Annotated in this window: 55 protein-coding genes, 2 pseudogenes and 1 CRISPR repeat array (1 of these 58 running past the window's edge); of the genes and pseudogenes, 19 read left to right on the forward strand and 38 right to left on the reverse strand. The window is 70.6% G+C overall.

Features of this window, described 5'->3' with window-relative positions; genetic code table 11:
• Positions 1-179 precede the first annotated feature (179 nt).
• The 5 genes from ACIA8R_RS23435 to ACIA8R_RS23455 form a co-directional block, all read right to left on the reverse strand.
• Positions 180-1034: a xanthine dehydrogenase family protein subunit M gene (locus ACIA8R_RS23435; RefSeq protein WP_357707808.1), complete on the reverse strand. Its 855-nt coding sequence runs from the start codon at positions 1032-1034 to the stop codon at positions 180-182.
• The gene (locus ACIA8R_RS23440; protein ID WP_357707807.1) at positions 1031-3400 is read right to left on the reverse strand and encodes a xanthine dehydrogenase family protein molybdopterin-binding subunit; all 2370 of its coding nucleotides are present in this window, start codon (positions 3398-3400) and stop codon (positions 1031-1033) included. Before ACIA8R_RS23440 ends, ACIA8R_RS23435 begins: the two co-directional genes overlap by 4 nt.
• Positions 3397-3879 (reverse strand): (2Fe-2S)-binding protein, encoded by a 483-nt coding sequence (locus tag ACIA8R_RS23445; RefSeq protein ID WP_357707806.1) that lies wholly within the window; start codon positions 3877-3879, stop codon positions 3397-3399. The genes ACIA8R_RS23440 and ACIA8R_RS23445 overlap by 4 nt, the downstream gene beginning before the upstream one ends.
• A 72-nt stretch (positions 3880-3951) precedes the next feature.
• Positions 3952-4155 carry a hypothetical protein gene (locus ACIA8R_RS23450; RefSeq protein ID WP_357707804.1) on the reverse strand — a complete coding sequence of 68 codons (204 nt, stop codon included), beginning with the start codon at positions 4153-4155 and terminating at the stop codon, positions 3952-3954.
• Complete coding sequence (locus tag ACIA8R_RS23455) at positions 4145-5920, reverse strand: PspC domain-containing protein (protein WP_397040324.1); 1776 nt, start codon at positions 5918-5920, stop codon at positions 4145-4147. Before ACIA8R_RS23455 ends, ACIA8R_RS23450 begins: the two co-directional genes overlap by 11 nt.
• Before the next feature lie 114 nt (positions 5921-6034).
• Here ACIA8R_RS23455 and ACIA8R_RS23460 point away from each other — a divergent pair, with 114 nt between their 5' ends.
• From ACIA8R_RS23460 to ACIA8R_RS23470, 3 genes are all read left to right on the forward strand, one after another.
• Positions 6035-7243: a PspC domain-containing protein gene (locus tag ACIA8R_RS23460; protein ID WP_357707801.1), complete on the forward strand. Its 1209-nt coding sequence runs from the start codon at positions 6035-6037 to the stop codon at positions 7241-7243.
• Complete coding sequence (locus ACIA8R_RS23465; RefSeq protein ID WP_352323887.1) at positions 7240-7872, forward strand: response regulator transcription factor; 633 nt, start codon at positions 7240-7242, stop codon at positions 7870-7872. The genes ACIA8R_RS23460 and ACIA8R_RS23465 overlap by 4 nt, the downstream gene beginning before the upstream one ends.
• A gap of 107 nt (positions 7873-7979) precedes the next feature.
• On the forward strand, positions 7980-8939 hold the full coding sequence (locus ACIA8R_RS23470; protein ID WP_397040326.1) for a L,D-transpeptidase: 960 nt from the start codon (positions 7980-7982) through the stop codon (positions 8937-8939).
• A 114-nt stretch (positions 8940-9053) separates the two neighbouring features.
• Here ACIA8R_RS23470 and pcrA read toward each other — a convergent pair whose 3' ends face one another.
• Positions 9054-11276 (reverse strand): DNA helicase PcrA, encoded by a 2223-nt coding sequence (gene pcrA, locus ACIA8R_RS23475; RefSeq protein ID WP_364086658.1) that lies wholly within the window; start codon positions 11274-11276, stop codon positions 9054-9056.
• Positions 11277-11401: 125 nt separating this feature from the next.
• Between pcrA and ACIA8R_RS23480 the strand changes: the two genes are divergently transcribed.
• Complete coding sequence (locus tag ACIA8R_RS23480; protein WP_397040328.1) at positions 11402-12121, forward strand: PIG-L deacetylase family protein; 720 nt, start codon at positions 11402-11404, stop codon at positions 12119-12121.
• A 21-nt stretch (positions 12122-12142) separates the two neighbouring features.
• On the opposite strand, the gene ACIA8R_RS23485 is transcribed toward ACIA8R_RS23480, so the two are convergent.
• The 6 genes from ACIA8R_RS23485 to ACIA8R_RS23510 form a co-directional block, all read right to left on the reverse strand.
• On the reverse strand, positions 12143-12571 hold the full coding sequence (locus ACIA8R_RS23485; RefSeq protein ID WP_397040330.1) for a PIN domain nuclease: 429 nt from the start codon (positions 12569-12571) through the stop codon (positions 12143-12145).
• Complete coding sequence (locus ACIA8R_RS23490; protein WP_357707796.1) at positions 12568-12768, reverse strand: type II toxin-antitoxin system VapB family antitoxin; 201 nt, start codon at positions 12766-12768, stop codon at positions 12568-12570. Before ACIA8R_RS23490 ends, ACIA8R_RS23485 begins: the two co-directional genes overlap by 4 nt.
• A gap of 226 nt (positions 12769-12994) precedes the next feature.
• Complete coding sequence (locus tag ACIA8R_RS23495; protein WP_357707794.1) at positions 12995-13675, reverse strand: CPBP family intramembrane glutamic endopeptidase; 681 nt, start codon at positions 13673-13675, stop codon at positions 12995-12997.
• Between the two features lie 133 nt (positions 13676-13808).
• Positions 13809-14066: a WhiB family transcriptional regulator gene (locus ACIA8R_RS23500; RefSeq protein ID WP_357707793.1), complete on the reverse strand. Its 258-nt coding sequence runs from the start codon at positions 14064-14066 to the stop codon at positions 13809-13811.
• Positions 14067-14155: 89 nt separating this feature from the next.
• Complete coding sequence (locus ACIA8R_RS23505) at positions 14156-14803, reverse strand: neutral zinc metallopeptidase (protein ID WP_357707792.1); 648 nt, start codon at positions 14801-14803, stop codon at positions 14156-14158.
• A complete protein-coding gene (locus tag ACIA8R_RS23510) occupies positions 14800-16200 on the reverse strand; it encodes a glutamate--cysteine ligase (RefSeq protein WP_364086013.1) in 1401 nt (466 codons plus the stop codon). Before ACIA8R_RS23510 ends, ACIA8R_RS23505 begins: the two co-directional genes overlap by 4 nt.
• Before the next feature lie 192 nt (positions 16201-16392).
• On the opposite strand from ACIA8R_RS23510, the gene galE reads away from it, so the two are divergent.
• A complete protein-coding gene (gene galE / locus ACIA8R_RS23515) occupies positions 16393-17370 on the forward strand; it encodes a UDP-glucose 4-epimerase GalE (RefSeq protein WP_397040333.1) in 978 nt (325 codons plus the stop codon).
• An 80-nt stretch (positions 17371-17450) separates the two neighbouring features.
• Here galE and ACIA8R_RS23520 read toward each other — a convergent pair whose 3' ends face one another.
• The 3 genes from ACIA8R_RS23520 to ACIA8R_RS23530 are packed head-to-tail and all read right to left on the reverse strand — an operon-like array spanning position 17451 to position 20020.
• Positions 17451-18335, reverse strand: a complete 885-nt coding sequence (locus tag ACIA8R_RS23520; RefSeq protein ID WP_397040335.1) for a hypothetical protein — start codon at positions 18333-18335, stop codon at positions 17451-17453.
• A 46-nt stretch (positions 18336-18381) separates the two neighbouring features.
• Entirely contained in the window at positions 18382-19173 is a 792-nt protein-coding gene (locus ACIA8R_RS23525; RefSeq protein ID WP_397040337.1) for a hypothetical protein, read from the reverse strand.
• A 31-nt stretch (positions 19174-19204) separates the two neighbouring features.
• On the reverse strand, positions 19205-20020 hold the full coding sequence (locus tag ACIA8R_RS23530; RefSeq protein ID WP_397040339.1) for a hypothetical protein: 816 nt from the start codon (positions 20018-20020) through the stop codon (positions 19205-19207).
• A 353-nt stretch (positions 20021-20373) separates the two neighbouring features.
• Between ACIA8R_RS23530 and sucC the strand changes: the two genes are divergently transcribed.
• From sucC to ACIA8R_RS23545, 3 genes are all read left to right on the forward strand, one after another.
• A complete protein-coding gene (gene sucC / locus ACIA8R_RS23535) occupies positions 20374-21555 on the forward strand; it encodes an ADP-forming succinate--CoA ligase subunit beta (protein WP_364086025.1) in 1182 nt (393 codons plus the stop codon).
• A gap of 3 nt (positions 21556-21558) precedes the next feature.
• On the forward strand, positions 21559-22434 hold the full coding sequence (gene sucD / locus ACIA8R_RS23540) for a succinate--CoA ligase subunit alpha (protein ID WP_125644468.1): 876 nt from the start codon (positions 21559-21561) through the stop codon (positions 22432-22434).
• 190 nt (positions 22435-22624) lie between these two features.
• Entirely contained in the window at positions 22625-24274 is a 1650-nt protein-coding gene (locus ACIA8R_RS23545; RefSeq protein WP_357707785.1) for a DUF6350 family protein, read from the forward strand.
• Here the strand turns inward: ACIA8R_RS23545 and ACIA8R_RS23550 are convergent.
• A complete protein-coding gene (locus ACIA8R_RS23550; protein ID WP_357707783.1) occupies positions 24271-24690 on the reverse strand; it encodes a hypothetical protein in 420 nt (139 codons plus the stop codon). The genes ACIA8R_RS23545 and ACIA8R_RS23550 overlap by 4 nt on opposite strands.
• Before the next feature lie 76 nt (positions 24691-24766).
• On the opposite strand from ACIA8R_RS23550, the gene purN reads away from it, so the two are divergent.
• From purN to ACIA8R_RS23565, 3 genes are all read left to right on the forward strand, one after another.
• Positions 24767-25396 (forward strand): phosphoribosylglycinamide formyltransferase, encoded by a 630-nt coding sequence (gene purN, locus ACIA8R_RS23555; protein ID WP_364086033.1) that lies wholly within the window; start codon positions 24767-24769, stop codon positions 25394-25396.
• Positions 25393-26934 carry a bifunctional phosphoribosylaminoimidazolecarboxamide formyltransferase/IMP cyclohydrolase gene (gene purH, locus ACIA8R_RS23560; RefSeq protein WP_364086036.1) on the forward strand — a complete coding sequence of 514 codons (1542 nt, stop codon included), beginning with the start codon at positions 25393-25395 and terminating at the stop codon, positions 26932-26934. The genes purN and purH overlap by 4 nt, the downstream gene beginning before the upstream one ends.
• 139 nt (positions 26935-27073) lie before the next feature.
• Positions 27074-27250: a hypothetical protein gene (locus ACIA8R_RS23565; RefSeq protein WP_357707777.1), complete on the forward strand. Its 177-nt coding sequence runs from the start codon at positions 27074-27076 to the stop codon at positions 27248-27250.
• A gap of 30 nt (positions 27251-27280) precedes the next feature.
• Here the strand turns inward: ACIA8R_RS23565 and ACIA8R_RS23570 are convergent, their stop codons facing one another.
• Positions 27281-28180: an ROK family protein gene (locus ACIA8R_RS23570; protein WP_357707775.1), complete on the reverse strand. Its 900-nt coding sequence runs from the start codon at positions 28178-28180 to the stop codon at positions 27281-27283.
• 243 nt (positions 28181-28423) lie between these two features.
• Between ACIA8R_RS23570 and ACIA8R_RS23575 the strand changes: the two genes are divergently transcribed.
• Together ACIA8R_RS23575 and ACIA8R_RS23580 are read left to right on the forward strand one after the other, a co-directional pair.
• Positions 28424-29269 (forward strand): bifunctional methylenetetrahydrofolate dehydrogenase/methenyltetrahydrofolate cyclohydrolase, encoded by an 846-nt coding sequence (locus ACIA8R_RS23575; RefSeq protein ID WP_357707774.1) that lies wholly within the window; start codon positions 28424-28426, stop codon positions 29267-29269.
• Between the two features lie 73 nt (positions 29270-29342).
• Positions 29343-30494: a C45 family peptidase gene (locus ACIA8R_RS23580; protein ID WP_357707773.1), complete on the forward strand. Its 1152-nt coding sequence runs from the start codon at positions 29343-29345 to the stop codon at positions 30492-30494.
• 6 nt (positions 30495-30500) lie between these two features.
• Here the strand turns inward: ACIA8R_RS23580 and ACIA8R_RS23585 are convergent, their stop codons facing one another.
• The 5 genes and pseudogenes from ACIA8R_RS23585 to ACIA8R_RS23605 form a co-directional block, all read right to left on the reverse strand.
• Positions 30501-32069 carry a thiamine pyrophosphate-dependent enzyme gene (locus tag ACIA8R_RS23585; protein ID WP_397040343.1) on the reverse strand — a complete coding sequence of 523 codons (1569 nt, stop codon included), beginning with the start codon at positions 32067-32069 and terminating at the stop codon, positions 30501-30503.
• Between the two features lie 5 nt (positions 32070-32074).
• A pseudogene (locus tag ACIA8R_RS23590) lies at positions 32075-32515 on the reverse strand (ATP-binding cassette domain-containing protein); the annotation flags it as partial.
• 53 nt (positions 32516-32568) lie between these two features.
• The gene (locus tag ACIA8R_RS23595; RefSeq protein WP_397040345.1) at positions 32569-33162 is read right to left on the reverse strand and encodes an ABC transporter permease; all 594 of its coding nucleotides are present in this window, start codon (positions 33160-33162) and stop codon (positions 32569-32571) included.
• 226 nt (positions 33163-33388) lie between these two features.
• Positions 33389-33592 (reverse strand): annotated as a pseudogene (locus tag ACIA8R_RS23600) (ABC transporter substrate-binding protein); the annotation flags it as partial.
• Positions 33547-33984: an ABC transporter substrate-binding protein gene (locus ACIA8R_RS23605; RefSeq protein ID WP_397040347.1), complete on the reverse strand. Its 438-nt coding sequence runs from the start codon at positions 33982-33984 to the stop codon at positions 33547-33549. The pseudogene ACIA8R_RS23600 and the gene ACIA8R_RS23605, both read right to left, overlap by 46 nt.
• 100 nt (positions 33985-34084) lie before the next feature.
• On the opposite strand from ACIA8R_RS23605, the gene ACIA8R_RS23610 reads away from it, so the two are divergent.
• Positions 34085-34855 carry an IclR family transcriptional regulator C-terminal domain-containing protein gene (locus ACIA8R_RS23610; RefSeq protein WP_397040349.1) on the forward strand — a complete coding sequence of 257 codons (771 nt, stop codon included), beginning with the start codon at positions 34085-34087 and terminating at the stop codon, positions 34853-34855.
• Positions 34856-34869: 14 nt separating this feature from the next.
• On the opposite strand, the gene ACIA8R_RS23615 is transcribed toward ACIA8R_RS23610, so the two are convergent.
• Positions 34870-35742: a MurR/RpiR family transcriptional regulator gene (locus ACIA8R_RS23615; protein WP_357707767.1), complete on the reverse strand. Its 873-nt coding sequence runs from the start codon at positions 35740-35742 to the stop codon at positions 34870-34872.
• Complete coding sequence (locus tag ACIA8R_RS23620; RefSeq protein ID WP_364086057.1) at positions 35727-37157, reverse strand: glycoside hydrolase family 3 N-terminal domain-containing protein; 1431 nt, start codon at positions 37155-37157, stop codon at positions 35727-35729. Before ACIA8R_RS23620 ends, ACIA8R_RS23615 begins: the two co-directional genes overlap by 16 nt.
• A gap of 88 nt (positions 37158-37245) precedes the next feature.
• On the opposite strand from ACIA8R_RS23620, the gene ACIA8R_RS23625 reads away from it, so the two are divergent.
• Entirely contained in the window at positions 37246-38775 is a 1530-nt protein-coding gene (locus tag ACIA8R_RS23625) for a glycoside hydrolase family 10 protein (RefSeq protein ID WP_397040351.1), read from the forward strand.
• A gap of 237 nt (positions 38776-39012) precedes the next feature.
• Here ACIA8R_RS23625 and ACIA8R_RS23630 read toward each other — a convergent pair whose 3' ends face one another.
• Complete coding sequence (locus tag ACIA8R_RS23630; protein WP_125644444.1) at positions 39013-39660, reverse strand: FHA domain-containing protein; 648 nt, start codon at positions 39658-39660, stop codon at positions 39013-39015.
• A 181-nt stretch (positions 39661-39841) separates the two neighbouring features.
• Here ACIA8R_RS23630 and ACIA8R_RS23635 point away from each other — a divergent pair, with 181 nt between their 5' ends.
• From ACIA8R_RS23635 to ACIA8R_RS23645, 3 genes are read left to right on the forward strand one after another with little or no spacing between them, the layout of a single operon-like run.
• A complete protein-coding gene (locus ACIA8R_RS23635; RefSeq protein ID WP_357707762.1) occupies positions 39842-40963 on the forward strand; it encodes a citrate/2-methylcitrate synthase in 1122 nt (373 codons plus the stop codon).
• Positions 40960-41259 carry a DUF3017 domain-containing protein gene (locus tag ACIA8R_RS23640; RefSeq protein ID WP_397040353.1) on the forward strand — a complete coding sequence of 100 codons (300 nt, stop codon included), beginning with the start codon at positions 40960-40962 and terminating at the stop codon, positions 41257-41259. The genes ACIA8R_RS23635 and ACIA8R_RS23640 overlap by 4 nt, the downstream gene beginning before the upstream one ends.
• Before the next feature lie 53 nt (positions 41260-41312).
• On the forward strand, positions 41313-42530 hold the full coding sequence (locus ACIA8R_RS23645; RefSeq protein ID WP_397040354.1) for an NADP-dependent isocitrate dehydrogenase: 1218 nt from the start codon (positions 41313-41315) through the stop codon (positions 42528-42530).
• Between the two features lie 74 nt (positions 42531-42604).
• Here the strand turns inward: ACIA8R_RS23645 and ACIA8R_RS23650 are convergent, their stop codons facing one another.
• The 13 genes from ACIA8R_RS23650 to ACIA8R_RS23710 form a co-directional block, all read right to left on the reverse strand.
• On the reverse strand, positions 42605-42895 hold the full coding sequence (locus ACIA8R_RS23650; RefSeq protein WP_397040356.1) for a hypothetical protein: 291 nt from the start codon (positions 42893-42895) through the stop codon (positions 42605-42607).
• A gap of 495 nt (positions 42896-43390) precedes the next feature.
• Positions 43391-44880: a CRISPR direct-repeat array (repeat unit 29 nt; unit sequence CCGATCCCCACACCTGTGGGGGTGACCCG).
• A gap of 244 nt (positions 44881-45124) precedes the next feature.
• On the reverse strand, positions 45125-46324 hold the full coding sequence (locus ACIA8R_RS23655) for a tyrosine-type recombinase/integrase (protein ID WP_397040358.1): 1200 nt from the start codon (positions 46322-46324) through the stop codon (positions 45125-45127).
• Between the two features lie 37 nt (positions 46325-46361).
• On the reverse strand, positions 46362-46589 hold the full coding sequence (locus tag ACIA8R_RS23660; protein WP_397040360.1) for a helix-turn-helix domain-containing protein: 228 nt from the start codon (positions 46587-46589) through the stop codon (positions 46362-46364).
• Positions 46589-48178 (reverse strand): YfjI family protein, encoded by a 1590-nt coding sequence (locus ACIA8R_RS23665; RefSeq protein WP_397040361.1) that lies wholly within the window; start codon positions 48176-48178, stop codon positions 46589-46591. Before ACIA8R_RS23665 ends, ACIA8R_RS23660 begins: the two co-directional genes overlap by 1 nt.
• Complete coding sequence (locus tag ACIA8R_RS23670) at positions 48175-49071, reverse strand: bifunctional DNA primase/polymerase (protein ID WP_397040363.1); 897 nt, start codon at positions 49069-49071, stop codon at positions 48175-48177. Before ACIA8R_RS23670 ends, ACIA8R_RS23665 begins: the two co-directional genes overlap by 4 nt.
• A 23-nt stretch (positions 49072-49094) precedes the next feature.
• Positions 49095-49313, reverse strand: a complete 219-nt coding sequence (locus ACIA8R_RS23675; RefSeq protein WP_397040365.1) for a hypothetical protein — start codon at positions 49311-49313, stop codon at positions 49095-49097.
• A 140-nt stretch (positions 49314-49453) separates the two neighbouring features.
• Positions 49454-51709 (reverse strand): cell division protein FtsK, encoded by a 2256-nt coding sequence (locus ACIA8R_RS23680; protein WP_397040367.1) that lies wholly within the window; start codon positions 51707-51709, stop codon positions 49454-49456.
• Positions 51706-52071 carry a hypothetical protein gene (locus tag ACIA8R_RS23685; RefSeq protein ID WP_397040369.1) on the reverse strand — a complete coding sequence of 122 codons (366 nt, stop codon included), beginning with the start codon at positions 52069-52071 and terminating at the stop codon, positions 51706-51708. The genes ACIA8R_RS23680 and ACIA8R_RS23685 overlap by 4 nt, the downstream gene beginning before the upstream one ends.
• Entirely contained in the window at positions 52071-53051 is a 981-nt protein-coding gene (locus ACIA8R_RS23690) for a DUF2637 domain-containing protein (protein ID WP_397040370.1), read from the reverse strand. Before ACIA8R_RS23690 ends, ACIA8R_RS23685 begins: the two co-directional genes overlap by 1 nt.
• Positions 53048-53242 carry a hypothetical protein gene (locus ACIA8R_RS23695; protein WP_397040372.1) on the reverse strand — a complete coding sequence of 65 codons (195 nt, stop codon included), beginning with the start codon at positions 53240-53242 and terminating at the stop codon, positions 53048-53050. The genes ACIA8R_RS23690 and ACIA8R_RS23695 overlap by 4 nt, the downstream gene beginning before the upstream one ends.
• Positions 53239-53613: an RRQRL motif-containing zinc-binding protein gene (locus tag ACIA8R_RS23700; protein WP_397040374.1), complete on the reverse strand. Its 375-nt coding sequence runs from the start codon at positions 53611-53613 to the stop codon at positions 53239-53241. Before ACIA8R_RS23700 ends, ACIA8R_RS23695 begins: the two co-directional genes overlap by 4 nt.
• The gene (locus ACIA8R_RS23705; RefSeq protein WP_397040376.1) at positions 53614-53943 is read right to left on the reverse strand and encodes a WhiB family transcriptional regulator; all 330 of its coding nucleotides are present in this window, start codon (positions 53941-53943) and stop codon (positions 53614-53616) included. It abuts the gene before it with no gap.
• Positions 53944-53960: 17 nt separating this feature from the next.
• A complete protein-coding gene (locus ACIA8R_RS23710; RefSeq protein ID WP_357966596.1) occupies positions 53961-54128 on the reverse strand; it encodes a hypothetical protein in 168 nt (55 codons plus the stop codon).
• A 450-nt stretch (positions 54129-54578) separates the two neighbouring features.
• Here ACIA8R_RS23710 and ACIA8R_RS23715 point away from each other — a divergent pair, with 450 nt between their 5' ends.
• Positions 54579-55169 carry the 5' portion of a hypothetical protein gene (locus ACIA8R_RS23715; protein ID WP_397040378.1) on the forward strand. The gene runs 657 nt beyond the window's last position, so only the first 591 of its 1248 coding nucleotides appear in the window; its start codon is at positions 54579-54581; its stop codon lies beyond the right edge, outside the window.

The raw sequence follows: 55169 nt of genomic DNA on the forward strand, positions 1-55169 counted from the left end.
CGGCGTTCTGGGCGGTGGCCCTGATCTCGCTGCCGGCCGTCCTCGCCGTCGTGCGGTCGGGGGGGGGGGGGGGGGCGGCGGCGGGCCCCCCCCCCCCCCCCCCCCCCGCCGGCGGGGGGGGGGGGGCCCCGCCGGGGGGGGGGGGGGGGCCCCCCCCCCCCCCCCCCCCCCCCCCTCACTCAGGGGGACCCGGCGGCCGTGCGCACCGCCCGGTGGGTCAGGACGCGGGCCAGGTGGCGGCGGTAGTCGGGCTGGGCGTGCAGGTCGGCGGGCGGGGAGGTGCCGTCCGCGGCCTGCTCGCACGCCTGCCGCACCTGGTCGCCGAGCTCGACGCCCGGCAACGCGGCCTCCGTCGCGCGGGCGCGCACCGGCGTCGGGCCCATGTTCGTCAGCGCGACCCTGGCCTCGGCGATCGCGCCGTCGGAACGCCGGACCGCGGCCGCCACGCCGACGATCGCCCACGACTGCGCGGTCCGGTGGAACTTCTCGTAGTGGAAGCCCCAGCCCGCGCCCAGCTTCGGCAGCTTCACCCCGACCAGGATCTCCCCGGCCCGCAGCGACGTCTCCAGGTAGTCGACGAAGAACTCGGCGGCCGGGATCTCCCGCTCGCCCTCCGCCGACCCGGCCACGATCACGCCGTCCAGCGCCAGCACCACGGCGGGCAGGTCACCCGCCGGATCGGCGTGGGCCAGCGAGCCGCCGAACGTCCCCCGGTGCCTGATCGCCGGGTCGGCCACCCTGGCCGTGGCCAGCGCCACCAGCGGGACGCCGTCGTTCACCACTGGGGAGCGCATCACCTCGTCGTGCGTGGCCAGCGCGCCGATGAAGACGTGGTCGCCCCGGTCGTGCACGCCGTTCAGGCCGGGCAGGCGGCCGATGTCCACCAGCTTGGACGGGTAGGCCAGCCGCAGCCGCAGCAGCGGGAGCAACGACTGCCCGCCGGCCAGGACCTTGGCGTCCTCGTCGGAGGCGAGCTCCGCGCAGGCCGCCGCCAGCGAGTCGGGACGCACGTAGTCGAACGGTGCGGGGATCATCGCCGCGCTCCTTCCAGCGCTCGCCAGACACGCTCGGGCGTGCACGGCATCCGGACGTCGTCGATGCCGTACGGCCGCAGCGCGTCCACGATCGCGTTCACCACCGCCGGGGTCGAGGCGATCGTGCCGGCCTCGCCGACGCCCTTGACGCCCAGCGGGTTGCCGGTCGCCGGGGTCTCGGTCCGGTCCGTCGTGAACGAGGGCAGGTCCGCCGCCGACGGCAGCAGGTAGTCGGCCATGGTCGTGGTCAGCAGGTTGCCGTCGGGGTCGTAGACGGCCTCCTCGTACAGCGCCTGCGCCACGCCCTGCGCGATGCCGCCGTGCACCTGGCCCTCGACGATCAGCGGGTTGACCACCTTGCCGACGTCGTCCACGGCCACGTACGAGCGGATGCGGCTCATGCCCGTCTCGGTGTCCACCTCCATCGCGCACAGGTGCGTGCCGTGCGGGAAGGAGTAGTTGTCCGGGTCGAACGTGGCGTCGGAGTCGAGCCGCGCCTCCACGCCGTCGGGCAGGTCGTGCGCCTGGAAGGCGGCGTAGGCCAGCTCCTGGATCGTCCTGCTCGACCCGGTGCCGCGCACCTTGAACGCGCCGCCGCCGAACTCCAGGTCGTCCGGCGAGCATTCGAGCATGTGGGCGGCCAGCTTCCTGGCCTTCTCCCTGACCTTCTCGCACGCCTGCAGCACGGCGATGCCGCCCACGACCAGCGAGCGCGAGCCGTAGGTGTCCATGCCCTTGTGCGCGACGGCCGTGTCGCCGTGCAGCACGCGCACGTCCTCGAACGGCACGCCCAGCGCGTCGGCCACGATCTGGCTCCACGCCGTCACGTGCCCCTGGCCGTGCGGGGACGTGCCGGTGATGACCTCGACCTTGCCGGTCGGCAGCATGCGCACCGAGCCGTGCTCCCAGCCGCCCGCCCCGAACCTCGCCGCCCCGAGCAGCCTCGACGGCGCCAGCCCGCACATCTCCGTGTACGTGCTGACCCCGATCCCGAGCTGCACCGGATCGCCCCGGTCCCGCCGGTCGGCCTGTTCGGCCCGCAGCTTGTCGTAGCCGAACAGCGACAGCGCCTTCTCCGTGGCCGCCTCGTAGTTGCCCGAGTCGTAGGTCAGCCCCGAGATCGTCGTGTACGGGAACTCCTCGTGCCTGATCCAGTTGCGCCTGCGCACCTCCAGCGGGTCCAGGCCCAGCTCGGCGGCGAGCTCGTCCATCGTCCGCTCGATGCCGAACGTGGCCTCCGGGCGGCCCGCGCCCCGGTAGGCGTCCGTGGGCATCTTGGTGGTGAACACGCCCCGGCAACCGAACTCGTACGCGTCCATCTTGTAGATCGCGTTGAACATGGATGCCCCGAGCAGCGGCACCCCCGGCGTCACCAGCATCAGGTACGCGCCCATGTCCGCCAGCAGCTCCACCCGGAGCCCCCGGATGCGCCCGTCGGCGTCGGCGGCGAGCCGGATGCGCTGGAGCTGGTCGCGGCCGTGGTGCACGGTCAGGTTGCCCTCGGAGCGGGACTCGGTCCACTTGACCGGCCTGCCCAGCCTGCGCGCCATCAGCAGGCAGAGCACCTCCTCCGCGGTGACCTGCAACTTCGAGCCGAACCCGCCACCCACGTCGGGCGCGACCACCCGCAGGTCGTGCTCGGGGATGCCGGTCACGACGGCCAGCATCACCCGCAGGATGTGCGGGATCTGGGTGGAGGTCCACATCGTGAACGAGTCGCCGTCGGTGTCCACGAGCACCGCGCGCGGTTCCATCGCCGTCGGGATGAGCCGCTGCTGCACGTACGTCCGGTCGACGACGACCGCGGCGCCGTCGAACGCCGCCTCGACGTCACCCGAGGTGATCTTCATGGAGAACGCCTGGTTGCCCGCCTCGTGCACCTTCGGGCTGTCCGGCGACAGCGCCTCGGTCATGTCGAGCACCGCGGGCAGCGGCTCGTAGTCGACCTCGATGGCCTCCAGCGCGTCGGCCGCCCGGTACCGGTCGGTCGCGACCACGCAGGCCACGGCCTCGCCGACGTACCGGACCTCGGAGGTCGCCATCGGCGGATGGTCGGGGATGACGACGTCGTCGGTCACCGGCCACGCGCACGGCAGGCTGCCCTGCTCGCCGGCGAAGTCCTGGCCGCTGAACGCGGCCACCACGCCGGGCAGACCGCGGGCCGCCGACACGTCCACCCGGGTGATCCGGGCGTGGGCCATCGGGCTGCGCAGGAACATCACGTGCAGCGTGCCGGGCCGGGACAGGTTGTCCGTCCAGCGCGTGCGCCCCGTCAGCAGCCTGGCGTCCTCCTTCCGCCTGCGCGGCCGGCCCACCTCGTGGACGGCGTCCTGCCCGGTGACGGCCTCGGGGCTCGGCTCGCTCACTGCGTCCTCACCGCCTGCCCCATCTCCTGCGCGCCGCGCTTCACCGCGCGCACGATGTTGCAGTAGCCCGTGCAGCGGCACAGGTTGCCCTCCAGCCCGTGCCTGATCGACTCCTCCGACGGCTCCGGGTCCTCCCGTACCAGGTCGATCGCGGCCATGACCATGCCGGGGGTGCAGTAGCCGCACTGCAGCGCGTGCTCTTCGTGGAAGGCCCGCTGCATCGGGTGCATCGACCCGTTCGCGCCCAGGCCCTCGATGGTGACGACGTCGCCGCCGTCGGCCTGGACGGCGAGCACCGAGCAGCTCTTGACGCTCTTGCCGTCGAGCAGGACCGTGCACGCGCCGCAGTTGCTGGTGTCGCAGCCGACCGGGGTGCCGGTCCTGCCGAGCCGCTCACGTAGTAGATGGACGAGGAGGAGCCGCGGCTCGACGTCCTCCTCGTACTTGATCCCGTCGACGGTGACGGTGATTCGGGGCATACGTCCTCCCTCAGGAGCAGGGGGAAAGGCGGACACACCCGAAACTACGCCGGTGTTTTTCCCGGTCAAGGGTTACTTGCCGCGGACCACCCGCGCGATGATCGCCACCACCCCCGCGAAGGCCAGCCCCACGACGGTCACCCCGACCAGGATCAGCGCGTCCCTGAGCTCGCGGGTCACGACGAGAATGCCCAGCACCACGAACAACGTGCCGCTCAGCAGGGCCATCCAGTCGGTCCGGTGCAGCCGCCGGACGCGCTCGACGTCACGCGCCACGCCGCACCTCCATGTCGCCGAGGCCGCCACGCAGGTTCAGCACGATCGTGAACTCCTCGTCCGCGGACCTGATCTCGGGCTCCAGCACCTTGTCGAACTTGATGTCGACGCCGCCCCTGATCGACTGGTCGACCTTGATGTCGCCGACCTTGTTCGACGCGTGCACCTCGACCCTGGCCGTCGGCGGCACGATCACCGTCAGCTCGCCCACGGAGACCCTGGCGTCGAACGTCAGGCTCGTGCCCGGCAGCGCCTTCAGCTCCGTCAGGTCCAGCCGTCCCTCGCCGACGCCGACGTCGTAGACCCTGCCCGCTTCCGAGGGCTTGGTCAGGTACCAGGTGGAGTCGCCGACGTTGCGCGGCAGACCGCCCAGCATCAGGCCCACGCCGATCAGCAGCGCGACCGTGGTGCCCGCCGCGACGAGACCGGCTCCGCGGCCCCACCAGGCGGCGATGAGCAGCCCGGCGCCGATGGTGATGAGCACGGCGCCGCCGACGATGGTCGGGCTCACACCCGCGGCAGACCTGGCCTGGACCGCCACGACGATCCCTCCCACTATGATCGCGAGCAAGATGGTGATGACCCCGATGAACGACTTGGGGCGTCGTTGCCGTGGCGCCGGGCTGTGCGCCTGGCCGGGGGCCGGGCGGCCGTACAGGGCGGGGTCGTAGGGCGAGTAGCCGGCCTGCCGCCTGGCCGGGTCGAGCGGGCGGTAGGGGCCCTTCGGGGCGAAGGGCTCGCCGTAGCCGCTGTAGTCGATCGCGGTTCTGGGCTGGGGGCGGTAGCCGGGCGGCTCCTGCCGCGACGCCGCCTGCGGCCGCGGGGACTCGACCCGGGTCTTCGGGGACTCCGCTCGGGGGGCGTCCGTTCGGGGGGCATCTGTTTCGGGGGCCTCAGCCTGGCGGGTGGCGTCCGCTCGGGGGGCGTCCGTCTTGGGGGTTTCCGCCTGGCGGGTGGCGTCCTGCGGGAGCTCGTGCTCCGCCGTCACGGCCCCGGCGGCCTCCATCGCCTGCGCGGCCTCGATCTTCGACATCTCGGCCCGCTCTTCCTCAGCGGAGGGCGTCTCGGGCTTGTCCGTACGGGGAGCCTCGGGCTGCCGTCCGGCCGACATCGCCCGCAGTCGCGCGGCCACGGCCTCGGCGTGGGCGGCGGCCGTCGTCCTGGGGGCTGCCGTCCTGGGGGCGGGCGCGGGGGACTCGGGGTGGGCCGTCGCGGTGTCGCCCAGGCCGGACCAGCCGGGTTCGGCGGGACGCACCGGCGGGGTCGCGGGCGGCGCGTAGGGCGGCGCGGGCGACTCCGCGTCGGGGGAGCGCCGGCGACCGAGCCGCTCGGGCATCGAGCGGGCCAGCGCCAGCAGGTCGACGCCGCTGGAGTGGGCCGCGAGCAGCGAGACGGCCAGCAGCACGCCGACCACCAGCGTGCCGGTGTCGAGCCACACGGTCGCGAGGTTGAGCGCGAGACCGAACCCGAGCACCGCCGTCAGCAGCGCCATCACGGTCTCGGCGTCGAAGTCGCGACGGGTCCACTGCTCGATGATCCCCGGCCCGCCGTTGGGCTCCTTCATCAGCAGGAACGCCGCGATGTACAGGAAGATCCCGATGCCCGAGCCGAGCAGGAGCACGGCGAACGCCACGCGGAACACCACGGGGTCGATGCCGGTGTGCCGCCCGAGACCGGCGCAGACGCCCATGAGGAAGCGCCCTTCGCTGCTGCGTCGCAGCTCCCGGGGCGGGGCGGCGGGTTGCCTGGGCGGAGCTTCTGTCATGGAACCATCGTGGACCGTCGGGCGGGGTGACCGCATCCGGGAGACCCCTGACTCGACCCTGGGGGTTGTTCCCTGATGCCCGAAGTGCCCGCGACATGTGACGATGGCGATGTTATGGCAGACCAGAAGACACTTGCCGAGCCCACCGGCGATCGACCCTATCGCCGGATGCTCCGCCCCATGGAGGGCCGCCTGCTCGGCGGCGTGGCCCAGGGGCTGGCGGCGCAGCTCTCCCTCGATCCCGTCGTGATCAGGCTGATGTTCGTGCTGCTCAGCGTCGTGGACGGGGTCGGCATGGTGGCCTACGCCGTGCTGTGGATGATCACTCCGCGTGAGCCGTACGAGGGGCAGCCGCCGCAGCGCGACTGGAGCCAGCTCGCCGCCTTCAGCGCGATCGGCGTGGCGCTGGCCGCGTTCGGCTGGCTGACCGGGGCCTCGAAGGGCGGGATCGGCATGTTGCCGTTCGCCGTCGGCGGCATCGGCGCGCTCATCCTCTGGCAGCAGGCCGACCCCGAACGCCGCAAGAACTGGGTCAGCGGCGCGACCAAGAGCATCCGTACCAACCGCGTGCGCACGCTGCTCGGCGTGACGCTGGTCGTCATCGGCGCGGCCGGCTTCCTGTACGCCCAGGGCGAACTGGCCAAGGCCAGGCCCGGCCTGATGTTCACGGTCGTCGTGGTCGGCGGCATCGCGGTCATCGCGACGCCCTGGCTGGCCGGCCTGTGGAAGGAGCTCCAGCTCGAACGCCGCGAGCGCATCCGTCAGGAGGAACGCGCCGAGGTGGCCGCCATGGTGCACGACTCGGTGCTGCACACGCTCACCCTCATCCAGCGCGTCTCGAACGACCCCCGCGAGGTCACCAGGCTGGCCCGCTCACAGGAACGCGAGCTGCGCAACTGGCTCTACCAGCCCGCCCAGGACGCCGACGCCACCGTGGCCGCCGCCGTACGCAGGATCGCGGCCGAGGAGGAGGACTCGCACGGCGTGCCCATCGAGGTCGTCTGCGTCGGCGACCTCGACCTCGACCCGCAGGGCAAGCTGGCGGCGATGCTCAAGGCGTCCAGGCAGGCGATGGTCAACGCGGCCAAATATTCTGAGAGCCCGGCCATCTCCGTCTACGCGGAGGTGGAGGGCTTGGAGGTGACCATCTTCGTGAAGGACCGCGGAAAGGGCTTCGACCTTGAGGCGGTACCCCTCGACAGAATGGGCATCAGGGAGTCCATCATCGGGAGAATGGAACGTCACGGCGGCACGGCCAGGGTCCGCACCGAGCCCGGCGAGGGCACGGAAGTGATGCTGACGATGAAGGTGGACAAGCAATGACACGCGTGTTGATCGTCGACGACCACCGGCTGTTCAGATCCGGCGTACGCGCGGAGCTGGGCGACTCGATCGAGGTCGTGGGCGAGGCGGAGGACGTCGAGACGGCGGTCAAGGCCATCGCCGAGCACCAGCCCGACGTGGTCCTGCTCGACGTGCACATGCCCGGCGGCGGCGGCCAGGAGGTGCTGCGCCGCGTCCTCAGCACCGGCTCGCAGGTCCGCTTCCTCGCGCTGTCGGTCTCCGACGCCGCCGAGGACGTCATCGGCGTCATCAGGGGCGGCGCCCGCGGCTACGTGACCAAGAACATCAGTGGCAAGGAGCTCACCGACGCCATCCGCCGGGTGGCCGACGGCGACGCGGTCTTCTCGCCGCGGCTGGCCGGGTTCGTCCTCGACGCCTTCGCCTCGTCCGAGGCGCCGTCGATCGATCCCGAGCTCGACTCGCTCACCCAGCGCGAACGCGAGGTGCTGCGGCTGATCGCCCGCGGTTACGCGTACAAGGAGATCGCCAAGGAGCTGTTCATCTCGGTCAAGACGGTGGAGACCCACGTCTCGTCCGTGCTGCGCAAGCTCCAGCTCTCCAACCGGCACGAGCTGTCCCGCTGGGCCACCGCGCGCCGCCTGGTCTGACCCTGCTTTCTGGACCGTTACAAGGTCGTTACGGCCATTCGTAGACGAATCGCCCGTCTCAGTAGTCACACATGGAAGGAGAAGCACATAATCCAGGAGTAATCCCCTTGAATCGCGTCCCCCGGTTGCTTGCCATGGTCGCACTGCTGTCGGCTGCGGCCTGTTCAGCAGAAGGCGTACCAGCCCCGCAGGTCCCGCAGGCCCGGACGACCGCCTCCGTGGGCGCCGCCGCGGCTGCTCACGTCGCGGCTCCGGCCAAGAAGGTCAAGCTCGACATCGCCGACATCACTCCCATGGGGGAGACGTCGGAGAAGGTCGGCGTCGGTTTTCCGATCATCGTCACGTTCGACCGGGACGTGAAGGACAAGGCCGCCGTCGAGGCGCTGCTGGAGGTCCAAGCCGACAAACCGGTCGACGGCGCCTGGCGCTGGGTGTCGGCCCGCAAGGTCATCTACCGGACGAAGACGTACTGGAAGCCGCACCAGAAGGTGCTGTTCACCGCGCGCCTCAGCCAGCTCCCCGGCAACAAGGCCGAGGACGTCACCCGCCGCTTCGCCGTCGGCAACGCGAACATCTCGGTCGTGGACACCCGCAAGCACCAGATGAAGGTCTACCGGGACGGCAAGATCGCCAAGAAGATCGCGATCAGCGCCGGCCGCGGCGGCCTGCTGCGCAACGGCGTGGACGTCTACCTCACCACCAGCGGCGTGCACCTCACGATGGGCAAGAAGTCCGTCGAGACGATGACGTCGTCCTGGATGGGGGTGACCGACCCCAAGGACCCGCGCTACTACAAGGAGGAGATCCCCTGGGCGGTGCGCATCTCCGACAGCGGCGAGTACGTCCACCAGAGCGCCGGCTACTACCAGTACCTCGGCCGCTCCAACCAGAGCCACGGCTGCGTGCGCGCCACCCCCGAGGGCGCCAAGTGGTTCTACGGCATCGCCCAGCGCGGTGACGTCGTCAAGATCACCGGAACCAAGCGCAAGCTCGACTGGCGCAACGGCTGGAGCTACTGGCAGCTCAACTGGACCCAGTGGAAGCAGGGCAGCGCCCTCAAGCCCTGACCGTGACCCTGTCGGCAGGGCTCCCACCCAGGAGCCCTGCCACCCTGCGACCCCGGGCCGGGGCATGTCGTCAGGAGCCCGGCCGTCGAAGGCCGGGCGCCCGCTGACCAGGGGTCAGAGCTTCTCCAGGGGCGCGTACGCCAGCAGCAGCGTCTTCTCCCCGTCGCCACCGAAGTCGATCTTGACCTTGGTCTTCTCCGCCACCCCGTCCACGGCCACCACCGTGCCGAGCCCCCACTTGTCGTGCGTCACCCGATCGCCCACCGCCAGCGACGGGACCTGACGCGACCCGCCGCCCTTGGGCGCCGGCCGCGGGGTCGGCTCCCGCCGCGTCGCCGCGCTCCAGGCCGACTTCTCCGGGTCGGTACGCCAGTCGATGAGCTGCCCCGGCACCTCGTTCACGAACCGCGAGGCCGGGTTGAACGACGGCGACCCCCACGAGCTGCGCACCGCCGCCCGCGTGAGGTAGAGCCGCTTCTGCGCCCGGGTGATGCCGACGTAGGCCAGCCGCCGCTCCTCCTCCAGCTCCTTCGGCTCGCCCAGCGACCGGACGTGCGGGAACACGCCGTCCTCCATCGCCGTCAGGAAGACGACCGGGAACTCCAGCCCCTTGGCCGTGTGCAGGGTCATCAGCGTGACGACCCCCTGCCCGCCCTCGGCGTCGGGGATCTGGTCGGCGTCGGCCACCAGCGACACCTGCTCCAGGAACTCCACCAGCGTGCCCTCGGGATTGGCCTCCTCGAACTCCGAGGCCACCGAGACGAGCTCGTTGAGGTTCTCCAGGCGGGACTCGTCCTGAGGGTCTTCGGACGCCTCCAGCTCGGCGCGGTAGCCGGTGGCCACGAGGATCTCCTCGGCCAGCGTGGACGGCGGCACGCCCTCGGCCTTGGCGATCAGCTCCTCCAGCATCGCCACGAACTCGCGCACCGCGTTGAGCGAGCGCGTCGCCATGCCGTACGCCTCGTCGGCCCGGCGCAGCGCGTCCCAGAACGAGATGCGCTCGCGCGAGGACAGCGCCTCGATCATCGCCTCGGCCCGCTCGCCGATGCCGCGCTTGGGCACGTTGAGGATGCGCCGCATCGACACCACGTCGGCCGGGTTGGCCAGCACCCGCAGGTAGGCCAGCAGGTCCTTGACCTCCTTGCGCTCGTAGAAGCGCACGCCCCCGACCACCTTGTACGGCAGCCCGGTGCGGATGAAGATCTCCTCGAACACGCGGGAGGCGGCGTTGGTCCGGTAGAACACCGCGACCTCGCTGGGCTTGACGCCCTCCTCGTCGCTGAGCCGGTCGACCTCCTGGGCCACGAACATGGCCTCGTCGTGCTCGTTGTCGGCGACGTAGCCCACGATCTTGGGACCGTCGCCCTGGTCGGACCAGAGGTTCTTCGGCTTGCGCCCCTCGTTGCGCGCGATCACCGCGTTGGCCGCGGCCAGGATGTTCTGGGTGGAGCGGTAGTTCTGCTCCAGCAGGATCGTGCGGGCGTCGGGGTAGTCGCGCTCGAACTCCAGGATGTTGCGGATCGTCGCGCCGCGGAAGGCGTAGATCGACTGGTCGGCGTCGCCCACCACGCACAGCTCGGACATGTCGCCGCCCGAGCGCACCACGTCGCCGTCGGCGGTGCGCAGCTCGGGATGGCCCACCAGCTCGCGGATCAGGATGTACTGGGCGTGGTTGGTGTCCTGGTACTCGTCGACCAGCACGTGCCTGAACCGCATCCGGTAGTGCTCGGCCACCTCGGGGAAGAGCTGGAACAACGTCACCGTGTTCATGATGATGTCGTCGAAGTCCATCGCGCCGGCCTCGGTCAGCTTGAGCTGATAGGCCTTGTACGCCTGCGCGAGCGTCTTCTCCAGGTGCGAGCCCGCCCTGTCCAGCGCGGTCTCGTAGTCGACCAGCTCGTTCTTGAAGTTGCTGACCTGCGCCGAGAACGAACGCGGCGGGTAGCGCTTCGGGTCGAGCTCCATCTCCCTGCAGACCATCGCCATCAGCCGCTGCGAGTCGGCCTGGTCGTAGATCGAGAAACTCGACGGGAAGCCCAGCCGCTTGGCCTCGCGCCGCAGGATGCGCATGCAGGCGCTGTGGAACGTCATCACCCACATCGCCTTGGAGCGCGGGCCGACGAGCTTGTCGATGCGCTCCTTCATCTCGCGGGCGGCCTTGTTGGTGAAGGTGATGGCCAGGATCTCGCCCGGATGCGCGTTGCGCTCGGCCAGCAGGTAGGCGATGCGGTGGGTGAGCACCCGCGTCTTCCCCGACCCCGCCCCCGCCACGATGAGCAGCGGGCTGCCATGATGGATCACGGCCTCGCGCTGCTGGGGGTTGAGGCCGTCGAGCAAGGGGTGGTCAACAGAGACTTGGGTCGGCACCCACCTAGGTTAAGACGAGCCACCGACAAACGGCGCCCGGAATGCCTCCGACGGGGTGCCGGTTGTCCTCCGTACAGGGTCCAGGAAGGGGAGCCATGCTGCCGGAATCCGAGATCAACCGGGTACTTGTCGTCACCGCCCATCCCGACGACGTCGACTTCGGATCGGCGGGGAGCGTGGCGCAGTTCGTGGATCGGGGCGTGGAGGTCACGTACCTGCTGGTCACCGACGGTGACGCCGGCGGCAACGAGCGCACCCTGGACAACTCGGGAATGGCCGAGCTCCGCAGGACCGAGCAGCTCGCCGCCGCCAAGGCGGTCGGCGTGACGGACGTACGCTTCCTCGGCTACTCCGACGGCCGGGTCGTGCCCTCGCTCGACCTCCGGCGCGACATCGCCAGGGTGATCCGCCAGGTACGTCCGGACCTGGTCATCACCCACCACCCCGACCGCAACTACCAGTTCGTCGCCCCCAGCCACCCTGACCACCGGGCCGTGGGCGGCGCGGCCCTCGACGCGGTCTACCCCGACGCCCGCAACCCCTATGCCTTCCCCGAGCTGCTGCGCGACGAGGGCCTGGAGGCATGGACGGTCAGGGAGGTCTGGCTGAACGGCGGCCAGACCCCCAACCACTGGGTCGACGTCACCGAGGTCATGGACCGCAAGCTCGCGGCCTTGCAGTCGCACGTCAGCCAGGTCGCCCACGTCGAGGGCTTCGCCGATTTCGTCCGCGGCCGCTTCGCCGCCTGGGCCGAGCAGGCCGGCTTCGGCGAGGGCCACTACGCGGAGGGTTTCCAGGTCGTGCCCACGGCCTGACCTGGACGTTCCTCCCTCGGCTCAGGGGATGGAGCCCGGCGGCGCCACCCAGAGCGCGGGCTGCCCGGTGACCTCGGAGATGATGTCGAAGTCCCGGTCGTAGTGCAGGATCGTCGCCTGGTGCGCCTCGGCACAGGCGGCGATCAGCAGATCATTCAGCCCGACCGCCTGGTGGTGCGACCTGCCGGCGAGCATCGCCTGCACCTCCAGGGCCCTGCCGCCGACCTTTCTGTGCGTGATGGACAGGAGGCGGAAGCCCTCCCGCAGGTGGCGGGCGTCCCTCTCGTAGCCCTTGGGGTCACGGGCGCTGTGGAGCACCTCCAGTTGCGTGACCTCGCAGACGGCGAGCGTCCTGTCGAGCATGAGCGCTTCGAGGGCCTGATGGACCGCCGGATGCGGCATGCGGGCCAGGGCGCTCTTGTCGATGAGGTAGACCACTCCGGTGGTCACCACGCATGCTTCAGGAGCTCCGGGTCCAGGAGATCCGTATTGTCCCGTGTGCGCCAGTATTCGAAGGCCTCGCGTCGCTTGGCCCTCTGGGCGACCTCCTCCAGGGCGGCGTTCACCGTCTCCTTCATGGTCGATGTCCCCAGTTCGTGCTGGGCCAGCTCCAGAAGCCTCTTGTCGATGTCGATCACAGTACGCATACACCACCACCTCCGTACCTCCACCGGACGAATCTCTGATCCTGATGTGCGGCGTCCAGGGAGCCCGTCGGAGCTCCCGCGATGCGCGTCTCGGGTGAAGGTAGAGCCATCGGGGCGAGTCAAGTGGACCGTTCCAAAGGAAGTGGAAGGATCCTCAGCTTCGGAGGTGGAATCCTCATCCCGGCCTGGCACAAGTCTCTACCCGGCCGGAACCGATCATCCGGTTTCAGTGCTTTGCTGAGATCCTCGCGAAGAGGTAGCCGAGGGAGTTGGTCGCCAGATGCAGCATCGACGGCGCGAGCAGTCCGCCGCGGCGCCGGAGCTCGCAGAAGAGCACCCCCGCCGCCGCCGTGGACAGCACGCTGCCCGCCACCACCCGCGCGACGTCGAGGTGGGCGGGCGACTCGCCCGCGGTCAGCGCCCCGAGCGCCGGGTTCGCGCGGGCCATGTCGATCGCCGGGAGGATGTGCCAGAGGCCGAACAGGGCCGAGGAGACCGCCGTGGCGGCGACCGCGCCGTGCCGCCTGGCCAGCATGGCGTGCAGCGCGCCGCGGAACCCGACCTCCTCCAGCAGGACCGTGCCCAGAGGGACCTGGACCAGGGCCTCCTCCAGGGCGCGGGCGCGCGAGAGCGACAGGGCGCGCTCGTCGCGGAAGAGCGGCCGGGTGCGGGGTACGGCGATACCCACGGTGTAGACGGCGGCCACGGCCGTCGCCAGCGCGCCGCCGACGGCCGCGCCCCTGGGGGCCTGCTCGAATCCGAGCTCCCGCCAGGAGGCGCCGCTCCGGCGTGCCATGGCCACGAGCGCGGCGGTGGCGGCGACGGACGTCAGCGGGGCGAGCCTGGGGGCGATCTTGTTGTTGAGGACGTTGGCGGCGGTGAGGACGGCGATCGAGCGCAACAGCACCCTTGCAGGCTACGTCGCGCCACAGGACCCCGGCGTCGCACCGTCCGGCGGGGAAGCGCCGGGGGATGGCGGGGCGGGCTGTCCGGCGGGAACCCGTCCGGCGACGGGGGTGCGTCGGTCGGTGGGGGAGGTGTCAGGAGGCGGCGGAGTTGCGCCAGCCTGCGGGGAAGCGGGTGCGGCGGCGTTCCTGCGGGGTGAGGCCGCCCCAGATGCCTTCCGTCTCGCCCTCGCGTAAGGCGTAGGCGCGGCACTCGTTCACGACCGGGCAGCGGGCGCAGACCGCCTTCGCCCGGGCCTCCTGCAGCGGCGAGGGGGCGAGGGGGAAGAAGAGGTCAGGGTCGCTGGACCTGCACGCGCCTTTACGCAGCCAGCCGATCTCCTCCAGTGGCATGACTCCACCGTAGAGCCAGGTCATGATCAGACGCATCATCCTCTGGGCTGACCCACGGGTACATCCTCAGGAGACGTCCCGGCCCGTCCTCAGCAGCCGCCGACGCCGCCTTCGTAGCCGTCGGCGAAGGCGGACTGGCGTTGCTCGGCGGTGCCGTGGGCGGCGGGGTTCAGCCAGTCGTCCGTGGGGTCGCCGGCGGCCTCCAGGCTGGTCAGGAGCTCGTCCTCGTCACCGGGCTGGGCCTGCAGAGAGCCCGAGCGGACCAGGGCCGACAGCGTCCCGCCGGCATAGCAGTCGGCCTGCAGCTCGGCCTGGACGTTCAGCTCGAAACCGGTCCTGAGCTGGGCCTGGACGGCGTGCCCGAACTCGTGGGGAATGATCACGTACACCGAGCCGTCGCCCATGTCGTTCCACAGGGACTCCATCCACGACCGGTCGAAGGCGATGTAGTGGCCCTCGGGGCAGTAGAAGGCGTTGTTCGGCACGGACGGCTCGCCCCCGCACGAAGGACCGGAACTCCCGGAGTAAGGGATGAAGGCGGCGATGGGCCGATAAGTCATCCCCTGCTGGTCGAAGAACTCCGCCCAGAACGACTCGGTGAGCGTACGCGCGGTCCGCAGGTCGTCCTCGAAGGTGTCGGCCCCCTGGACGTCCCGGGACACGGGCCGGGTGTCGCCGCAGGCGGCGAGCAGCAGGACGAGGGCCAGGACGAGGACACGGGCGCGCACGAGGTTCACACGTCCCAAGTGTGCACCGGATCGTTGGCGTGCATGCGGTTGATGTAGTCCAACGTCATCGCGCGTAGCGCCTCGTGCCGGTCGCCGCCCTGCGCGCGCACCCGTTCGACCTGCCAGGTCGCGCCCGTACGGCCGGTCAGGCAGCGTCCCTCGATGATGCCGAGCAGCCGGTCGGCCACCGGCGTGTGCACGCCCCACTCGGCCAGGCCCGCGCGCGCCATGGGCAGCAGCCGGCGCAGGATCAGCTCGGCCGCCGGCACCTCGCCCAGCCCCGGCCAGTAGAGCCGGGCGTCCAGGCCGTGCCGGGCCGCGGCGGCGAGGTTGTCCTCGGCGGTGCGGAAGGACATCTGGCTCCAGATCGGGCGCTCGGCCGACGGGAGCACGCGCATCAGCCCGTAGTAGAACGCGGCGTTCGCGGCGATGTCGGCCACCGTGGGGCCGGCGGGCAGGACGCGGTTCTCCACGCGCAGGTGCGGCACGCCGTCCACGACCGCGTAGACGGGCCGGTTCCAGCGGTAGATGGTGCCGTTGTGCAGGGTCAGCTCGTGCAGGTGGGGGATGCGTCCCTGCGCCAGTTCGGCGCGCGGGTCCTCCTCCTCGCACAGGGGGAGCAGCGCCGGGTAGTAGCTGACGTTCTCCTCGAACAGGTCGAAGACGCTGGTGATCCAGCGCTCCCCGAACCACACCCGCGGTCGCACACCCTGCGTCTTCAGCTCGGCCGGACGGGTGTCGGTGGCCTGCTCGAACAGCGCGATCCTGGTCTCACGGTGCAGCTCCTTGCCGAACAGGTAGGGGGAGTTGGCCGCGACCGCGACCTGGGGGCCCGCGATGACCTGGGCGGCGTTCCAGTGCGGCGCGAACGCCTCCGGACTGACCTGGAGGTGGAGCTGCACGCTCGTGCACGCGGCCTCGGGCGCGACGCTGTCGGCGTGGGTGTCGAGGCGTTCCACGCCTTCGATGCACAGGTGCAGGTCCTCGCCGCGGGCGGCGAAGATCTGCTCGTTGAGCAGGCGGTAGCGGGGGTTGGCCGACAGGGTGCCCTCGCTGATGTCCTGCTCGCGCAGCGTGGGCAGGATGCCGACCAGCATCAGGTGCCCGTCCTGGGAGCGGGCGCGCTCCTCGGCGTGGTTGAGCCGCCTCCGTACGTCCTCCTCCAGGTGCAGCGGGCCGTCGCCGGTCAGCTCCCGAGGCTCGACGTTGATCTCGATGTTGAACTGGCCCAGCTCGGTGGCCCAGTCCGGCTGCTCGATCGCGGCCAGCACCTGGGCGTTGCGCATGGCGGCCTCGCCCTGGGCGTCCACGATGTTGAGCTCGATCTCCAGGCCCGCGCGGGGGCGTTCGAACTCGAAGCGGGACTCGCGCAACATCTGGGCGAAGACGTCGAGACATCGACGCACCTTTTCCCGATATTTCCGGCGATCGTCCCGGCTGAACACGACGACTGGTACGTCCCTGCCCATACCAGGAAATGTCGCACGGCTAGGCCGACATGACCAGCGGGAGACCGGCCCGGCCTCCCCGCAGGCCGGGCGTCATGAAGATCATCGTCAGGGCGCGCGGCCCTCGCGGGGGGCCCGTAGGGTGCGGGGATGCGCGTATTGATTACCGGTGGGGCGGGCTACATCGGCAGCACGATCGGGTCGGCGTGCCTCGACGCCGGCATCGAGCCCGTGATCCTCGACAGCCTCGTGACGGGCCGCAGGGAGTTCGCCGACGGACGCATCTTCTACGAGGGCGACGTCGGCGACGGCGCCCTCGTCGACAAGATCTTCGCCGAGCACCCCGACATCGAGGCCGTCGTCCACTGCGCCGCCCTGATCGTCGTGCCCGACTCCGTCGCCGACCCGGTCGGCTACTACCGCGCGAACGTCGCCAAGAGCCTGGAGTTCACCGACCACCTGCTGCGCAACGGCTGCGAGCGGATGGTCTTCAGCTCGTCCGCGTCGATCTACCGCACCGGCGAGGACCACACCGTCGACGAGGACTCGCCGCTCGCCCCGCAGAGCCCGTACGCGCGGACCAAGGCGGTCTGCGAGGGCATGTTCGCCGACATCGCCGCCACCCGCCCGATCCGCATCCTGTCCCTGCGCTACTTCAACCCGATCGGCGCCGACCCGGCCATGCGCACGGGCCTGCAACTGCGCCGTCCCAGCCACGCCCTGGGCAAGATGATTGAGGCGTACGAGGAGGGCGTGCCGTTCCGGATCACCGGCACCGGCTACCCGACGAGCGACGGCACGGGCATCCGCGACTACGTCCACGTCTGGGACCTGGCCGCCGCGCACGTGGAGGCGCTGCGCCGGTTCGACTCCCTGGACGCCGACGTGATCAATCTCGGCACCGGCGTCGGCACGACGGTCCGGGAGCTGGCCGAGGCGTTCAACCGGGTGGTCGACCGGCCGATCGACGTGGTCGAGGCGCCCGCCCGGCCCGGTGACGTGGCGGGGGCGTACACGCGCAGCGACCGGGCCCGCCGGCTGCTCGGCTGGGAGGCCCGGTTCACGGTCGAGGAGGGCATCAGGCACTCGCTGGAGTGGGCGTCCCTGCGCGACTCCCGCCTGACCTGACCTGCCCGCCGGTCGTCCCGGAAGGGCCGGCTCCGCGCCTCTCCCGCCAAGCGGCGACGGGAGAGGCGCGGAGCGCGGTACTACTTGGCGACGCTGACGCCGAACGGCAGGTCGAGGGAGGAGATGTCGTCCTTGCCGTTGTCGAACTCGCTGGAGACGTCCTCAGCCGTCGGAGCCTTGATCGACACGGCGCCGCCCCAGCCGGTGAAGCGGGTGTCGACCCGCACGCCGTCCTTCGCCGAGCCCGAGCCCGTGATCGCGGCCTGCGGGAACGTGGACACCAGGCGGACCGGCAGGCCGGCCGCGTTCAGGGTGAGCTTCCAGGTGATGACGCTCTTCAGCGCCTTGGCCGTGGGCTTCGGGTCGAGCGCGCTCGCCCGGTACCAGGGCGAGACCTTCCGCAGGTCGCGGACGGTGATCGTGCCCGCGTAGCCGCCGCTCACCGGCTTGGCGGTCTTGAGCAGGGTCTTGAGCGTGGCCTGCTCGGCGACGTTCACCGGCTGGCCGAAGGTGCCGGTGAGGCCGCCCGTCGGGCCGTTCGGGGCCTTGAACCAGGTCTCGCCCTCCGGCAGGACCGTGCTCCACAGGCCGCCGGACAGGTACGACGTGGTGCCGATCCGGATCGTGCGCTCGGGCCTGGCCAGGGCCTTGAGCTCCTCCGGAGCCTCGTCGCCCAGGTCGGACACGGAGATGTTCAGCTTGCCCGTGATGTCCGAGGCGGCGATGCCGGACTTGCTGAACTGGAAGGTTCCCGTGCGGCGGACGAAGACCTCGCTGCGCGCACCGTCGGTGACGGTGACGCGCTCGCTGAACTTCATCCCCTTGCCGGGCACGAGCTGCTTCTTGACGGCGGCCACGGGGTTCTTGGGCGCCGCCGCCTGGGCGGGGGTGGCCAGCAGCGCGGGGGTCGCGGCCACCAGGGCGGCGGCCGTCGCCAGCGCGACGCCGGTGAGGGTTCGCTTCATGTGCGGTTGTCGTCCTTGGATTGAGGGGGGATGAAAGCTCGACGGTCTACTTGCTCAGACCGAGCGAGCTGGTGGAACCTTCGGGGATGTCCTCGAAGGCGGTGAGGAGCTCCGCCATCGTGGCCTCGTCGGCTTCTTTGGAGGAGATCACGTCGTCCTCCGAGGGCGCCTTGATCGTGATCTTCGCGCCCCAGCCGGTGAACCGGGTCTCGACGGCGGTTCGCGTCCAGTCCTTGCCACGGCCGGCTCCGGTATCGGTGTCGAGCCGGGTCGGCAGGCCCGCGGAGTCGAGGCCGAGCAGGTAGGAGAACGGCCCGCTGCCTCCGGAGCCGAGCGCCCCGGCCTCCTTGGCCGTGAGCGAGCCGCGGTGCAGCCCGCCCGTGACGCTCTTGGCATGGGCCACCAGCGATCGCAGCACCCTGGGCTTGAAGACGTCGACGCCCGCCAACGAGACGAGGGGCTCGCCCTCGAACGCCATGAGCACCCACGTCTTGCCCATGGGCAGCCGGTCGAGCATCAGCGGCGACTGGAAGTAGAAGCGTCCGCCGACGCTGACGACGCGCATCCAGTCGGTGGAGGCGGCATCCTTGCCCATGCTCCTGACCATGAGGTCGGAGGCGACAACGCCCGACTTGCCGAACTCCACGGACCCGGTGATCCGCGTGGTCTCCCGAAGGCTGGGTCTGTCCGACGTCGTGCGCATCGTCTCGGAGATCGTCACGCCGTGGCCGGGGACGAACTGCCGCTTCAGTGCCGTGCCCGGGTCCGCGGCCGCCTGTGCGGGGACGGCCGGGAGGAGAGCCGCGGCCGTCACCGCGGCCGCGAGCATTCGTTTCATGAACTTCCTCGGAAAAAGGGACCCTGCGGGGCTACCTGACGTTGCCCAGCGAGTTGAGCGAGCCGTCCGGGATGTCCTGCGGGACCGTGCTGTCGTCGCCGAGCTCGGAGACGTCGGCGACCTCGTCGGCCGGCGGGGCCTTGACCTTGACCTTGGCGCCCCAGCCGGTGAAGCGGGTCTCGGTCGTGCTGTGGCTGGCGCCGAGGATGCCGTAGTCGAGGGTCCAGTCGCTGACGACCCTGGTGACCAGGCCCTGGGAGTTCAGGGCGAGCAGGTAGGAGACCTCGACCTTGGCGACCTTCTTGTCGACGGGCTGGCCGTAGATCTTGCCGAGCTCCTTGACCGTGAGCGAGCCGCGGTAGATGCCGCCCTTGGTGCTCTTGGCGTGGGAGACGAGGGCCTTCAGCACCTTGGGCTCGAAGACGTCGAGCATCTGGTTGGAGTTGCTGATCCTGATGCCGGTGTCGGGGTAGCGGACCCACTTCTTGCCCTCGGGCAGGCCCTCGCTGTAAAGACCGCCCTGCGCGTATACGTGCTTGCCCACAGTGATCATCCGGGACGGCATCAGCGACGCGAACACGTCGGAGTTCTTGCCGGCGCTGTGATTCCTCACGTCCGAGGCGACGATTCCGCCCTTGCCGAACTCGAAAACGCCGGTCGTCTTCGTGGCGCCGGTGCTCTTGCCGTCCAGCGAGGAGCGGGACGTCTCGGTGAACCGCACGCCGTGCCCGGCGACGTACTGCTTCTTCAGCGCCTTCGCCGGGTCCACGGGCCCGGCCTGGGCCGGGGTCGCGGTGACCAGCGCCGCCGCGGAGGCCAGGGCCAGGCCCGCGATAATTCGCTTCATCCGATTCCTTCAGATCAAGAATGAGGGGAGCAGGAATCCTGCCAATTGAAGATCACGACCATATATCGAGAGACACCGCATAAGGCAGCGAATTGGTGCACTTTCGGTGCAGAGTGGGACATGGTGAAGTGAGATCACCGTCACATAGCGGAAGAACCGTGCCCCGATGACCTGTGCAGGTCAAGCTTGGGGCTAGGCTTCACTGGCGGAAACGCCCGGCACGCACCCCTGAGCGTAGGAGCTCGCCGTGAGAGAGCAAGGCACGAAGCCGACACGAGCGGCGAGCGGACGCGACCGTCAGCGCAGTTGCCCGGGCCGTCGAACATCAGTCGGATAAGCAAGGACGGACCCTCGTGGACCTGTTCGAACATCAGGCGAAGGAGCTCTTCGCTGACTACGGCATCCCGGTGCCACGCGGCATCGTCGCCAACACCGTGGAGGAGGTGCGGGCGGCGGCTGAGGAGCTGACCGGCCGCGTTGTCGTCAAGGCCCAGGTCAAGACCGGCGGTCGCGGCAAGGCCGGCGGCGTGAAGGTGGCCGACGACGCCGCCGACGCCGTCGAGAAGGCCACCGCCATCCTCGGCATGGACATCAAGGGCCACACGGTCCACAAGGTGCTCGTGGAGGAGGCCAGCGCGATCGCGGAGGAGTACTACTTCTCCTTCCTGCTCGACCGCGCCAACCGGACCTTCCTCGCGATCTGCTCCGCCGCCGGCGGCATGGACATCGAAGAGGTCGCCCACAGCACGCCCGAGAAGGTCGCCAAGGTGCCGGTCTCGGCCCTCGACGGCATCGACCGCGCCAAGGCCCGTGAGATCGCGGTGGCCGGCGGCCTGCCCGAGAAGTCGCTCGACGGCGCCGCCGAGCTCATCGAGAAGCTGTGGCACTGCTTCGTCGACGAGGACGCCACGCTGGTCGAGGTCAACCCGATGATCCTGTCGGCCGACGGCCAGGTGAAGGCCCTCGACGGCAAGGTCACCCTCGACGAGAACGCCGGCTTCCGCCAGGCCGACCACGAGGCGCTGGCCGACAAGGCCGCCGAGGACCCTCTGGAGGCCAAGGCCAAGGAGAAGGACCTCAACTACGTCAAGCTCGACGGCAACGTCGGCATCATCGGCAACGGCGCGGGTCTGGTCATGTCCACCCTCGACGTGGTCGCCTACGCCGGTGAGGCGTACCCCGGCAAGCCGTCCCCGGCGAACTTCCTCGACATCGGCGGCGGCGCCTCGGCCGAGGTCATGGCCGCGGGCCTGGAGATCATCCTCTCCGACCCGAGCGTCAAGTCGATCTTCGTGAACGTCTTCGGCGGCATCACCGCCTGCGACGCCGTCGCCAACGGCATCGTCTCGGCGTTCAAGCTGCTGGAGAGCCGCGGCGAGGCCGTGACCCACCCGCTGGTGGTCCGCCTCGACGGCAACAACGCCCTGCTCGGGCGGCAGATCCTGGCCGACGCCGCGCTCCCGCGGGTCGAGCTGGTTGACACGATGGACGACGCGGCCAAGCGGGCCGCCGAGCTCGCTGCGGTAGGTGCGTGAGTCATGGCTATCTGGCTGACCGAGAACAGCAAGATCATTGTTCAGGGCATGACCGGCGGTGAGGGCACCAAGCACACCCGCCGCATGCTCGCCTCCGGCGCGAAGGTCGTCGGCGGCGTCAACGCCCGCAAGGCGGGCATCACGCACGAGGGCCTGCCCGTGTTCGGCACGGTGAAGGAGGCCATGGAGCAGACCGGCGCCGACGTGTCGGTCGTCTTCGTGCCGCCGGCCCACACCAAGGCCGCCGTCAAGGAGGCCGTCGACGCGGAGATCCCGCTCTGCGTCGTGATCACCGAGGGCATCCCGGTCCACGACTCGACCGAGTTCTGGGCGTACGCGGTGGCCAAGGGCAACAAGACCCGCATCATCGGTCCCAACTGCCCCGGCATCGCCTCGCCCGGCGCGTCCAACGCCGGCATCATCCCCGCCGACATCACCACCGCCGGCCGCATCGGCCTGGTCTCGAAGTCCGGCACGCTGACCTACCAGCTCATGTACGAGCTGCGCGACTTCGGTTTCTCGACCGCGGTCGGCATCGGCGGCGACCCGGTCATCGGCACCACGCACATCGACGCGCTCCAGGCGTTCCAGGACGACCCGGACACCGACGCGATCGTGATGATCGGTGAGATCGGCGGCGACGCCGAGGAGCGTGCCGCGGCCTACATCGAGCAGCACGTCACCAAGCCGGTCGTGGCCTACGTCGCGGGCTTCACCGCCCCCGAGGGCAAGACGATGGGCCACGCCGGCGCCATCGTCTCCGGCTCGGCCGGCACCGCCCAGGCCAAGAAGGAGGCCCTGGAGAAGGTCGGCGTCCGCGTCGGCAAGACCCCCTCCGAGACGGCCCGCCTGATGCGCGAGATCATGCAGTCCCGCTAGTCACGCGTGGAAAAGCCCCGCCTGGCCGCCGCCATGCGGGGCTTTTCCATGTCCGGGGGCCGTCGGGGCGGCGCGTAAAGGGCTGGGCAAGGGGGTGGGACGCGTTCGCGGGGGTGTCTCGGTGACAAAGTGGACCCGCTGCGGCGCGTCAACCAAGCGATGGTTGGGAAAGATTGAGAAAATCACATCTGTGACGGCCATTCTCGACCAGTTGCGTACCGCCCCCAAGTCGGTGCTCGGCAAGCTCCCCGGGGTCTCGACCGACGACGACGAGACGAGGCGGCCGCTACCCGTGTCAGGGATGCTCGCCGCCGCCTGCACGCTGGGCGTCGGCCTGGCCGTGCTCACCACGCTCACCCTCGTCGGCTGGATCGCCGCGCCGCGCGGCACGCTCGGCGCGGGCCTGCCGGGGGTGTTCCGCGCCGCGGCGCAGCTCTGGCTGGCCGCGCACCACGCGGGGTTCGCGATGCCCGGCGGCCGGGTCGGGCTGCTGCCTCTCGGGCTGATGGTGCTGCCCGCGTTCCTGCTCTACCGCGCCGGCCGGTGGATGGCCCGCGACGCCGACCTGCGGCTGCGCCTGCCCGCCCGGCTGCCCAAGAACAGCCCGCGCGAGCAGGCCAACGCCCGCCGCCGCGCGCAGCTCGTGCTGGTCGGCCAGGCCGGCGTCTCGCTGGCGGCCCCCTACGCGTTGCTGGCCGGGCTGATCGCGCTGGTGGCGAGCAACGAGATCACCCAGCCGTTCATCGGCGAGGCGCTGCTCAGCCACTTCGTGCTGGCCTTCCTGGCGGGCTCGCTGGCCACCGCGCGCATGATCGGCCCGTGGCGGATCATGCTCAAGCTGCTGCCCGAGCGGCTGCGGGCCGTCACGGTCGGCACGGCGGTCGCCACCACGGCGCTGCTGGCGTCCGGGCTGGGGCTGGTGCTGGTCGCGGTCGTGCTGAACTTCGGGCAGGTCAGGGAGTTGTCGGACGTGCTCGCGCCGGGGTTCGTCGGCGGCGTGCTGCTGTTGCTGCTCCAGCTCCTCTACCTGCTCAACGCCGTGATCTGGGCCTCCTCGTACATCGCCGGCCCGGGCTTCGCCATCGGCGCGGACACGCTGGTCGCCCCGACCGGCGTCCAGCTCGGCACGGTGCCCAGCCTGCCGATGCTGGGCGCGCTGCCCGAGAGCGGGCCCGTGCCCGCGTGGATGATGGCGGTGATCGCGCTGCCGTTCGCGGCGGGCGCGGTGGCGGGCGTGTTCGTGGCCCGCATCTCGCCCTCGCACTCGTACGAGGCCGCCCCCCTGTGGGGCTTCCTGACCGGCGTCTCCACCGGCCTGGTCGCCGGCCTGCTGGCCGCGCTGTCCGGCGGGCCCATCGGCGGCGGCCGGCTGTCGGCGATCGGCCCGTCCCCGTGGGAGGTGGCGTTGTCGGTGGCCCTGGAGGTCGGCGTGGCCGCCGGCATCTCGGCGGGCGTGGCCAACCTGCTGCTGCTCAACAAGAAGGCCCGCGCGCCGCTCGACAAGGCCGCCGCGCCGGTCCGCAAGGCGGGCGCGGCCATCGCCAAGGCGGCCAGCAAGGTGGGCCTGGCCGAGTCCGACCCGCGCCCGCTGCCCGGCCACTGGATGGACGCCACCGAGGCCGACACCCAGGAGATCCCGGTCATCAGGGACGACTGGCAGGACGAGCACGCCTCCGCGGAGGCCGAGACCCTGGCCCAGGCCCGCCCGCGCCCGGCCGGGACCACGCCCGGCGGCCCCGGCGACCCGGCCCGCCCGCCGCGCAAGGACATCGTGGACGAGTCCGACGACCGCGGCGGTCACGTCATCTACGTCGACCCCTACGCCTGGGACCGTGACTAGGGCTGCATCGCCCCGAGCAGCTGGAGGACGTCGGGCGGCAGCTTGCGCTGCGCCGCGTCACGGAACTGGGTGAAGCACTCGCCCTGGGCCGAGACCGTGCCCGCGCCCTTCATGCACTCCTGGTAGGCGGAGTACTCGTCCATCAGGTAGAGCTGCATCCCCGTGGCCATCGCCGACAGGGCCAGCGCGATGGAGGAGATGGTGATGCCGCCGACGGCCGTGCCCGTGGGCTTGTGGGCGCCCCTCAGCCGAGGCAGCGCGCGGACCCCGGACATGAGCGCGAACAGGGCCATGACCAGGCCGGCGAGCGGCAGCATGAACGTCATGGCCAGCGCCGCGATGGACAACCAGATCGCACGGCGACCCGCTGAATCGGCGGGCTGCTGGCCCGCCGGTGCCTGCACCGGTGTCGACACCTGACCTCCTCTGCGTCGCCGGGCGAGGAACAGATACCCTGTCAGCCCCACCCTGTTTCCATTCTTTGGAGTGTGCGTGTCAAAGGCTGGGCGGCTCGTCGTCCTCGTCTCCGGCTCTGGAACCAACCTACAGGCCCTGCTGGACGCTTCCGCCGACCCGGCGTACGGTGCGCGGGTGGTGGCTGTGGGCGCGGATCGGGACGGCATAGAAGGCCTGGCCAGGGCCACCAAGGCAAATGTCCCGACATTTGTTGAAAAACTGAGCGATCATGCGACCCGGGCGGACTGGGATGCCGCCCTCGCCGCCGAGATCGCATCGTACGAGCCCGACCTGGTGGTGTCGGCGGGCTTCATGAAAATTTTGGGTGCGCCCACGCTCGACGCGTTCCCCGTGCTCAACACCCATCCGGCGCTGCTGCCGTCCTTCCCGGGCGCCCACGGCGTGCGCGACGCGCTGGCCCACGGGGTGAAGGTGACCGGCTGCACGGTGATGCTGGCCGACGCGGGGATCGACACCGGGCCGATCGTCGCCCAGGAGGCGGTGCCCGTGCTGCCGGATGACGACGAGCCGGTCCTGCACGAGCGCATCAAGACCGTCGAGCGCCGCCTGCTCGTCGACATCGTCGGCCGGATGGCCCGTGAGGGCTGGACGGTCAGCGGACGAACCGTCCGCATCGGCAACCAATCAGGAGGGGAAAGCACGTGACTCGCATCGCCATCCGGCGCGCGCTGATCGCTGTCTACGACAAGTCCGGGCTCGAAGAGCTGGCCAGGGCACTCGACGGCGCCGGCGTGGAGATCGTGTCGACCGGCGGCACGGCCGCCGCGATCGCGTCCCACGGGATCCCGGTGACCAAGGTGGAGCAGCTCACCGGGTTCCCCGAGTGCCTCGACGGCCGGGTCAAGACGCTGCACCCGCGCGTGCACGCCGGCCTGCTGGCCGACCTCACCAAGCCGCACCACGTGGCCCAGCTCGACGAGCTGGAGATCGACCCGTTCCAGCTCGTGGTGGTCAACCTCTACCCGTTCCAGCAGACGGTGGCCTCCGGGGCCTCCGACGAGGAGTGCGTCGAGCAGATCGACATCGGCGGGCCCGCGATGATCAGGGGCGCCGCCAAGAACCACGCCACCTGCGCGGTCGTGGTCGACCCCGCCGCCTACGGCGACGTGCTCACCGCGCTGGACGAGGGCGGGTTCACGCTGCACGAGCGCCGCCACCTGGCCGGTGTCGCCTACGCCCACACCGCCGCCTACGACGTGGCCGTGGCCAACTGGTTCGCCGGGCCGTACGCGGGCGGGGAGGAGTTCCCCGAGTTCACCGGCACCGCGTACGAGCGCAAGGCGACCCTGCGCTACGGCGAGAACCCCCATCAGCGCGCCGCCCTCTACACCTCCGGCTCGGGCGGCCTGGCCAACGCCGAGCAGCTCCACGGCAAGGAGATGTCCTACAACAACTACCTCGACTCCGACGCGGCCTGGCGGGCGGCCTGGGACTTCGCGGAGCCGTGCGTGGCGATCATCAAGCACCAGAACCCGTGCGGCATCGCCGTCGGCGCCGACGTGGCCGAGGCCCACCGCAAGGCCCACGCCTGCGACCCCGTCTCGGCCTACGGCGGCGTGATCGCGGTCAACCGCGAGGTCACCGTCGAGCTGGCCCGGCAGATCGCCGACGTGTTCACCGAGGTCGTCGTGGCCCCCGGCTTCAGCGCGGAGGCGCTGGAGGTGCTGCGGGCCAAGAAGAGCCTGCGTCTGCTGCGCTGCCCGGAGGGGCCGTCCCAGCCGCTGGAGTTCCGCCGCATCGACGGCGGCCTGCTGCTGCAGGCGGTCGACAGGATCGACGCCGGCGGCGACGACCCGTCGGCGTGGGAGCTCAAGACCGGCGCGGCGGCCTCGCCGGAGCTGCTGGCCGACCTGGCCTTCGCCTGGCGCGCCTCGCGCTCGGTGAAGTCGAACGCCATCCTGCTGGCCGCCGACGGCGCCACGGTGGGCGTGGGCATGGGCCAGGTCAACCGGGTCGACTCCTGCCGCCTCGCGGTCAGCCGGGCGGGGGAGCGGGCCGCGGGCTCGGTCGCCGCCTCCGACGCGTTCTTCCCGTTCCCCGACGGGCCGCAGGTGCTGATCGAGGCCGGGGTCAAGGCGATCGTGGAGCCCGGTGGCTCGATCCGGGACCAGGAGGTGATCGACGCCTGTGAGCAGGCGGGCGTCACCCTCTACTTCACCGGAACCCGCCACTTCTTCCACTGATCGCCGGTTGATACCGGTTGATCATATAAAGGGCGACAAGAGATCACTTGTCGCCCTTTATCCGTTTTCGGCGGCGAGCATCGGCCCGGCCCGGTTACCCTGATTGCCGCCCTGCCGTGCTCATTCCCCCGGAGTCCCCATGCTCGACGCGACCCTGCACGCCTTCGTGACCATGAACGGTTTCTCGACCAGCCCGTTTGTCCTCCTGGTCTTCGCCTTCGTGGGCGCGTACCTCGGCAGCCGCGTCGTCGAGCTCATCCCCTTCACCCGGCGGATCATCGAGCGCCGCGAGGCCCGCTTCGCCGAGCGCGACTGACCGGACAGGCGCCAGGCGAGCCGGGCGGGACTAGCTCGACAGGCGCCACGCGAGCCGGGCGGCCCCGGCCAGCCCCGCGCGCACGCCCAGCGTGGTCGGCCGCACCCGGACCGACCGGACGAACGCCAGCCCCGCCACGTCGTCGAGCGCCCGCTCCAGCGGGCCGAAGAGCACCTCTCCTGCCGCCGACACGCCGCCGCCGATGACCACGGTGTCGAGCTCGACCGCGGCCGCCGTGGAGGCGATCATGCCCGCCAGCGCCCTGGCGCCGCGCTCGAAGGCCGCCACGGCCACCGGATGCCCGCCGGCCGCGTCGGCGGCCAGCGCCCTGGCGTCGCGGTCGCCGACGGGCGCCCAGCCGCTCTCCAGGGCCCAGCGGGCCAGGTTGGGGCCGCTGGAGTAGCGCTCGACGCAGCCCCGGCCGCCGCACTCGCAGCGCTCGCCGCCCGGATCGACGCTCATGTGGCCGACGTGCCCGGCGTTGCCCGCCGGGCCCAGGAGCGGCGCGCCGCCGATCACCAGGCCGCCGCCGATGCCGGTGGACACGACGACTCCGAGCAGCGAGGTGCTGCCCTGCCCGGCGCCCAGCCAGTGTTCGCCGAGCGCCATGCACTGGGCGTCGCCGGCCAGCACCACCGGCAGGCCGGTCAGCCGCCGCAGCTCGTCGCGCAGCGGGAAGCCGCGCCAGCTCGGCATGTTCACCGGGCTCACGGTGCCGGTGGTGAGGTCGAGCGGGCCCGCGCAGCCGACCCCGACGGCGTGCGGGGGCGGGCCCCCGCCGGTCACCTCCGCGACGAGGTCCTTCAGGGCGGCCATGACGTCGGCCCGCGGCGTGGGCCGGGTGGCCGGACGCAGGACGGAACCGGCCTCGTCGACCAGCGCGGCGGCGAGTTTGGTCCCGCCGATGTCGACGGCGAGTACGCACCTCATCCGCGTACGGGGTGGCCGGGCCGGCGGCGACCGCCGAGGCGTGGCAGGGGGGAGCGGGCAGGCAAGGGGAACCTCCGTCTGGCGTGCTGTCGGCGCCACGATATGTCTTTCCTTGATCGATGACAACGATGTCATCGTTACCCTGTGGACAACGGAGGCCGTCTGCCTCCCATCTGTGGAAAAACTGTGGACGAACGCGCGGCCGGTGCCGGCGGGCCGGGGAGTCGTGGAAGGATTGACGGCATGAGCGCAGTGAAACTCGACGGCAAGGCGACAGCCGCCAGGATCAAGGCAGACCTCGCGACCCGGGTGGCCGCGCTCAAGGACCGTGGCATCACGCCCGGCCTGGGCACCGTCCTGGTGGGCGACGACCCCGGCAGCCAGATCTACGTCGCGGGCAAGCACCGCGACTGCGCCGAGGTCGGCATCGCCTCCATCCGCGTCGACCTCCCGGCCACCGCCACCCAGAAGGACGTCGAGGCGGCCATCGACGAGCTCAACGCCTCCCCGGCCTGCACCGGCTACATCGTCCAGCTCCCGCTGCCGAAGCACCTCGACACGATGGCGCTGCTGGAGCGCATGGACCCGGCCAAAGACGCCGACGGCCTCCACCCGGTCAACCTCGGCCGCCTCGTCCACATGGTCGACGCGCCGCTCCCGTGCACCCCCCACGGCATCGTGCTGCTGCTCCAGGCGTACGACGTGCCGATCAAGGGCGCCGACGTCGTCGTGGTCGGCCGTGGCATCACCGTCGGCCGCTCGCTCGGCCTGCTGCTGACCCGCCGCAGCGAGAACGCCACGGTGACCCTCTGCCACACCGGCACCGAAGACCTGGCCGCCCACGTGCGCCGCGCCGACATCGTCGTGGCCGCGGCCGGCGTGCCCGAGCTCATCACGCGTGACATGGTCAAGCCCGGGGCGGCCGTCCTCGACGTGGGCGTCTCCAGGGTCCACGGCAAGATCGCCGGCGACGTGGCCCCCGACGTGGAGGAGGTCGCCGGCTTCCTCACCCCCAACCCGGGCGGCGTCGGCCCGATGACCCGCGCGCTGCTGCTGTCCAACGTGGTGGAGGCCGCCGAGCGTTCCTGAGCGGTGGGATGAAGCCCTGATGGGGGGAATGGGAAGAAGAGCGAGCCCCACCCCCATCACGGAAGGCCGATTCATGGACACCCCGCTCATCGCTGTCGAGGGCACCTACGAGGAGATGGGGGCCGCGATCGGCCACCAGACCGCCGACCTGGTCGCGCGGAGCGTCGAGACCTACCTGCGGCGCTTCCGCGACAAGTCGGGGCTCTCCGCCGCCGACGTGCTGCGCTGGGGCCAGACCTTCCTCGACGTGGCCAGGGCGTACGACGCGAGCATCGCCGCCATGCTGGAGGGCCTCGCGGCGGGCGCGGGCCGGCCGGTCGAGCACATCGCGGCGCTCAACGCCCGTACCGAGCTGCTCGACGGCACCGGCTACCACGACGACGGCTGCACCTCGGTCGCCGTCCTGCCCAAGTACACCCGCGACGGTCACACCCTGCTCGCCCAGAACTGGGACTGGCATCCCGAGCAGGGCGCGGTCACCTTCCTGCTGGCCACCCGCGACACCGAGGGGTTCGCGGTGCTCACGCTGGCCGAGGCGGGCATGCTGGCCAAGTCGGGGCTCAACTCGGCGGGGCTCGGGGTGTGCGCGAACCGCCTGCAGTCCGACCGCGACCACGCCGGGGCGGGGGTGCCGTACCACTATCTGCTGCGCGGGGTGCTGCAGTCGGAGCGGATGAGCCGGGCCCACCGCAAGGTGCTCGATGTGCCGCGCGTCTCCTCGGGCAACCTGCTCATCGCCGACGCCGGAGGCGAGGCCATCGACCTGGAGGTGGCGCCCGGCGCGTTCGGCGCGCTGCTGCCGCGCGACGGCCTGCTCACCCACGCCAACCACTTCGAGGCCGAGCTGCCGTTGGAGGACATGAAGGCGGCCCGGTCCGGCCTGACTCTGCTGCGCCCCGAACGCGTGCGCCACCTGCTGGAGGACACCGCCGCCGAGCGCGCGGTGGGCCTGGAGCACGTCGTCGCCGCCCTGCGCGACCACTACTCCTTCCCCGACGGCGTCTGCCGCCACCTCGACCCCGACGCCACCCTGGCCGAGCAGTGCCGCACGGTCTACTCCGTCGTGATGGACCTCGACGCCCGCGAGCTGTCGATCGCCGGCGCGCCGCCGTGCGCCCGCCCGTACGAGCGATGGTCCCTGGACGAGGTGTTCAAGCCGGACGCCACCCCCGAGCTCTGCTTCGACCCCACGACCGACGACGGGCGGCGTCCTTCGGCCTGGTGAGCCCGCTCAGGGCTGGAAGTCCGGGTCCACGGTCACGGCGACGTCGAGCAGCAGCGGCTCCTCGCGCCCGGCCAGCGACGGGATCACCTCGTCGAGCGCGGCTGCCAGCTCGGCGGGGCCGTCCACCCGCCGGGCCGGGCAGCCCAGCGACCTGGCCAGCGCACCCATGTCCACCTCGGTGAACGGCGGCCAAGGGGCCTTGCCGCCCTGCCGGTCGGCCAGCCGGTCCATGACCGCATAGCGGCCGTTGGCGAGCACGACGAACAGCGCGCCCACCCGGTAGTGGGCGGCGCTCCACAGGGCGTGCACGCCGTAGAGCGCCGAGCCGTCGCCCACGACCGCGACCACCGGACGTCCGGGCAGCGCCATACGCAGGCCGACCGCGGCGGGCACGGCGAACCCGAGCCCGCCCATGGCCGCCGAGACGAAGCCCAGCGGGTTCCTGGCCGGGACCAGCCGGTGCAGGTCAGGACGGGACGACGGGGTCTCCTCCAGCAGCACGACGTCGCGGGGGAGCCGCCGGGCCAGCTCGCGCAGCACGTACGCGGCCCGCATCGGCTCCCCGCCGGGCACCTCGGGAACCGGGGCCACGTCCACCGGAGCGGGGGAACGGGCGGGCACCAGGACCGCCAGGCGCTCGCAGACGGCTCCCGGCGGGGCCAGGACGGCCAGGTCGGCCGCGCTCCGGTGCGCCTCGGCCGGGTCGTCGGTGACCACGGCGACCGCCGTCCCCGGCTCGACGAGCGGCCCCGGCGCGTACGGGTACTGCCGGAACACCGGCGCCCCCACGGCCAGCACGACGTCGTGCGGGGCGAGCGCGGCCCGCAGCCGCCCGCGGTCGGCCGGCAGCACCCCGGCGTACTGGGGATGGTCCTGCGGGAACCCCGCCAGCGCCCCGAACGACTCCTGGAACACCGGGCACGCCAGCCGCTCGGCCAGCTCCACCAGCGGCCCCCACGACGCCCCCGCGCCCGCCACGATCGCCGGGGACCGCGCCCCGGCCAGCAGCTCGGCCAGCGGCGCCAGGCCGGCGTCCGGCACCGCGGCGGGCCGCAGCACCCGGACGGGCGCGGCCGGGGTCTCGCCGGCGAAGGGCGCGTCCCAGTCGTCCATGGGCACCACGACCAGCGCCGGGCCCCGGTGCGTGACCGCCTCGTGGAAGGCCCTGGCCAGCGCGCCGGGCACGTCCTGCGCCCGTACCGGCTGGTCCGTCCACACCGGGTAGTCGCCGGCCAGCCCGGCCAGCCGCCCGGCGAGGAACGGCTCCAGCGCCAGGTGCCGCCGGTCCTGCTGCCCCACCAGGACGACCAGGGGCACCCGGTTCACCCGGGCCGTGGCCAGGGCGCCCACCGCGTTGCCCAGCCCGGCCGTGGTGTGCAGCACGGCCAGCGCGGGCCCGGCCTGCCCGATCGCCCAGCCGGTGGCCAGGCCGACGACCGAACCCTCGTGCAGCGCGAGCACGAAGCGGAGGTCGTCCGGCAGGCCGGTCAGCAGCGACACCTCGGTCGATCCGGGGTTGCCGAAGATCGTCGTCAGTCCGTACCGGCGCAGCACCTCGAACGCCGCTGCCCTCACTGTGCTCACTGTGCCCCTCTCGCCTGCTGGATCCGCCGGTAGACCTGCCCGCGCAGCTCGCCGAACCGCGGCAGCGACCGGGTGGTGAGCTGGTCGCGGTCGCGCGGCAGGTCGATCGTGAGGTCCTCCATGACATGCGCGTCCACGGCGGCGAACGGCTCGTCCATGAGCAGCACCTGCGGCTCGTACGCCACGGCCCGCGCGATGGCGACGCGCTGCTGCATGCCGCCGGAGAGCTGCCAGGGATGCGCGTCGGCCACGTCGGCCAGCCCGACGGCCGTCAGCGACCCGGTCACCAGCTCGTCCCGCCGCGCGCGCGGCACCCGCTTCTCCTTCAACGGCAGCTCGACGTTCTGCCGCACGGTCATCCAGGGGAACAGGCTGCGGCCGTACTCCTGGAAGACCACGGCCATGCGCGGCGGCGGCCCGGTCACCGGCTCGCCGGCCGCCCACCACACCAGCACGAGCACCGCGGGCAGCGCGACCAGCCGGAGCGCCCTCACGCCGCCGCCTCCGAGCGCACGGCCGGATGCCAGGCCAGCACCCGGCGTTCGAGCAGCCGCACGGCCGCGTTGACCACGATGCCGACGCACCCGGCGACCACGATCAGCGCGTACACGGTGGGCACGGCCCCGCTGCTCTGCGCCACCTGGATCTCCGCGCCGAGCCCCGGGCTGCCGATCACCAGCTCGGCCGTCACCGCCAGGATGAACGCCACCGCCGCCGCCAGCCTGAGCCCGGTCATCACGTACGGCAGCGCCGTCGGCCACACCAGGTGCCTGATCCGCGACCAGGCCGACAGTCCGTACGAGCGCGCGGTGTCGTGGGCGACCGGATCGACGGCGGCGACGCCGTACAGGACCTGGACGAGCACCTGCCAGAAGGCGGCGTACACCACGAGCAGCAGCGTCGAGCCCAGCGAGGCGCCGAACAGCAGCGTGGCCAGCGGCACCAGCGCGACCGACGGGATCGGCCGCAGGAACTCCACCGTCGAGCCGGTCAGCGCCCGCAGCCCCGGCACGGTCCCGATCAGCACGCCCGCCGCGACCGCCGCGCAGAACGCCACGGCCAGCCCCAGCGCCCAGCCGCGCATGGTCTCGCCGAGCGTCGATCCTCTTCGTCAGCACGCCGTCGGCCAGCGCCAGGTCGGCGATGGTCTGCACGGACGCCTTGTTCACCTCGACCGGCCACCGCGGCAGGTTGATCTTCGCGATCACCTCGGGCGCGATCTTCGTGTACGTCCCGAGGATCTGCCGCACCTCGTCGGGGTGGCCGTCGGCGTACTCCAGCGACTTGCGCATCGCCGCCGTGAACCGCCTGGTCAGGCCGGGGTCGGTTCGGCCGGTGGTGAAGTACATGGCGACGGTGAGGTCGGGGGCGGCGTCGGCGAAGTTCCAGGCCACCGGCCGCGCTCCCTGGCTGATCGCCTGGCTGACGAACGGCTCGACCACCCAGATGGCGTCCACCCGGCCGCTCTTCAGGGCCGCGGGCGCGTCGGGGAAGGGCAGCTCGACGAACTCGATGCCGACCTGATCGGGCTGCCCGGCTCGACCAGCACCGCGCTGAAGTCCTCGCCCTGCCGTCCGGTCGAGGAGACGCCGTTGGCCACCACCTTGACGTCCAGGCCCTGCTGCTTGGCGGTCAGTAGCGAGGTGGTGTTGGCGAAGGCGAACTGGAACTGGCCGCCGACCGCCCCGGAGATGCCGGCCGCGCCGCCCTGCACAGGGGGGATCGTCAGGTCGATGCCCTGCTCGGCGAAGAAGCCCTTGGACCTGGCCAGGTGGATGGGCGCGGTGTCCACGATCGCGATCACTCCGGCGTTGACCTCGTCCTTGCCTTCCGTCCGCGTACCCGGCTGCGTGCCGCCGCAGGCGGTCACGAGCACGGCGGCGAGGATGATCAGAGCGCGACGCACGGCTGCTCCCAGGTGTTCGCTATGCGCACAGGTATTCTCTGTCCGAACAGCTCGGTATGGCGGAAACTACGCCCTTGTCGGCTCCTGTCAAGGGATCACCATGGTCGATCATGTGCAGTCGCCGGCCAGAGGGCTCGCGGTGATCCGCGCGTTCAGCGCCGCGGCGCCCGAGCTGACGCTCAGTCAGGTAGCGCGGGCGACCGGCCTCAGCCGCGCCGCCGCCAGGCGCTTCCTCATCACGCTCGCCGACCTCGGCTACGTGCGCGGCGACGGCCGGCTGTTCGCGCTCACCCCCCGCGTTCTGGAGCTGGGGTACGCCTACCTGTCCGGCCTGTCGTTGCCCGAGGTCGCCGGACCCCACCTGGAACGCCTGGCAGCCGAGGTGCACGAGTCCGCCTCGGTCGCGGTCCTCGACGGCGAGGACGTCGTCTACGTCGCCCGCGTCGCCACCGCCCGGATCATGAGCGTGTCGATCAGCATCGGCACCCGCTTCCCGGCCTACTGCACGTCGATGGGCCGGGTGCTGCTGTCCGCCCTGCCGCCCGCCGGCCTGGAGGACTACCTGGGACGCGCCGCGTTACGCGAGCTGACCTCCAGGACCGTCGTGCGGCCCGCCGCGCTGCGGGCCGAGCTGGAGCAGGTGCGCCTGCGCGGCTGGGCCATGGTGGACCAGGAGCTGGAGGAGGGCCTGCGGTCCGTCGCCGCGCCCGTACGCGACCACGCCGGCCGTACGGTCGCCGCCGTGAACGTCTCCACGCACGCCGGCCGTACCAGCCTGCACGAGATCAGGCAGGGACTGCTGCCGGAGCTCCTGGCCACGGCGGCGCGCATCGAGGCCGACCTGGTGAAGGTCTCGGTCACCCGCGTCTGACGCCCGGTCCTCCCTCACCGGTTGCGGTAGCGGTCGGTGGCGTCGCGGGTGGCGCGGATCGCCGCCTCGGCCCGGTCGTAGGTGCGCTGGGCCAGGCCGACGAAGATGCAGTCCACGATCAGGAGCTGGCTGATCCGGCTGGCCAGCGCGCCGGGCCGGAAGGCGGTCTCCCGGCCGGCCGACACCAGCGTGTGGCTGGCCAGGTCGGCCAGCGACGAGCGCGGGTTGTTGGTGATGGCCACGATCAGCGCCCCCGCCTCGGCCGCCGTACGGGCCGGGACCAGCACGTCCGGCGTCTCGCCGCTGCAGCTGATGGCCACCGCCACGTCGCCGTCCCGCAGCAGCGCGGCGCTGGTCAGGGCCAGATGGGCGTCGCTGAACGGGTGGCTGGACAGGCCGATGCGCAACAGTTTCTGCGACATGTCGGCGGCCACCAGCCCCGAGGCGGCCACGCCGTAGACGTCCACCCGCCGGGCCATCGCGATGGCCTGGACGACCTCGCCGAGCTGGTCGGGGTCGAGCTGCGCCGCCGTGTCCGCCAGCGCGTCGGACTCCGCCCGCGCCACTTTGGCGATCACGTCGGTCAGCGGGTCGTCGGGGGCCAGGTCGCCGGGCACCAGGCGTTCCGGCTGCTTGGCCACGGCGGCGGCCAGCGCGAAGCGCATCTGCGAGTACCCGGCGAAGCCGAGCGCCCGCGCGGTGCGCACGATCGTGGCCTCGCTGGTGCCCGACACCGCGCTGAACTCGGTGATCGTGCTCCGCACGACCAGGCCGGGGTCGTCCAGGATGATGCGCCCGATGGCCTGCGCCGCCGGGGTCAGCGACGGCAGCACCGCGCGCACGGTGGCGACCGGGTTCACGGGCTCGGCGCTCAACGGGTCAGCCATTCGGCCGCCGCCTGCGCGGAGACGCGGGAGATGCCGTGCGTGGCGAGGTGGGCGGCCCCCACGGGCGCGTCGCTGATGCCGGTGTCCACCACGATCGCGTCGGGCCGGACGGCCAGCGCCCGCGCCAGCGCCTCGCGCACCCACGGATGCCGGGCGGCGTCGTGCACCACGAGCACCACGGGCCGGTCGTCGAAGGCGGGCAGCGCGCCGTCGCGGTCGAGGCGCACCCTGTCGGTGTTCGGCAGCCGGGCGGCCAGCGCCGCCGTGATGCCGGTCGGCGTGGCCGGATCGACCGCCTGGCTGAGCCGGGTGTTGACCTCCACGACCAGCGGGGCCCGGTCCAGCACGGCGGAGCCGGTCGTGGTCAGCGCGGCCCTGGCGGCCTCCAGGCCGACGCCCTCGTCGATGTCGGCGCGGGCCTTCTCGCGCAGCGCGGACCGCTCGGCGTACCAGGTGGACAGGGCGAGCACCCGCTCGGCCGCCTCGGCCAGCCGCTCCTCCGCCAGCGTGCCCGAGCGCACGGCCGCGACGACGGCGTCGCGCATCTCGTGCAGGCTCCGCTCGTCGGCCCGGCCGGCGCAGATGACGTCGACGCCGGCGGCCAGCGCGCGCACCGCGATCTCGCCGGGGCTGAACATGGCGGCCACCGCCTGCATCTCGATCGCGTCGGTGACGACCACGCCGTCGAAGCCGAGCTCGCCCCTGAGCAGCTCGGTCAGGGCGCTGTGGCTGAGCGTGGCCGGCATCGACGGGTCGAGCGAGGGCACGAGCAGGTGGCCGGACATGATCGTGCGTACGCCGTGCGCGATGGCGGCCCGGAACGGCGGCAGGTCGCGTTCGTCCAGCACCGCCCGCGAGGCGTGCACGGTGGGCAGCGCCAGGTGGGAGTCGGTGATCGTGTCGCCGTGCCCCGGGAAGTGCTTGGCGCAGGCGGCCACGCCCGCGCCCTGCACCCCGGCCACGTACGCGACCGTGTGCCGGGCGACCAGCTCGGGATCGGGCCCGAACGACCGCACGCCGATGACCGGGTTCTCCGGGTTGGCGTTCACGTCGGCGGAGGGGGCGTAGTCGAGGGAGATGTCGAGCTCGGCGAGCATCCGGCCGATCTGCCGGCCGACCCGCTCGGTGAGGTCGACGTCGTCGGCCACGCCCAGCGCCCGGTTGCCGGGGAAGGAGCTGCCCGCGGCCACTTCGAGCCGGGTGACCGCGCCGCCCTCCTCGTCGATCGCGACGATCGCGCCGGGGTTCTCGGCGCGCACCGAACGGACGAGCTCCTCGCCGATGGAGTTGCGGGCGAACAGGATGACACCCCCCAGGCCCTCGCCCAGCGCGCGGCGCAGCCAGTCGGGAGGCGACGTCCCTTCGAACCCCGGCTGGAGCACCGTCATCGCAAGTCGGACCAGCTCTGCGCTCATGCGGCATTTTCCTTCACGGTTGTTGATCTGAAGGTAATTTTCTGTCATCGTCGCCCTCGACACAACCATTGTCGAGAGGCCACCCCCCATGCCCAGCAGAAGGACTCTCCTGAAGGGTCTCGCTCTCGCCGCCGCAGCGTCCGCCGTGCCGCTGCCGGCCTTCGCCCAGGCCGACTACGTCCCCCCGCTGCGTCAGATGCGCGGCATGTGGATCGCTTCCGTGGTCAACATCAACTGGCCCTCGAAGCCGGGGCTGAGCGCCGACGAGCAGAAGGCCGAATACCTCGCCTGGCTCGACGTGGCCGTGCAGCGCAAGCTCAACTCCGTGTTCGTGCAGATCAGGCCGACCGCCGACGCGTTCTGGCCGTCGCCGTTCGAGCCCTGGTCGCAGTACCTGACCGGCACCCAGGGCCAGGACCCCGGCTACGACCCGCTCGGGTTCGCCGTCGAGGAGACCCACAAGCGCGGCCTGGCCTTCCACGCCTGGTTCAACCCCTACCGCGTGTCGATGCAGCCCGACCCCAGCAAGCTGCACCCGGACCACCCCGGACGCAAGAACCCCGAGTGGATCCTCCCGTTCGGCGGCAAGCTCTACTACAACCCGGGCATGCCCGAGGTCCGCAAGTTCTGCCAGGACGCGATGATGGACGCGATCACTCGCTACGACATCGACGGCCTGCACTTCGACGACTACTTCTACCCGACCAACACCACTGCTTTCGACGACAGCGCCACGTTCGCCAAGTACGGTGCCGGCTTCCCCGACCTGGCCTCCTGGCGGCGCAACAACGTCGACCTGATGGTCAGCGAGATGCAGCAGCGCGTCCTCCAGGCCAAGCCGGAGATCGCCTGGGGCATCAGCCCGTCGGGCATCTGGCGCAACAAGGGCACCGACCCGCTCGGCTCCGAGACCAACGGCGGCCAGTCCTACGACAACCTGCACGCCGACACCCGCGGCTGGGTCAAGAAGGGCTGGCTGGACTACATCGCGCCGCAGCTCTACTGGTACATCGGGCAGCCGCCGGCCGACTACTCCAAGCTCGTCCCGTGGTGGTCCGACGTGGCCGCGGGCACGAACACGCTGCTGTGGATCGGGCAGGCCGCGTACAAGGCGGGCGACCCGGCCCAGGTCGCCGAGTGGCAGAACCCGGCCGAGCTGTCGAAGCACCTGACGCTCAACCGCGCCCACCCCGAGGTCGGCGGCGACATCTGGTACAACGCCAACGACGTCAAGGTGGACAGGCTCGCCTCCATCACGACCACCGTCAACGACCACTACCAGCGGCCCGCGCTCGCGCCCGTGCTGCCCCGCCTGGCGAACGGCGAGCCGCCGCGCCGCCCGGTGGTGGCGTACGCGCTGCGCCGCAACGGCGGCGTCGAGGTCCGCGTGGTCGCCACCGGCCGGAACGAGCCGTTCCAGTTCGCGATCTTCCGCTTCCCGGGCGAGGCCGGCCAGAACGCCTTCGCCGACGCCCGCAACCTGGTCGCCGTCGTGCCCGGTGACCGGCAGATCCGCTGGACGGACCCGGACGGCAAGCGCGGCGACCACTACTACGCGGTCGCCGTCGACCGGGCCAACAGGACCAGCCAGGCCAGCCACGGGTTCCGGGTGATCTGAAATACGCCGGTAAGGAAACGTTCATCTCCGGCGCCGCGCGCATGGCTGACCAGCGCGCGTCGCCGGGACGTTTCCCGACCGGCGACAAGCACGGCACGCGTGCCGCAGGCCTTTTCGGTCCGCGGTCACCCGCCCTCGCCCGTTCCGCGCCCAGCAGGGATGGGCACGGTGATCTGTCGATGGTTCCGACGCTGCCGGAACCCCTCGCCGAAGCCCCGGTCGCGATCCGGCTCCCTCTTAGGAAGCCCTCCTACCGGCCGCCGACGGCTGCTCAGCCGCGGCGCCCGCCGACCGCTGTGGTGGCACCACAGGGGTCGGGCGCACCAGCCCGAGCGCGACGACCTCGTTGGCGAGGCGCGTGCGGCGGTTGGTGCCCTCAGGAATCCTGAACTTCTGGTACAGCCGCAGCAGGTGTTGCTTGACCGCGGCTTCGGTCACGACCAGGTCGTCGGCGATCTCGCGCGCCGTCGCCGGAGCGACGAACGCCTCGTCGGACAGCGCCGGCCTGCAGAGCGAGGTCAGCACATCGACCTCGCGCCTGGTCAGCTCGGGCGCCGCCGCCCTGCGCAGCTCGACCTCGGGGGTGAAGTCCTCACGGGGGACTCCACCGATGCGACCCCGCGCCGCGCCGAACGAGACGACGTCGCCGTCGTCGAGGACCCTCCGGGCGATCGGCCTGCCGTTCACCCGTGTGCCGTTGCGGGACAGGCCCAGGTCAACGACGTACAGGTAGGGTCCTCGTCTGACGAACTCGGCATGGAGTCGAGACACACTGGGGTCGGTGAGCCGGATGTCCACACCCCGGCCTCTCCCGACCGTCGTGATCTCGGGGCGCAACGGGACCACGTCGCCGGTGTCCTCGATGCGTATGAACGGCCCCTCCACGGCAGTTCCTCCCCAGGTAGCCCGCCGTAACTATTACTACAGCTCCGGCTTACCCAACCGAGGGGATGCGGAATCTCCTTTGCCGAAAGGAGAATCCGTCGTGAAATTGGTCTGGACCTCTGCGGACGGTTTTACCTGCTCACGGGTAGACTTCGGAGGAAGATAAGCGGAGGAATCACTCATGGCGGACAAGCCCACGAAAGGCCTGGCCGATGTCGTCGCCGCGTCCACAGCGCTGAGCGACATCGACGGCAAGGCCGGTCGCCTCTTCTACCGTGGATACGACATCCACGACCTGGCCGGCCGAGCGACGTTCGAGGAGACCGCGTACCTGCTGCAGTACGGCAAGCTGCCCGGCCGGGCGGAGCTGGAGGCGTACGGGGCCGACCTGGCGCAGGGCAGGGAGCTCGGCGCGCTGGTCGCGGCGAACGTCGCCGAGATCGCCGAGAAGCAGAAACCCATGGAGGCGCTCCGCTCGCTCGTCTCCCTCTCCGGCGCCGACGACCCCGACAAGGACTCCACCGCCCCCGACGCCAACCTGCGCAAGGCGGCGCGCCTGACCGCGCAGCAGCCCGTGCTGGTCGCCCGCTACCACGCCGCCCGCACCGGCGGCGCGGTCCCCGAGGCCGACCCCGGGCTGAGCATCGCCGGGAACTTCCTGCTCCAGGTCACCGGCCGCGCCCCCGAGGCGCGCGCGGTCGAGATCTTCGACGAGTGCCTGGTGCTGCACGCCGACCACACGATGAACGCCTCGACGTTCGCCGCCCGCGTCTGCGCCGCGACCCTGTCGGACATGCACTCGGCCATCGTCGCGGCCATCGGCACGCTCAAGGGCCCCCTGCACGGCGGCGCGAACGAGCAGGTCATGAAGACGCTGGAGTCGATCTCGCCGGGCGGGGTGGCCCAGGCCGTACGCGACAGGCTCGCCGCGGGCGAGAAGATCATGGGCTTCGGCCACCGCGTCTACAAGACCGAGGACCCGCGCGCCACGCATCTGCGCCGGATGTCGGCCGAGCTGGCCGAGTCCACCGGCGACGACACCTACTACCGGATGTCCAAGGAGATGGAGGAGGTCGTCTTCGAGACGAAGGGCCTCTATCCGAACGTCGATTTCTACGCGGCGTCCGTCTACCACTACCTTGGCATTCCGACGGACCTGTTCACCCCCGTCTTCTCGATCAGCCGCATGTCCGGCTGGACCGCGCACGTGATCGAGCAGCATGCCGACAACAGGCTGATCCGGCCCGACAGTGAATACATTGGCGAGCGCGATCAGAAGTGGAAGCCAATAGAAGAGCGTTGAGCCGAGAGAACGAACGCGAACGTTGGGGACCGTTCCCGCTGATCCTGGCGGGAGCGGCCGTCACCGTGCTCGTGATCCTGCTGGTGGACCCACGCTGGGGCGGGTTCGCGCTGGGTGGCGTGCTGATGGTCGCCGCCGCGCTCCGGTTCGCCGGATTCGACGGGCAACTGGCCGTCCGCGACAGGAGGACGGACGTCATCACGCTGACCGCGTTCGGCTTCCTGATGGCCCTGACCTCGCTGGCGCTGTACAACAACGCGTTCAAGGCCTGGCTTCTGTCCCTTTTGGCCGGTTGACGGGACGGTCCGATAGCCTCAACGCATCCATTCATTGAAGGGGAACCATTCGCATGCCCAAGATCAAGGTGGAGGGTCCGGTCGTCGAGCTCGACGGCGACGAGATGACCCGGATCATCTGGCAGTTCATCAAGGACCAGCTGATCCTTCCCTACCTCGACGTCGACCTGAAGTACTACGACCTGGGGATCGAGTACCGTGACTCGACGGACGACCAGGTCACCATCGACGCCGCCAACGCCATCAAGAAGTACGGCGTCGGTGTGAAGTGCGCCACCATCACCCCGGACGAGGCGCGGGTCGAGGAGTTCGGGCTCAAGAAGATGTGGAAGTCCCCCAACGGGACCATCCGCAACATCCTCGGCGGCGTGATCTTCCGTGAGCCGATCATCATGTCGAACGTGCCGCGGCTCGTGCCCGGCTGGACCAAGCCGATCGTCGTCGGCCGTCACGCGTTCGGCGACCAGTACCGCGCCACCGACCTGAAGATCCCCGGCGAGGGCACCCTGACCCTCACGTACACGCCGAAGGACGGCTCCGAGCCGATCGAGATCGACGTGTACGACTTCCCGGGCAGCGGCGTCGCCATGGCGATGTACAACCTCGACGAGTCGATCCGCGACTTCGCCCGCGCCTCCATGCGCTACGGCCTGGCCCGCAACTACCCGGTCTACCTGTCGACGAAGAACACCATCCTCAAGGCGTACGACGGCCGCTTCAAGGACATCTTCGCCGAGGTCTTCGAGGCCGAGTTCAAGGCCGACTTCGACAAGGCCGGGCTCACCTACGAGCACCGCCTCATCGACGACATGGTCGCCGCGGCGCTCAAGTGGGAGGGCGGCTACGTCTGGGCCGCCAAGAACTACGACGGCGACGTGCAGTCCGACACCGTCGCGCAGGGCTTCGGCTCGCTCGGCCTGATGACGTCCGTCCTCATGACCCCCGACGGCCAGACCGTCGAGGCCGAGGCCGCCCACGGCACCGTCACCCGCCACTTCCGCGAGCACGAGAAGGGCAACCCCACCTCCACGAACCCGATCGCCTCGATCTTCGCGTGGACGCGTGGCCTGGCCCACCGCGGCAAGCTCGACAACACGCCCGCCGTGACCGACTTCGCCAACAAGCTGGAGCAGGTCTGCATCGAGACCGTCGAGAGCGGTCAGATGACCAAGGACCTCGCCCTGCTGGTCGGCGGCGACGCCAAGTGGCTCACCACCCAGGACTTCCTGGCCGCCCTGGACGAGAACCTCAAGAAGAAGATGTCTGCTTGAGAAAAAGCGGCCTCTACCTGCAGCAATGCTGCGAGGTAGAGGCCGTTTCGCGGCTCTGGGCCGTCTGTGGGCCGTCAAAGCTTCGGGCCGGACGCGAACACGGCGGTCACGGCGTTCCGCGTCCGGTCCTGGCTGCTCGGCATGAGGTGGGTGTAGGTCCGCAGGGTGAAGCCCGGATCGTGGTGCCCGAGGTATTCGATCAGAGCCTTGATGTTCTCGCCGGCGTCCAGGAGCACTGAGGCGTAGAAGTGCTGTAGGGCGTGCATGCCGTGCTCGCGTGCGGCCTTGTGCTTGCGCCGGCCGAGCTTCAACAACGTCCACTGGAAGACGGCTCTCGTACGAGCAGGTGTCATTCCGAAGCGCAAGCGCGGCGAGCCGACGGTACTCGCTGTACTTGAGCTGCTGGACGACATGAAGCACGTACGAGCCGAAGTCGAGCGCGTTCACATCGACGGCGAAGATCTCGCCCTGCCGCAACCCGCAACCGCCGCCCAGATCCACCATGGCCCGCTCACCGGATCACCCCACGGGCGTGGGGACCGGATCATGACACTCGCCCTGGTGGGCGCGGGAAGCGGATCACCCCCACGGGTGTGGGGATCGGTGCTTGTCAGACCAGCGAACGCGTCGGCCAGCGGATCACCCCCAGAGGCGTGGGGACCGGGTGGGGACCCACCCCGAAGACGAACTGCTCATCGGATCACCCCCACGGGCGTGGGGACCGGGCTGTGGGGACCAACGACTGGTCGCCTGAGAGCGGATCTGCGCCTTCTGGCTCGGCATGACGGAAGACAAAATTCCGACAATAAATCGACACTTGCATCGCTGCAGGTCGCCGCTATCCTCGCTGCTCAGGAAGTCCGATCCCCACACCTGTGGGGGTGACCCGTCCTCGCGGGGAGCGGTGATGGCCTGGCGCATCCGATCCCCACACCTGTGGGGGTGACCCGGACGACAAGGACGGCAAGGACGGCAAGCGGTCCCGATCCCCACACCTGTGGGGGTGACCCGGCGTTGTTCTTGGTCGCGGATCCGGCAGCCGTCCGATCCCCACACCTGTGGGGGTGACCCGGAGATCGACCGCCGTACGCGGGCGGTCAAGGCCCGATCCCCACACCTGTGGGGGTGACCCGACTCGCGCGCCGTATCGGCCGCGACAACGCCTCCGATCCCCACACGTGTGGGGGTGACCCGCGCGCCATCGAGGCGGCCGTGTCGGAGGGCGACCGATCCCCACACCTGTGGGGGTGACCCGTGGACGGCCCACACGGTCTCGCTATTGGGGTCCCGATCCCCACACCTGTGGGGGTGACCCGCCACGCCACTCCCGCTCCACCGACCCCGACTTCCGATCCCCACACCTGTGGGGGTGACCCGCAGCCGCTGACTCACGTACAAGATCAGCGGCGCCGATCCCCACACCTGTGGGGGTGACCCGTTCGGCTGCACCATCGCCGGAGAGCTCGATGACCGATCCCCACACCTGTGGGGGTGACCCGCCGGCCGGGGACCTGGTCAAGACGACCTACGACCGATCCCCACACCTGTGGGGGTGACCCGAGTAACTCCTACACATCGGATGCGGTGTCCTGCCGATCCCCACACCTGTGGGGGTGACCCGGCACCGACCCCCAGGCGGAGGCGTAGATGAAGCCGATCCCCACACCTGTGGGGGTGACCCGTTCACCGAGCCCGTTCACCGCTCCGACAGAGACCGATCCCCACACCTGTGGGGGTGACCCGTCCGAGGACCTCTTGGACACCTTCAACGAATACCGATCCCCACACCTGTGGGGGTGACCCGGACCTGGAGCAGGCGCAGTCGGCCGCCTACAGCCGATCCCCACACCTGTGGGGGTGACCCGGACCTGGAGCAGGCGCAGTCGGCCGCCTACAGCCGATCCCCACACCTGTGGGGGTGACCCGCACTCCGGAGTGGCAGCAGCTTGGTGGATGCGCCGATCCCTACACCTGTGGGGGTGACCCGATGTCCTTCGTCGGCTCCTGGATCGCGCCGACCCGATCCCCACACCTGTGGAGGTGACCCGCCAGTGAGTCAATCGCCGCAGCGGCCAGTTCGCCGATCCCCACACCTGTGGGGGGCCCGGTGCAACGCCAGCTTGAGGAGGAACTCGGCTACCGATCCCCACACCTGTGGGGGTGGCCCGGTCGTCACCGGCACCGCGTTCTCGTTGCCCGGCCGATCCCCACACCTGTGGGGGTGACCCGACCACCTACGAGCGCTATGTCGGCGGCAGGAACCGATCCCCACACCTGTGGGGGTGACCTGCAGAAAGCTCCCGACCGGGCCAAGTTGGAGGCCGATCCCCATGCCTGGGGGTGGTCTGTTGGCTAGTTCGGGTTCGGGGCCGTCTCTGGGCCGTGCGAGGCGGGTCGACGATGACAGACGTTGATCGGCGATGACGGCGTTTGCCCAGGTCATAGGAATGGTCGGTCATGATTCCGCAGGTCGGTGAAAGGGCTTACAGTCCCCTCATGACGAAGATGTCTGCTTGAGAAAGAGCGGCCTCTACCTGCGGCGATGCTGCGAGGTAGAGGCCGTTTCGCGGCTGCTCTGGGCCGTCTGTGGGCCGTCAAAGCTTCGGGCCGGACGCGAACACGGCGGCCACGGCGTTCCGTGTCCGGTCCTGGCTGCTCGGCATGAGGTGGGTGTAGGTCCGCAGGGTGAAACCCGGATCGTGGTGCCCGAGGTACTCGCTGAGGGCCTTGATGTTCTCGCCGGCGTCCAGGAGTACTGAGGCGTAGAAGTGCCGCAGGGCGTGCATGCCGTGCTCGCGTGCAGCCTGGTGCGGCTCGCCGCGCTTGCGCTTCGGGATGACACCTGCTCGTACGAGAGCCGTCTTCCAGTGGACGTTGTTGAAGCTCGGCCGGCGCACGACTTCTCCGGTTGTCTGCGTGAAGATCAGACGCCTGGTCACCAGCGGGCCGTTCGCGTTACCCCAGGGAAGGGTGATCTCGACCGGCGGGAAGCATTCCATGTGTCCCCTGATCGCGTCGGCCACGGGTCCTGGCAGGGGAACGTCCCGGAGCTTGCCGCCCTTCGGCGGGGCGAGGACGAGACGGTACTCGCTGTACTTGAGCTGCTGGACGACATGCAGCACGTACGAGTCGAAGTCGAGCGCGTCCACATCGACGGCGAAGATCTCGCCCTGCCGCAACCCGCAACCGCCGCCCAGATCCACCATGGCCCGAAACCGCTCAGGGAGCGCGTCACGCACCGCGAGGACCCTTTCGGCCGACCATGGCACCACCCGCTTCGTCTCGACGCTAGGCGCCCGCACAGAACGCGCTGAGCAGGGATTACGGGGGAGGTGCCCGTCGTCCACGGCTGCGCTCAGCACCGCGCGGACGTTCGAGTAGATGGTCCTGGCGTACGAGCCGCGCACGCCCTTCTCTTCGAGCTGCTTGACCCACTCCCGGATGTGCCCTGGTTGGAAGGACCCGAGCGGTCGTGGGCCGAGGTGCGGAAAGGCATGCAGCCTCAGTTGCGCGCTCATCGATGCGCGCGTGTTCGGGTCGCCGCTCCGTTCGGCGAGCCACTTCTCGGCGAACTGGCGGAAGGTCACACGGGCCGCGCGAGGATCCGTGTACTGCCCGCGTGACATGTCGGCGGCGATCCCCGCGAGCCACTCTTCGGCCTGGCGCTTCTGCCGGTCAGGGAAGGCCTGGCTCTTCTCCGTGCCATCGGGCCCCACGTAGCGGGCGCGATACCGGGAGCCGTGTCCGTAGCGGCTGGTGCGTACCCGCTTGGGTTTGCCGTCCGGGCCCGTCACAGTCTTGTACCAGCGATCTTGGATGTGTCCGGCTATGTCAGTTCACCTCCATCTCGGTCTGCTCGGAGACCCACGCGAGGACAGCGGCGAGGTCGTAGCGGAGATGGCGGCCCACTCGGAAGCCCGGGGGACCGGTGTGCTTGCGTCGCCACTGGTAGACGGTCTCCAGCGGGACTGTGAACAGCTCGGCGAGTTCCTCGGGTGTGAGGAAGCTCGGACGGTGGACGGTCGTGGGTTCGGTCACACGCAGGTTCTTGGCAGCCATCAGGCCGTGGTCCTTCCGGTTCCGTGCTGGCGGATGCTGGGGTGGACGGCGTAGGCGGGGGATGGGCGGCGACCTGGGCCTGTGCGAGGAGGCTGAGGTTCGCGACGGATCCAGCCGAGTTGCTCCAAGAGGTCGAGCGGTGCTTCCAACTCGGCGACCTTGCGGAAGCGGCTGCGTGGCAGAGCGGTGAAGGCTTCCCGGACCGTGAAGCGGGTGGTGCCCGTGCGCTGGAGCCAGGCGTGGACGGTTCGCGCGGCTTCGAGGTCCGGATCGGCGCCCATGGCGTCGAAGGTGGCCAGGGCATGAGCGACGAAATACTGGCCGAGGGTGATGGCGGCCTTCACGGTCTTCGGGCTGATCGGATGCCGCCAGCCGTCTTCGATACGGCCGGCCAGGTGGATGAGCCCGGCGAGGCGCATCACCGCGCCGTCGAACTTGCCCGCCCAATCGGTGATGTGGCCGAGATCCCCGGAATCCGGACGCAGCCGGCGTTCGGTGGCGCGGCGGTGTTCGGTGAAGATCTCGGCGGCTTCGGGGGAGAGGACCAGGCGGGCCGGATCTTCCCACCCGTGCATCCCGATCGTCAGGCGTTGCAGCTCGGCGTCGTAGCGCGCGGAGACGGGCTCCGGGACGGTGGGCGCGTCGACCTTGCGGTAGCCGACGTTGCTCTTCGGCAGGCTGTACAGGATGCGCCCGAGCAGCCCCTTGCCACGGAAGCCGGGCATGGTGGCGATGTCGGAGACGATCTCGGGCTGGACGGCCAGGCCCATGGTCAGGACGGCCTGGTCGACGCGTTCGCTGCGGCCTCGGCGGTCGATGATGAGCGGGTCTCCGGCGTGACCCTTGAGAAACAGGTCCAGGTTGGGTGTGCCGGAGTAGCGTCCGGCCAGGGTGGCGAAGATGCCGCCCTCAGCGCTGAGAACGGCGAGGCGGCCACCCTGCTCGACGAGAATCGAGGAGGCCGTCTCTGCAGTCACGTCGTCGGCCATCAGGCGTGGCTTGACCGGGATCTTGATCCCGTCCACTGCCAGAGCCGCACTCTGGGCCTCGGCGATGGCCTCCGTGGCCGCCTCGCCTTGTGCTGAGGCGGCCGTGCGGGCAGCCTTCTCGGCGAGGTCCTCGGCCAGTCGGCGAGCGACTTCGGCCTCGGTGATCTGCGGCCCGATCCGGTCCTGCAGAACACCTTCGGCGCGGATCAACGGGGCGGTCATGGCGCGGAACACAGCGGACTTGCGCGAGCCCGGCGGCATGGCGACCAGGACGAACAGGTTCACCGGCTCCACCCACGAGCCACGGACGTTGACGACCGCGCGCCCTCCGGCGGCGGTGGACAGGGCCGCAAGGCTGACACAGCCGGCCAGGTCGAGTGGCGTCTGAGTCTCCTCCGCCACGGCGCTGATGTGCTCGGCGACCCACGAGGGGAGCGCGTGAACTGGGAAAGGTGGGAGCTCGCCGCGCTGGCCGAGGGGCGCGGGCGGCTCCCAGGCAGGAGGCGCGTCGTGCAATTCGGCGAGTTGGTCAGCGGCGCGCAGGCCGTCGAGGATGGCGTCGGCGGTTGGTCGGGTGCTGTGTGTGTTCAAAGTCGTCACGCGGCTGCCCTTCTCGGATGGCGCTGGCCGGCGTCGAGCCCCGACCGAATGGTGCTGAACGCTTCGCGCGGGCTGAGCCCGACGGCGTGAGCAGCGGTCCGCAGGCATGCCTCGGCGAGGTCACGAGGGACGAGCCCGCCGGCGGTGAGCTGGCCGAGGGCGAAGGCGGCGGTGTTGAGGGTGTTGTTGCGGGTGCCTGGCTCGGCGTCGAGAACGCGGTCGATCTCGCCGCGGAGGGCCGCGATGGCGTAGCCGGTCGCGTGGTCTCCCACACTGGTGGCCAGCAGGGCACCCGCGGATGTTGAGGTTGGTCCCGGAGCCGGTTGAGTGAGGCGACGGACGAGCCAGTGAGGAAGCGGGATCGGCGTGGCATCGTGCAGGACGTCATAGGAGCCGGTGCCATCGGAGAGGTCAACGACGCTCCCCGGCCCGACGACGTAGCCGCCGTGAGCGCGGGTGTCGATCTTCCAGCCGAGCCTGCCGGCGGTGTTCCGGAGGTCGGTGTCGGCCGGGGTGGTGAAGTAGAGGTGAGTGCCACCGCGTCGGGTGCGGACCGTGAAGGTCTCCAGTGGCAGCGGTTGGCCGGCCTGCTCGCAGAGCGAGGCCAGGACGTCCGCGCCGTCGTTGATGCCGGGCCGCGACCAGTCGGGCGGCGGATGCTCGTCGGGCTTCGGTACGTCCAGGTCGAGCACCACCAGACCGGACGGGCCGCAGGCGATGCCGATGTTGAACGGGGCGCGGGCCCACATGTGGCGGATGAGGGCGGTGTCGGTGGTGGCGTGCTGCTCCCAGGCGGTGAAGCCGGGTAGCGGGCGCTTGTCGTACGGGGTGAGTGGGAAGACGTGCCAGCCGCGGGCGGCGGCGGCCAGGGCGTAGCGGGTGAGGTCGTGCATGTGGATCTCCTCAGAGGGCGGCATCAGTGGTTGCCGTCGCGGTGGAGGCGGCGGGCGTAGAAGTAGAGCTGCCAGCCGAGGCGGGGGCGCTTGCCGGTGCCTTCGCAGGCGCGGCAGGTGCGGTTCTTGCCGCCGGGACGGCATCGGGTGCAGCGGCCCCAGGGCGACGCCAGGCACACGACGATGTAGCTGAGAGTGACGAAAGGTAGGCAAAGTGCTAGAAGGGCGATGACGCTGGCCATGAGGGCCTCCAGGGCCGGTTTTAGGGTTTCCGCAGGTCAGGCTCTAGGCGCTAGAGCCCAGATAGAACAGGGTTTCGGGCTCTAGGGGAGCCTCTAGACCTAGAGGGGTGCGCCTCTAGGTCTAGAGGCGATCGGATGAGCTATGACGCCTTGCCCTTGTCACGCAGGGTGATGGCCGTGGTGAGGTCGTCGCGGGCGATGCCGATGCGGTTGGCGCCCTTGCCGCCGCCTTCCGGGGTGCCCCATACCTGCATGGTGCGGACGCCGTACGGCTTGAGGGCGGTGGTGAGCTGGGCGGTCTTCGCCCCGCCTTCCAGGGCCGCCCATGCGCCGTAGATGTCGGGCCGGAGTTCGGCCAGGCGATCCACGACGACCTCGTTCCAGACCTTGGCCTCGGACGACGGGACCACAGCGAGGATGTCGGCCAGCAGGTCGAAGGTCGGCGCGGCCGGCTCGGGCGTCTCGCCGAGGGCGTAGCCGGTGAGCGTGCCTGCCGTCTTGCGCAGTGCGTAGGCGCGGTCGGCGATGAGCTGGGTTTCCGGGGTGTTGAGGTAGGCGGCCTTGACGACCTTGGGCATCGGTGTCGCGCCGACCAGGTAGCCGGTGCCCGCGTCCTTCTCCGGGACGAAGACGGTGGCGCGGATGCCGTTCTTGTAGGCCGAGGTGCCGAGGATCATGTCGTTTTCGAGCTGGCCGGCCACCCGCAGGCAGAAGCGGATGGAGACGTTGGCGGAGATGCCGGTGGGCAGGCTGTCGCGGTCCGGGCGCTGGGTGGCCAGGATCAGGACGACGCCCAGGGCGCGGCCGAGCTTGATGATGAACTCGGCGTCATCGCCTGCCTTGTCGCCGTACTCGGCGTGGGCGAACAGGTTCTGGCACTCGTCGATGATGCAGACCAGCGGATGCAGGCCCAGGGAGCGCTTGTCGGCGATCTGCCGGGTGACGCGCTTGTCCGGGCACAGGTCCGCGGGCAGGGCCTTGAGCGCGGCCGAGCGGCGCATGACCTCTTTGCGCAGCAGGGTCAGGGAGTCGGCGGCGTAGGCGATGGCCTCGTCCTCGATGCCGGAGACGTAGCGGTGACAGACCTTGTCGTACGGGTCCAGGTCGCCGGTGCCCTTGAGCTCGTGGAACCATGCCTCGACCGTGGGGTCGAGCACGATCCCGGCGGCCAGCTCGCGGATGGACGAGGTCTTGCCCTGGCCGGGCTGGGAGCCGATCAGCACGTTGTGTTGGATCAGCGGCACGGTGACCAGGCGGCCGCGCGGGTCGTTGCCGAACGGGATGCCCTTGAACACGTCGTGCGAGCCGGCCCGCTTGAGCGGGGACCGCACGATGGTCTTGGACAGGTCCTTGTCGCCCACCCACAGGATCAGCCGTCCCTCGTGGACGGACGGGTCGCCCTCCGGCCAGATGCAGCCGAGCGGGCGGCGCAGCGCGCCGGACAGCTGCTTCCGCCTGTCCAGCACATCGGCCACGGTCACGCCGTACGGCAGGTCGATGTCGGCCCGCCAGCCGGGGCCGTCGCGGGTGATCGGGGCGACGAACCGGATGGCGTCCTTGGGATTCTTGGACAGGGCCTGCGTGATGCCGGCGATGCCGAGCACGCTCAGCGCGCGGACCACGATGTCACTGGTCAGCTTCTCCACCTCGGACGCCATGACGGCCCGGTTGATCAGCGGCCGGTCGGCGGGCTTGCCGAGGAGTCCCAGCACGGCCATGGCCACGGCGAGCGCTCCCCAGTGGACGGCGGACGGCTCGTTGGCCGCGACGATGGCCAGGACCAGCAGCGCGATCAGGATCGTCCCGGTGATCCAGACACGCAGCCGCACACGCGAGTCTCGTTGCCTGCTCAGCTTCAGGTACCCCTCGTAGTCGGATTTGCGGACGGCCGCCACGCGTGCGGGCTCGCCCTCCAGGTCGAACGTCCACCGCGCCATGCCGTTCACGAGGCGGACGAAGCCGCGCGGGGCGCGGGCGGTCAGCCGTCCGGCGTAGAGCGGGGCGCGGAGGGTCTGGTAGCAGGCGACGTGCAGGTAGTGGAGGCTCGCCCAGCGGATGGTCTCGATGGCCTCGGAGCGGGAGCGCAGCCACAGCGGGATGATCGGCTGTCGGGTGGTCGCCTTCCGTTCCAGGCTCGCCCGCCAGTCCGTCCGGGTCGGACCGGGCTGGTCCACTCGGACGATCTCGCCGTCAAGGACCGGTCCGTCCGCGTCGTTCTGCGCGGGCTTCTTCGGCTCCGGTTGGGAGCGGTCGAAGTGGCGTCCGGACCGGGCGGCGTCGAGGTCGACGATGTCCGCCCCCTTGCCGTCCTGGCGGTCCGGGGTCGGTTCGGCGGACCGGTCTGGAGTGTCGTCCTCGTTCGGGTGGTGGTTGGGGTCGTCCGGTCGGTGAGTCATGATGAAGGCACCTCTGCTGCCTGATGGGTGGTGGGGTCCTGGGGCGCGGTCGTTGTCTTGGCGGATGAGGCCGCGCCCCACGTGACGGTCAGGGACGAGGTGCGGTCGGACCGCGATTCGTCCGGGCGGTCGGTGGGTCTGTGGTCAGCGGTCGGCGAGTGCGGTCCGACCGCTTGGGCGATGTCGAGTGCAGTCGGCAGGGTCAGGGCGAGCAGTTCGGCCAGGAGCATGGCGGTGGTGGCCTGGTCGCGGTCGAAGAGGCGTCCGGGGTAGCCGGTGACGGTCCAACCGCCTGCTCCTAGTTCGGCGACGTTCAGGCACCGGTCGGAGCTGATCCGGGTGTCCGTGATGGTCAGGCTCATCAGGCGGCCTCACCTTTTGGTACGGGGCCTTCCGCTTTGAGCTGGGCCAGGAGCGCGCCGGCGCGGTCGGTCGAGATGCTCTGGCCGCGGTTGCGGATGGCGTCGCGGAGGCGGTCACGGGTGAGGGGCTCGCCCTGTGAGATCAGGTCGGCGGCGATGTGCCGTCCCAGCGGCAGGAGGTCTCCTACGTTCGGTGACGTCGTGTTCTGGGGCCGCTTGGGTCCACGGCCGTGTCGCCTTGGAGCAGTCGGCGGTAGAGCGATGCTGGGAGCCTCCAGTTCCGGGAGTGTCGCGGCCGGCAGTTGCATGTGCTTGGGCGTGAGTTCGCCGAGGCGGTACAGGGCTCGCTCGCGGCGGGTGGCCTTCCACCGCCACAGCAGGCCGTACCGGTCCTGAAGCTCCGTGCGGGCCAGGATGCGTTCACGTTCCCTGCCGAGAGCCTCCGGGTAGCTGCGGATCTCCCAGAGCACCATGCGGCGCCAGAGGGAGACCGTCGCCAGCGGGGCGAGAAGCCAGCGTGAGCGGCGGATGCCGTCCATGTGGTCCGGCCTGGCCAGCTCGGCGTGCTTGCGGACGACGTGGGCACCGATCTCGATGGCGATGACCCACAGGAGCGGCAGCAGGGCGTGGGCGACGACGGCGAACCAGTCCGTCCGTCCTGGCACGGTGAGGTAGGCGGCCACGTTGAGGTAGACCGTCGCGGCGGTCAGGGCCCATGGGATGAAGCGGAGCCAACCTAGGCGCATGCCTAGGCGGGCAAGGACGATGTCGAGCGCTGAGAACGCCGCGATCCCCAGGTCGATGCCGAGTGGAACGGTCCAGGCGAACCATCCGAACGAGGGCTCGGCCGCCGTGGCGACGCGCTCGAAGCTGTTGACGAAGCCCAGGAGTCCGAGGGCGCCGGTGACGGCTGCGGTGGTGGAGATGGCGGTACGTTCGCCCTCGGTCAACGGGCGAGGCGTGGCCTCGTAGGCGGTCATCGTGTGTCCTTCCTTTGGGTGGATCGTGGGCGGCGTTCGCGGGTGGGGCGTCCGCTGCGGCGCATGCCGCGCTTGCGGTCGGCCTCCAGCCATCCGTCGCGTCCGGCTTCCGGCTGGTAGAGGCTCGGGAGCTTCTCGCCGTGGACGGTGACGCCGGGACGCCCGGAGGTGTCGAGGGTGCGGCGGCTCACGCGGCCACCTCCTCGGCGCAGTCGAGGCACACGCCGAGGTGGCGCGGCAGCACGTAGCCGACGTCGATCAGGCACTCGGGGCACGTCCGGCTGGTCTTGAAGATGTCGGTACGGCGGCGCGGGCTCGGGGTGCGCTTCGGCAGGGCGAACTGCACGTCGTACAGGGAAACGGCCCGAACGCGAGGCGGGCCGGGACGCCGGCCGCGCCACAGAGACTGGGCCTGTGCGCCTTGAGGGCCAGGGCGTAGTCCCTGGGCGGCGAGCTGGTGGAGTGTGCGCAGGTGCGGCGGGACCAGGTGCCGTGGGTAGGTGGGGATGCCGTACCGGGCGCCGGACGGGTCCCAGAAGCGGGTGCGGATGCGGCTGGCCATTCAGGCCACCTCCATGTCTGCCAGGTCGGTGTTGTAGGTGGTCAGGGCGGCGGCCGGCAGGCCGGCCCAGATGCCCGAGGTCGGGCGGGTGCGCCTCGCGTACTGCTCGCACAGCGACAGGGCGGGGCAGGTCGCACAGACCTCTCGGGCGACGGCCTCGCGGGCGGTGCGCTCCTCGGTGCTCTCGATGGTGAGCCGCGGGCCGGTGTGCAGCTCGGGGTCGTACGTGCACTCGGGGAGCGGCGTCCCGTCGTCGGTCTGCCAGGTGGCTTCGATCTCGGCGAGTGACATGCGGGCCGGGTGGATGGGGCGGTTCGGGTTCTGAGTCACGGCGTCTCTTTCTGCGATCACTTGTTGACGGTGTGGACGAACCGGGCGAAGGACTCCGAAGCACTCATGACCAGGTGAGCGGCGGCCTTGACGATGGTCGCCGCGCCCTCCGGGTCCTTCAGGGCGTAGAGCGCAGCGCAGATCGTCAGGACGGTCGGGAGCACTTTGCGCGGACGGATGAGCATGACGAGACCTCTCGGTTCGAGGACCTGTCGAGCAGGTCCTAAGAGACATAGAACATGTACAGCTACGGAGAGTCAAGTGTGAGGGACTGGTTGTGTTGGAGTCCCGCGGTACTCGGCTCGCCCGCTCTTGCTGACTCAAGCCTTCCTCGCCGGGCGCCGCCCCAACACTGTGCTCATGATCGGGACTGAATGCACAGGGGGTGCTTTTTGGGGGTGATTCAAGCCCTGAGCAGGAGAAACGCGGGCCGGTATTTCTCGGGAAAGCAGGCGTTTATGGCCGTGTTCGCGCCATGATTGCCGAGGCGTGCCCATGTGGAGGTGAAGATGTCTCGAATGCCCAATGTGGGGCTTGCTGATGCGATGCGGCGTGCCGATTGTTCTAATTCGGGACTTGCTTCACGAGTGCGACAGATTGCGCAAGAAGATGGAGTAACCCTGAGCTGTACGCACGTGGACGTCAAACGCTGGCTCGACGGGGTGAAGCCGCGGCCAGCCACCGCGCGCTTCATCGCGGAAGCACTCACCAGGAAGGCCGGGGTCACCTTCACGCTGGACGACATCGGTTTCGCGAGCGTCGTGACTCCGGAGACGCTGGAACGCACGCTGGCTCATGGCGGCGGCATCTCCGACGTGGGGAGTCGGCTGCTGGGCCTGACGCGGCGCGACCTCGCAGACGATCCCGTGGCGCTTCAGTCGGTGGTCGTCCCGGACGCCTGGAACGAGTCCCTCATCGCGTGGCTCCTGTCGCGGCCGGAGCCGGTGCTGATACGGGAGCATGCGCGGCCGTCTGTCGGCCCGTGGGACGTGCAGACCATTCGCGCCACCACAGAGCTGTTCGCGAGCATGGGTTTTCAATTCGGGGGCGGACATGCACGTTCCGCGCTCGTCCAGTATTACCACCGAGAAGTCGTTCCCATGCTCGACGGGAAATTCGAGGAGTCGGTAGGGCGGGCGTTGTACGCGGCGGCGGCCGAAATCACGGAACTGGTCGCGTGGACGGCGTACGACCTCGGCCGGCACGGGCTCGCGCAACGCTATTTT

Source organism: Nonomuraea sp. NPDC051191, from assembly GCF_044455665.1.
GTDB lineage: Bacteria > Actinomycetota > Actinomycetes > Streptosporangiales > Streptosporangiaceae > Nonomuraea.

Excerpts from the sequence above, each read along its gene's own strand:
- ACIA8R_RS23610 (WP_397040349.1), top strand. The coding sequence starts at position 34,085 with ATGGTCGATCATGTGCAGTCGCCGGCCAGAGGGCTCGCGGTGATCCGC.
- ACIA8R_RS23690 (WP_397040370.1), bottom strand. The coding sequence starts at position 53,051 with ATGACCGCCTACGAGGCCACGCCTCGCCCGTTGACCGAGGGCGAACGT.
- ACIA8R_RS23620 (WP_364086057.1), bottom strand. The coding sequence starts at position 37,157 with ATGAGCGCAGAGCTGGTCCGACTTGCGATGACGGTGCTCCAGCCGGGG.
- ACIA8R_RS23625 (WP_397040351.1), top strand. The coding sequence starts at position 37,246 with ATGCCCAGCAGAAGGACTCTCCTGAAGGGTCTCGCTCTCGCCGCCGCA.
- ACIA8R_RS23595 (WP_397040345.1), bottom strand. The coding sequence starts at position 33,162 with ATGCGCGGCTGGGCGCTGGGGCTGGCCGTGGCGTTCTGCGCGGCGGTC.
- ACIA8R_RS23700 (WP_397040374.1), bottom strand. The coding sequence starts at position 53,613 with ATGGCCAGCCGCATCCGCACCCGCTTCTGGGACCCGTCCGGCGCCCGG.
- ACIA8R_RS23570 (WP_357707775.1), bottom strand. The coding sequence starts at position 28,180 with ATGAGGTGCGTACTCGCCGTCGACATCGGCGGGACCAAACTCGCCGCC.
- ACIA8R_RS23675 (WP_397040365.1), bottom strand. The coding sequence starts at position 49,313 with ATGGCCAGCGTCATCGCCCTTCTAGCACTTTGCCTACCTTTCGTCACT.
- ACIA8R_RS23580 (WP_357707773.1), top strand. The coding sequence starts at position 29,343 with ATGGACACCCCGCTCATCGCTGTCGAGGGCACCTACGAGGAGATGGGG.
- ACIA8R_RS23685 (WP_397040369.1), bottom strand. The coding sequence starts at position 52,071 with ATGAGCCTGACCATCACGGACACCCGGATCAGCTCCGACCGGTGCCTG.
- ACIA8R_RS23660 (WP_397040360.1), bottom strand. The coding sequence starts at position 46,589 with ATGGCTGCCAAGAACCTGCGTGTGACCGAACCCACGACCGTCCACCGT.
- ACIA8R_RS23615 (WP_357707767.1), bottom strand. The coding sequence starts at position 35,742 with ATGGCTGACCCGTTGAGCGCCGAGCCCGTGAACCCGGTCGCCACCGTG.
- galE (WP_397040333.1), top strand. The coding sequence starts at position 16,393 with ATGCGCGTATTGATTACCGGTGGGGCGGGCTACATCGGCAGCACGATC.
- ACIA8R_RS23525 (WP_397040337.1), bottom strand. The coding sequence starts at position 19,173 with ATGAAACGAATGCTCGCGGCCGCGGTGACGGCCGCGGCTCTCCTCCCG.
- ACIA8R_RS23455 (WP_397040324.1), bottom strand. The coding sequence starts at position 5,920 with ATGACAGAAGCTCCGCCCAGGCAACCCGCCGCCCCGCCCCGGGAGCTG.
- ACIA8R_RS23680 (WP_397040367.1), bottom strand. The coding sequence starts at position 51,709 with ATGACTCACCGACCGGACGACCCCAACCACCACCCGAACGAGGACGAC.
- ACIA8R_RS23710 (WP_357966596.1), bottom strand. The coding sequence starts at position 54,128 with ATGCTCATCCGTCCGCGCAAAGTGCTCCCGACCGTCCTGACGATCTGC.
- ACIA8R_RS23565 (WP_357707777.1), top strand. The coding sequence starts at position 27,074 with ATGCTCGACGCGACCCTGCACGCCTTCGTGACCATGAACGGTTTCTCG.
- ACIA8R_RS23575 (WP_357707774.1), top strand. The coding sequence starts at position 28,424 with ATGAGCGCAGTGAAACTCGACGGCAAGGCGACAGCCGCCAGGATCAAG.
- ACIA8R_RS23465 (WP_352323887.1), top strand. The coding sequence starts at position 7,240 with ATGACACGCGTGTTGATCGTCGACGACCACCGGCTGTTCAGATCCGGC.
- ACIA8R_RS23490 (WP_357707796.1), bottom strand. The coding sequence starts at position 12,768 with ATGCGTACTGTGATCGACATCGACAAGAGGCTTCTGGAGCTGGCCCAG.
- ACIA8R_RS23670 (WP_397040363.1), bottom strand. The coding sequence starts at position 49,071 with ATGCACGACCTCACCCGCTACGCCCTGGCCGCCGCCGCCCGCGGCTGG.
- ACIA8R_RS23500 (WP_357707793.1), bottom strand. The coding sequence starts at position 14,066 with ATGCCACTGGAGGAGATCGGCTGGCTGCGTAAAGGCGCGTGCAGGTCC.
- ACIA8R_RS23480 (WP_397040328.1), top strand. The coding sequence starts at position 11,402 with ATGCTGCCGGAATCCGAGATCAACCGGGTACTTGTCGTCACCGCCCAT.
- ACIA8R_RS23435 (WP_357707808.1), bottom strand. The coding sequence starts at position 1,034 with ATGATCCCCGCACCGTTCGACTACGTGCGTCCCGACTCGCTGGCGGCG.
- ACIA8R_RS23460 (WP_357707801.1), top strand. The coding sequence starts at position 6,035 with ATGGCAGACCAGAAGACACTTGCCGAGCCCACCGGCGATCGACCCTAT.
- ACIA8R_RS23445 (WP_357707806.1), bottom strand. The coding sequence starts at position 3,879 with ATGCCCCGAATCACCGTCACCGTCGACGGGATCAAGTACGAGGAGGAC.
- ACIA8R_RS23520 (WP_397040335.1), bottom strand. The coding sequence starts at position 18,335 with ATGAAGCGAACCCTCACCGGCGTCGCGCTGGCGACGGCCGCCGCCCTG.
- ACIA8R_RS23530 (WP_397040339.1), bottom strand. The coding sequence starts at position 20,020 with ATGAAGCGAATTATCGCGGGCCTGGCCCTGGCCTCCGCGGCGGCGCTG.
- sucD (WP_125644468.1), top strand. The coding sequence starts at position 21,559 with ATGGCTATCTGGCTGACCGAGAACAGCAAGATCATTGTTCAGGGCATG.
- ACIA8R_RS23645 (WP_397040354.1), top strand. The coding sequence starts at position 41,313 with ATGCCCAAGATCAAGGTGGAGGGTCCGGTCGTCGAGCTCGACGGCGAC.
- ACIA8R_RS23635 (WP_357707762.1), top strand. The coding sequence starts at position 39,842 with ATGGCGGACAAGCCCACGAAAGGCCTGGCCGATGTCGTCGCCGCGTCC.